The sequence below is a fragment of the Saccharothrix sp. NRRL B-16314 genome, from assembly GCF_000716595.1.
GTDB lineage: Bacteria > Actinomycetota > Actinomycetes > Mycobacteriales > Pseudonocardiaceae > Actinosynnema.
The window spans coordinates 1-43,575 of record NZ_JNXC01000048.1 but is presented as its reverse complement, the minus strand read 5'-3'; the positions used below and the strand labels follow the sequence as shown (position 1 = coordinate 43,575).

General features: G+C 71.6%; 19 protein-coding genes and 2 pseudogenes. 12 read left to right on the top strand and 9 right to left on the bottom strand.

All coding sequences use genetic code 11. The features are described from left to right. From OQ02_RS37395 to OQ02_RS37385, 3 genes and pseudogenes are all read right to left on the bottom strand, one after another. Positions 1–5,144, bottom strand: a pseudogene (locus OQ02_RS37395) (type I polyketide synthase); the annotation flags it as partial. A gap of 220 nt (positions 5,145–5,364) precedes the next feature. Continuing rightward, positions 5,365–16,290 (bottom strand): SDR family NAD(P)-dependent oxidoreductase, encoded by a 10,926-nt coding sequence (locus tag OQ02_RS37390; protein ID WP_442973734.1) that lies wholly within the window; start codon positions 16,288–16,290, stop codon positions 5,365–5,367. Further along, positions 16,280–17,908, bottom strand: coding sequence for an AMP-binding protein (locus OQ02_RS37385; protein WP_051773284.1), 1,629 nt, complete (start codon positions 17,906–17,908; stop codon positions 16,280–16,282). Before OQ02_RS37385 ends, OQ02_RS37390 begins: the two co-directional genes overlap by 11 nt. A gap of 71 nt (positions 17,909–17,979) precedes the next feature. On the opposite strand from OQ02_RS37385, the gene OQ02_RS37380 reads away from it, so the two are divergent. Together OQ02_RS37380 and OQ02_RS37375 are read left to right on the top strand one after the other, a co-directional pair. After that, the gene (locus OQ02_RS37380) at positions 17,980–18,243 is read left to right on the top strand and encodes an acyl carrier protein (RefSeq protein WP_033443420.1); all 264 of its coding nucleotides are present in this window, start codon (positions 17,980–17,982) and stop codon (positions 18,241–18,243) included. 916 nt (positions 18,244–19,159) lie between these two features. Next, positions 19,160–21,490 carry a DUF6185 family protein gene (locus OQ02_RS37375; protein ID WP_033443419.1) on the top strand — a complete coding sequence of 777 codons (2,331 nt, stop codon included), beginning with the start codon at positions 19,160–19,162 and terminating at the stop codon, positions 21,488–21,490. 508 nt (positions 21,491–21,998) lie between these two features. Here OQ02_RS37375 and OQ02_RS37370 read toward each other — a convergent pair. The 5 genes and pseudogenes from OQ02_RS37370 to OQ02_RS37350 all read right to left on the bottom strand — a co-directional run bounded on the left by OQ02_RS37370 (position 21,999) and on the right by OQ02_RS37350 (position 27,912). Beyond that, positions 21,999–23,054: a ParB/RepB/Spo0J family partition protein gene (locus tag OQ02_RS37370; RefSeq protein WP_081916216.1), complete on the bottom strand. Its 1,056-nt coding sequence runs from the start codon at positions 23,052–23,054 to the stop codon at positions 21,999–22,001. A 640-nt stretch (positions 23,055–23,694) separates the two neighbouring features. Next, a pseudogene (gene cmlS / locus OQ02_RS37365) lies at positions 23,695–25,395 on the bottom strand (chloramphenicol-biosynthetic FADH2-dependent halogenase CmlS); the annotation flags it as partial. A 103-nt stretch (positions 25,396–25,498) separates the two neighbouring features. Beyond that, positions 25,499–26,878, bottom strand: coding sequence for an ANL family adenylate-forming protein (locus OQ02_RS37360; protein ID WP_033443417.1), 1,380 nt, complete (start codon positions 26,876–26,878; stop codon positions 25,499–25,501). Position 26,879: 1 nt separating this feature from the next. Continuing rightward, complete coding sequence (locus tag OQ02_RS37355) at positions 26,880–27,578, bottom strand: SDR family NAD(P)-dependent oxidoreductase (RefSeq protein WP_033443416.1); 699 nt, start codon at positions 27,576–27,578, stop codon at positions 26,880–26,882. Between the two features lie 28 nt (positions 27,579–27,606). Further along, a complete protein-coding gene (locus OQ02_RS37350; protein ID WP_033443415.1) occupies positions 27,607–27,912 on the bottom strand; it encodes a hypothetical protein in 306 nt (101 codons plus the stop codon). Positions 27,913–28,325: 413 nt separating this feature from the next. Here OQ02_RS37350 and OQ02_RS37345 point away from each other — a divergent pair, with 413 nt between their 5' ends. The 8 genes from OQ02_RS37345 to OQ02_RS37310 all read left to right on the top strand — a co-directional run bounded on the left by OQ02_RS37345 (position 28,326) and on the right by OQ02_RS37310 (position 39,436). Then, the gene (locus tag OQ02_RS37345) at positions 28,326–29,339 is read left to right on the top strand and encodes an AurF N-oxygenase family protein (protein ID WP_033443414.1); all 1,014 of its coding nucleotides are present in this window, start codon (positions 28,326–28,328) and stop codon (positions 29,337–29,339) included. A 5-nt stretch (positions 29,340–29,344) separates the two neighbouring features. Further along, positions 29,345–30,505 carry a hypothetical protein gene (locus OQ02_RS37340; RefSeq protein ID WP_033443426.1) on the top strand — a complete coding sequence of 387 codons (1,161 nt, stop codon included), beginning with the start codon at positions 29,345–29,347 and terminating at the stop codon, positions 30,503–30,505. Then, positions 30,492–33,230, top strand: a complete 2,739-nt coding sequence (locus OQ02_RS37335; RefSeq protein ID WP_051773286.1) for an AMP-binding protein — start codon at positions 30,492–30,494, stop codon at positions 33,228–33,230. Before OQ02_RS37340 ends, OQ02_RS37335 begins: the two co-directional genes overlap by 14 nt. A gap of 56 nt (positions 33,231–33,286) precedes the next feature. Next, the gene (locus OQ02_RS37330) at positions 33,287–34,876 is read left to right on the top strand and encodes an MBL fold metallo-hydrolase (RefSeq protein ID WP_033443413.1); all 1,590 of its coding nucleotides are present in this window, start codon (positions 33,287–33,289) and stop codon (positions 34,874–34,876) included. A gap of 69 nt (positions 34,877–34,945) precedes the next feature. Next, a complete protein-coding gene (gene pabB / locus OQ02_RS37325; protein WP_033443412.1) occupies positions 34,946–37,018 on the top strand; it encodes an aminodeoxychorismate synthase component I in 2,073 nt (690 codons plus the stop codon). Then, complete coding sequence (locus tag OQ02_RS37320) at positions 37,015–37,896, top strand: prephenate dehydrogenase/arogenate dehydrogenase family protein (protein WP_033443411.1); 882 nt, start codon at positions 37,015–37,017, stop codon at positions 37,894–37,896. Before pabB ends, OQ02_RS37320 begins: the two co-directional genes overlap by 4 nt. Beyond that, positions 37,893–38,201: a chorismate mutase family protein gene (locus OQ02_RS37315; protein ID WP_231500401.1), complete on the top strand. Its 309-nt coding sequence runs from the start codon at positions 37,893–37,895 to the stop codon at positions 38,199–38,201. The genes OQ02_RS37320 and OQ02_RS37315 overlap by 4 nt, the downstream gene beginning before the upstream one ends. Positions 38,202–38,233: 32 nt before the next feature. Next, the gene (locus tag OQ02_RS37310; RefSeq protein ID WP_197043672.1) at positions 38,234–39,436 is read left to right on the top strand and encodes a 3-deoxy-7-phosphoheptulonate synthase; all 1,203 of its coding nucleotides are present in this window, start codon (positions 38,234–38,236) and stop codon (positions 39,434–39,436) included. A gap of 68 nt (positions 39,437–39,504) precedes the next feature. Here OQ02_RS37310 and OQ02_RS37305 read toward each other — a convergent pair whose 3' ends face one another. After that, complete coding sequence (locus tag OQ02_RS37305; protein ID WP_033443409.1) at positions 39,505–40,710, bottom strand: Cmx/CmrA family chloramphenicol efflux MFS transporter; 1,206 nt, start codon at positions 40,708–40,710, stop codon at positions 39,505–39,507. Positions 40,711–41,076: 366 nt separating this feature from the next. Between OQ02_RS37305 and OQ02_RS37300 the strand changes: the two genes are divergently transcribed. Together OQ02_RS37300 and OQ02_RS37295 are read left to right on the top strand one after the other, a co-directional pair. Next, the gene (locus tag OQ02_RS37300) at positions 41,077–42,330 is read left to right on the top strand and encodes a cation:proton antiporter (protein ID WP_051773283.1); all 1,254 of its coding nucleotides are present in this window, start codon (positions 41,077–41,079) and stop codon (positions 42,328–42,330) included. Positions 42,331–42,357: 27 nt separating this feature from the next. Next, positions 42,358–43,317 (top strand): aldo/keto reductase, encoded by a 960-nt coding sequence (locus OQ02_RS37295; protein WP_051773282.1) that lies wholly within the window; start codon positions 42,358–42,360, stop codon positions 43,315–43,317. Positions 43,318–43,575: the final 258 nt, after the last annotated feature.

The following is a 43,575-nucleotide window of genomic DNA, read 5'->3' as shown; positions in this document are numbered from 1 at the left end:
CCCGCCAACACCACCCGCCGAACCCCATGCCCCCGCAACAAATGCGCCGCCACCACCCGCCCCAACACACCCGTCCCACCCGTCACCAACACCGTGCCGGTGGTCTCCAAGCTCCTGGGCACGGCGAGCACGAGCTTGCCGACGTGTCCGGCCGCCGCCATCAGCCGGAACGCCTCCGGTGCGCGCCGAACATCCCGCACGTCCACCGGCAGGCGGGGCAGCGCGCCGCGGTCGAGCATCGCCAGCACCTCGCCGAGCAGGACCCCGACCCGGTCGACACCGGCGTCCATGAGGTCGAAGGCCCGGTAGACGACCCCGGGGTGGGCCTCGGCGACCGCGTCGGGGTCGCGGAGATCGGTCTTGCCCATCTCCAGGAACAGCCCGCCGGGGGCGACCACGCGCAGCGACGCGTCCACGAACTCCCCCGCCAACGAGTTGAGCACCACGTCCACCCCGCGCCCACCCGTGGCGGCCCCGATCCGCTGCTCGAAGTCGAGGGTGCGTGAGGAGGCGATGTGGTCGTCGGGCACGCCCAGGGCGCGCAGCACGCCCCACTTCCCCTCGCCGGCCGTCGCGAACACCTCGGCCCCGAGGTGTCGGGCGAGGTGGACTGCGGCCATGCCGACCCCGCCGGTCGCCGCGTGCACGAGCACCGACATGCCGGGGCGCAACCGGCCGAGGTCGGACAGCCCGAAGTGGGCGGTGGCGAACACCAGCGGGACGGACGCCGCGTCCGAGAACGACCAGCCCTCCGGCATCCGCGCCAGCAGTCGGTGGTCGGTGACGGCGACCGGTCCGAACCCGCCACCGCACAGGCCGAGCACGCGATCACCGGGGGCGAAGTCCGACACGCCAGACCCGGTCTCCAGGACCACACCGGCGGCCTCGCTCCCGATCGGCCGGTCGTGCTCGGGCACCACGCCCAGGGTGACCAGCACGTCCCGGAAGTTCACGCCCGCCGCGCGCACGGCCACGCGGACCTGGCCGGGGCCGAGCGGCCCTTCCGCCTCGGGTGCGGGCACCAGCGCGAGCCCGTCGATACTTCCCGGCCCGGTGGCGCTGAGCCGCCAGCAGGGCGTGTCGGGTGGCACGAGCGCGTCGTCGAAGCTCGCCGGCGCGAGCCGCGGCACCCACGCCGCCCCGACCCGCAGCGCGAGTTGCGGCTCCCCCGTGGCGACGGCGGCGAGCACGGTGTCGACCGGCCCATCCGGGTCGTCGGAGTCGATCAGCACGAACCGACCGGGGTGCTCGGCCTGCGCGGACCGCACCAGGCCCCAGACCGGAGCCGTCGCCAAGTCGGTGACGTCGTCGTTCGGGCGGGCAGCGATCGCGGACGTCGTCAGCACCACCAGCGTCGCGGCGGCGAACCGGGGTTCGGTGATCCATCCGCGCACCCGGTCCAGCACGTGCCGGGTCCGGTCGTGCGACGCTGCCGGTCCGGTCGCGGGCCCGGCGCACCGCAGCAGGACCACGTCCGGCACCGGGGCGTCGTCGGTCAGGTCGTCGAACTCGGCCCACGGCGCCGGCTGCGTCGACGGCAGTGCGACCGGACGCCACTCCAGGCGGTGCAACGCGTCCGGGGCGTGCCGCGCCGGCGCGCTCACCGGCCGCAGGGTGAGGGCGTCCACCGACAGCACCGGTTCGCCGAGCGGGTCCCAGGCGTAAAGGGCGAGCGCGTGATCACCCTTCGGGGTCAGGCGGACCCGCAGTTCGGCCGCGCCGGTCGCGTGCAGCGCCACCCCGCTCCAGCCGAAGGGCAGCCGGGCAGTGGGCTCGGGCCCGTCGAGCGCGACGGCGTGCAGGGCTGCGTCGAGCAGCGCCGGGTGGACGCCGAAGCGTTCGAGCCCGGGACGCAGGTGCTCGGGCAGCGCCAACTCGGCGAAGACCTCGCCGCCGCGCCGCCACACCGCTCGCAGGCCGCGGAACGCCTCGCCGTACTCCAAGCCGAGAACGGCGAGCCGCTGGTGCAGGTCCGCCAACGGCACGGGCACCGCGCCGGCGGGCGGCCACTGGTCCGGCTCGGCGGGCGGCGGTTTCGCCTCGGCGGTCAGCAGACCACGAGCGTGTTCGGTCCACGCGCAGTCGTGGTCGTCCTGGGATGCGGAGTGGACGCTCATGGCGCGCCGACCGGACGGTTCCGGTTCCTCCACCACGACCTGCACGCGCACCCCCTCGCCGGCGGGCAGCACGAGGGGTCGCGTGAGCACGAGCTCGGCCACGGAGGCGCACCCCACCCGGTCCCCGGCACGCACGGCCAGTTCGAGGAACCCCGTCGCGGGGAACACCGTCTCGCCGCGCACCCTGTGGTCCGCCAACCACGGGTACGCGATCGTCGAAAGCCGCCCGGTCAGCACGACGCGTCCGGTCCCCGCCACCGGGGTCGCCGCGCCGAGCAGTGGGTGCGCGGTCTCCTCCAGGCCGGCGGCGCGCACGTCCGGTGCGCCGATCGAGGCGTCCAGCCAGAACCGCCTGCGCTGGAACGGGTAGGTGGGCAGGGCGACCTTCCGCGCGCCGAGCGGGGCGAACACGCGGGACCAGTCCACCGGGACGCCGCTCGCGTGGGCCTCGGCCAGGGCTGCGGTGAAACGGTCGGGGCCGCCTTCTCCGCGGCGCAGCGACGTCACCGTGCGCACGGTGACGCCCACGTCGTCGGCGATGCGCACGATGTCCGGGGTGAGCACGGGGTGGGGGCCGATCTCCAGGAAGGTCCGGTGCCCTCGGGCGAGCAGGGCGCGGACGGCAGGGTCGAAGTCCACCGGCCTGCGCAGGTTGTCGTACCAGTAGCGGGCGTCCAGCTCCTCGCCGCCGATCGGCTGCCCCGTCACCGTGGAGCAGAACGGCGTCCGGGTCGGCGACGGCGCGATCCGGGCCAGGTCGGCAGTCAGCCGCTCCCGGACGGCTCGCACGGCGGGCGAGTGCGAGGCGTAGTCCACCGGGAGGCGTCGGGCGCGCACGCCTTCGGCGGTCAGGTCGGACAGCAGCGCGTCGAGGTCCGGCCCCGGTCCGGCCAGCACCGTCGAGTCCGGGCTGTTGACGGCGGCCACGGTGATCCCGCCGGCGATGCGCCGCCGGGCGCGTTCGGGCGACATGGCCACCGACAGCAGCCCATCCCCCCGGCCGGAGAGGCGCTCGGCGACGGCCTTGGCGCGCAGCGCCACCACCGATGCGCCGTCGGCCAGGGTGAGCGCCCCGGCGACGCACGCCGCGGCGATCTCGCCCTGCGAGTGCCCCACCACGGCGGCCGGCCGCACGCCGCAGCACTGCCAGCGCTCGGCCAGCGCGACCATCACCGCCCACAGCAAGGGCTGCACCACGTCCACCCGGGTGAGCGCCGAGCCCTCGGAGCGCAGCACGTCGAGCACCGACCAGTCCTGGAACGGCGCGAGCGCGCGGTCGCAGGCGCGCAGGGACTCCTCGAACACCGGGTCGCCGCCCAGCATGGCCGCGGCCATGCCCTCCCACTGCGTCCCCTGGCCGGGGAAGACGAACACGGGGTGCTCGTCGGCGACGCTGGTGCCGCGCACCACATCGGGTGCTTCCGCGCCGCAGGCCACGGCACGCAGGCCGGCGGCCAAGGACGAGCGGTCGGCGGCGAGCACCACCGCGCGGTGCGCGAGGAGGGCGCGCGTGGTCGCCAGGGAGCAGGCGATGTCGGCGAGTGCCGGGTTGTCGGTTTGCGGGTGTCCGGCGAGGTGGTCGGTCAGCCGTTCGGCTTGGGCGCGCACCGCGTTGTCGTCCGTGCCGGAGAGGACGAAGGGCAGCGTCACGGCGGTGGCGGCGGTCCGCACCGGGACGGGCTCGGCGACCGGGGCCTGTTCCAGGATCACGTGCGCGTTGGTGCCGCTGAGCCCGAACGCGGAGATCCCGGCCCGGCGCGGCCTTCCGGTGTCCGGCCACGGCACCGGCCCGGTCAGCAGCCGGACCGAACCGCCCGACCAGTCGACGTGCGGGGACCGGGTGTCGGCGTGCAGCGTCGCCGGCAGCACGCCGTGCCGCATCGCCAGCACCATCTTGATGATCCCGGCCACGCCCGCCGCCGCCTGGGTGTGCCCGATGTTCGACTTCACCGAACCCAGCCACAGCGGCCGGTCACCCGGCCGGTCGGCGCCGTACGCGGCGAACAGCGCGCCTGCCTCGACGGGATCGCCCAACACGGTGCCGGTGCCGTGCGCCTCCACGGCGTCCACCTCGGCCGGGGCCAGCCCCGCCCGGTCCAGGGCCAGTCGGATGACCCGCTGCTGGGCGGGTCCGTTGGGCGTGGTGAGCCCGCTGCTGGCACCGTCGGAGTTGACCGCGGTCGAGCGGATGACGGCCAGCACCTCGTGCCCGTCGCGTCGGGCGTCGGACAGCCGCTGCAGCAGCAGGAACCCGGCGCCCTCGGCCCAGCCGACACCATCGGCGCGGGCGGAGAACGGCTTGCACCGGCCGTCCGCCGCGAGAGCACCTTGGCGCTGGAAGTCCACGAAGGTCTCCGGGGTCGACATCACCGTGACGCCACCGGCGAGCGCACGGTCGCAGTCGCCCTGGCGCAGCGCAGCCGCCGCCCAGTGCACAGCCACCAACGACGACGAGCACGCCGTGTCCACCGACACCGCCGGCCCTTCCAGGCCGAACGCGTAGGCCACCCGCCCGGACAGCACACTGCCGGCGTTGCCGTTGCCCAGGTAGCGGTCCACGTCCATCGGCGCGTCCCGGACGCGCGCGCCGTAATCGCGGTACATCACCCCGGCGAACACCCCGGTCCTGGTGCCGCGCAACGACCTCGGGTCCACACCGGCCCGCTCGAACGCCTCCCAGGCCGTTTCCAGCACCAGTCGCTGCTGCGGGTCCATGGCCAGTGCCTCGCGCGGCGAGATGCCGAACAGGTCGGGGTCGAACTCGGCCGCGTCGTGGAGGAACCCTCCGAGTCCCTCCACCTCCCACCCCCGGTCACGGGGGAAGTCGGACACCGCGTCCACGCCCCCGACCACCAGGTCCCACAACTGCTCGGGGGTGTGCACGCCGCCGGGGTAGCGGCAACTCATGCCGACCACCGCGATGGGTTCGGCGGCCCGTTCCTCCGCCTCGCGCAGGCTGGTCCGCGCCGCGCGCAGTTCCTCCGTGAGACGTCGCAGGTAGCCGACGAGACGGTCCTCCTCCGTCATGGGTGCTCCCTCACGTCGATGTTGTCCGGGGTTCGCGCCCCGGATGCCCAGGGCGATGGGGTGTGGCTCGTCGGGTGCTCGCCGCGGTGGCTCCGGAGGAATGGCCGCCTCGTCGTCCCGGACGCGCTCGGACCTGTCCGCCGGGCACTGCCGCGATACGACCGGAACGTCCACGCCCGTCTCGCCACAGGCGGCCACCGCTGCGGCTCGACGCGGTCATTCAGATCCCCCGGGCGGAGTCCGACGGGGTGGTGGGTCGGTCCTCGACCGGAACGTTCAACTCCCGGTCGAGGAGGTCGAGCAGTTCGTCGGTCGTCGCGGTGGCGAGATCCGGGGCGGTCGGCTCCGCGCGGGCCGGGTCGGCGGCGGACAACAGCGCTGTCAAACGCGCCGCCAACGCCACCCGGCCGTCCGGCTCCACCGGGTGGGCCGAGGCCAGCGCGGACTCCAGTTCGGCCAGAGCCTTCTCCCACGCCCGCGCCGCGGCGGGCGGATCACCGATCTCGGCCACCAGGTGGTGGACGACGGCGACGGGCGTGGGGAAGTCGAAGACCAGGGTGGCGGGCAGCCGCTGACCGGTGGCCGCGCCGAGCCGGTTGCGCAGTTCCAGCGCCGCGAGCGAGTCCACCCCCAGCTCGGTGAACCCGCGCTCGGGTCCGACCGCGTCGACGCCATCGTGCCCGAGCACGTCGGCGACGTGCGTGCGCACCAAGTCGAGCAGGTGGCGGTCGCGTTCCGCCGGGGTCATCGCGGCGAGGTGCGCGGCCGGGTCGTCGGGTGCGGTCGGGGGCACGGCTTCGCCGGCCGCCGGCCGGACCGGTGGGCGGACCAGGTCACGCAGCGGGGCGGGGACCGCGACGCCCGGGGCAGGCGGCGCGGCGTTGTCCAACGGGGCCGCCACCCGCACGGCGTCGGACTCGCACAGGGCTGCGTCCAGCAGGGCCAGGCCCGTGGCCGCGGTGATGTCGGCGAACCCCGAACGCCGCACGCGGGCGGCCTCGGCGCCGGCCAGCCGACCAGCCATCCCGGCCGCGTCCGCGGTGGCCGCCCACGGACCCCAGGCCACCGACAGGGCGGGCAGGCCCAGCCCGCGCCGATGTGCGGCCAGGGCGTCCAGGAAGGCGTTGGCGGCGGCGTAGTTGCCCTGCCCGGCCCCGCCGACCGTGCCAGCCACCGAGGAGAACAGCAGGAACGCGGACAGGTCGTGCCCGGCGGACAGCTCGTGCAGGTGCCAGGCGGCGTCGGCCTTGGGCGCGAGCACGGCGTCCACCTGCTCGGGGGTCAGCGCGTCCACCACACCGTCGGCCACGACCCCGGCGGCGTGCACAACAGCGGTCAGCCTGCGGGCACCGGGTACACCCGGTCCGGAGAACACCGACAGCACCTCGGTCAGCGCGGCGCGGTCGGACACGTCGCAGACCGGTGCCTCGACCCGTGCTCCAGCCGCGGTCAGCTCCGCGACCAGCTCGGCGAAGCCGGGCGCGGCGGCACCGCGTCGCCCCGGCAGGACCAGGTCCCGAACGCCGTGAGCGGTCACCAGGTGGCGTACGACCGCGCGACCGAGCAGACCCGTGGCGCCGGTCACCAGCACGGCGCCGTCGCCGAAGGCCGGCCCGCCCGGCCCCGCGCCGCCACCGGCGACCCTGACCAACCGGGGCACCCGCGCCCTGCCGTCGCGCACCACCACCTCGGGCTCGTCGACCGCCGCCGCCCATGGCACCGCGTCACCTGAGAAGTCGGGCAGGTCCAGCAGCGCGAAGCGGCCGGGGTGCTCGTCCTCCGCCGCGCGCACCAGACCGCGCACCGCCGCGCCGACGAGATCGGTCACACCGTCCCCCTCGGCGACCGCGACGGCGCCGGAGGTGACGAACACGAGCCTGCGGCCGGGCATGCGGTCGACGGCCGGCCACTCGCGGATCACCGCCAGCACTTCGACGATCGTCGTGCGCAGCGCCTCGGGGACGTCACCGGCCGGCGGGGCGAGCGGTACCAGCACGGCGTCCGGGGGCGGCGTCACGCCGTCGACGGCGGCGAGGGTGCGGCAGGCCGGGATCGCAGAGCCGAACACGGGCTCGCCCAAGACCACCACGCGGGCGCTCCGGAGTGGGGTGTCGACCTCGGTCCACCGGATCCGGAACAACCCGTTGACGGCGACGTGCCGGTCGACCGCCAGCGGGCGGGACACCAGTCCGGCCACCGAGACGACCGGCTGCCCCGCCGGGTCGGTCGCGACCAGCCGCACCCGGTCGTGGTCGACCGGCTTGATCCGGACCCGCAGCGCGGTGGCGCCGACCGCGTGTCGCGTCACGCCGGTCCACAGGAAGGGAACGTCGGGGCCGCCGGTGCCACTCGGATCACGTGGACCGTCACCGAGGCCGAGGACGTGCAGCGCCGCGTCGAACAACGCCGGGTGCAGGCCGAACCCGGAGGTGTCCGCCCCCTCCGGCAGGGCCACCTCGGCGAACAGCTCGTCTCCGCGCCGCCAGGCCGCGCGCAGCCCGCGGAACACCGGCCCGTAGTCGTACCCGCGCGCCGCCAGCTCCGCGTAGCGACCGGTCGTGTCCACGGGGGACGCGCCGGGCGGCGGCCAGGATTCCGCCGGCACCGCGACCGACGGGCGATCAGCGGACAGCACCCCGCCGGCGTGGTGCGTCCACGGCGCGTCTGCGGGCGCGTCCTGCGGCCTCGAGTGCACGGCGACCGCGCGGTGACCGGTGTCGTCCGGGGCGTCCACGGTGACCTGGACGGCCAGCGCACCGCGGTCGGGCAGGACGACCGGGCGGTGCAGCGCCAGCTCGCGCAGCGTCGGGCAGCCGAACTCGGCCCCGGCCCGCAACGCCAGCTCGACCACCGCCGTGCCGGGCAGCATGGCCACACCGGACACGACGTGATCGGCCAGCCAGGAGTGGGTGGCGGCGGAGATCCGGCCGGTCGCCACGACCCGGTCGCCGACGGCCGCCCGCAGCACCGCCCCCAGCAGCGGGTGCGCCGCCGGGGTCTGACCGAGAGCGGTCGGGTCGGCGCCACCGGTGTCGGCGTCGAGCCAGTAGCGCCGCCGCTGGAAGGGATAGGTCGGCAGGTCGACGCGGCGGGCACCGCGGCCGGCGGGCAATCGCCGCCAGGACACCTCGACGCCGCGGGTGTGCAGCCGGGCCAGTGCGGTGATCAGCTCGTCGGGTTCAGCGCGGCGACCGCCCATCGCGGGGACGAACAGCGCGTCGGTGTCCGGCAGGCACTCGGGTCCGGCGGCGGACAGCGCACTTCCCGGCCCCAGTTCGAGGAACGTGTCCACACCCAGCTCCGCCAAGGCGCGGACGCAGTCGTGGAACCGGACGGTGCCGCGGGCGTGCCGTGCCCAGTGCTCCCCCGGGTCCGGCGGTGGCTGTGTGATCGGAGCGCCGGTGACGGCGGAGACCAAGCCGGTGCGGGGCTCGGCGTGCGGAAGGGTCCGGGCGAACGCGCGCAGTTCTGCCAACACCGGGTCCACCAGCGGGGAGTGGAACGCCTGCGCGACGCGCAGCCGGCGGGTCCGCCGCCCCATCGCGCCGAAGTGGTCGGCGATCCGGGACACCCCTTCCTCGGTCCCCGACAGCACGACCGCGAGCGGGCCGTTCACCGCCGCGAGCGACACCTCGTCGGGACAACCGGCCAGCAGGGGGACGACCTCGGCCTCCGCGGCCTGGATCGCGACCATGGTCCCCGCCGAACCGGGTCGGCGCATCAGCTCGCCGCGAAGGGCCACCAGGCCGGCCGCGTGCGGCAGGGACAACAGGCCCGACACGTGCGCGGCGGCCAATTCACCCACCGAGTGCCCGGCGACGTGGTCCGGCCGCACGTCCCAGGACTCGACCAGCCGGAACAGCGCCACCTCGACCGCGAACAACGCGGCCTGGGTGAAGTCGGTGCGGTCCAGCAGGGTGGCGTCGGCCGAGCCGGGCTCGGCCGACAGGACTGCCCGCAGCGGTCGTTCGAGGCTGGCGTCCAAGTGCTCGGCCACCTCGTCCAGCGCGTCGCGGAACACCGGGAACGCCGCGTCCAGCCCGGCGCCCATGCCGATCCGCTGCGCGCCTTGGCCCGGGAACAGCACCGCCAGTCCGCCCGGCGTGGTCGTGCCGCGCACCACTCCGACGTTCTCCCGGTGGTGCGCCAGGTCGTCCAGCGCGGTGCGCAGTCCGGCGCGGTCCCCGACCACCGACACCGCCCGGTGCTCGAACCGCGTGCGGTCGGCGAGGGATGCGCCGAGGTCGAGCGGTGTGAGGTCCGGTTCGCGGTCCAGCAGGTCGCAGAGCCGCCGGGCCTGTGCTGCCAGCGCGCCCGCGGTCCTGGCCGACAGCGGCACCGGCACCGGGTGTCCCAGCTCGTTCGGCGGCGGGACGGGCGGTGTGGGCGGCGCCTGCTCGACGATCACGTGGGCGTTGGTGCCACCGATGCCGAAGGACGACACCGCTGCCCGCCGGGGCCGGTCCACCCCGGGCCAGGGCACCGGCTCCGTGACCAGCCGCACCGCGCCGGAGGACCAGTCCACGTGTCGCGAAGGCCGATCAACGTGCAGGGTGGCGGGCAGTGATCCGTGCCGCATCGCCTGCACCATCTTGATCACACCGGCCACGCCGGCAGCGGCCTGGGTGTGCCCGATGTTCGACTTCACCGAACCCAGCCACAACGGGTTCGCGCCGGACCGGTCGCGACCGTAGACGGCCAGCAGCGCCCGCGCCTCGATCGGGTCGCCGAGGGTGGTGCCGGTGCCGTGCGCCTCCACCGCGTCCACGTCGGACGGCGCCAACCCGCCGTCGGCGAGCGCCTGCCGGAGCACGCGCTGCTGCGCCGTGCCGCTGGGCGCGGTGAGTCCGTTGGACGCGCCGTCGTGGTTGACCGCCGATCCGCGCAGCACGGCCAGGACCGGGTGCCCGTGACGCACGGCGTCGGAGTGCCGCTCCAGCACCAGCACGCCCGCGCCCTCGGCCCACCCGGTGCCGTCGGCGGCGTCGGCGAACGGCTTGCACCGGCCGTCGGGCGCCAGGCCGCGCTGCCGGCTGAAGTCGATGAACGTGGCCAGGGTGTTCATCACGGTCACGCCGCCCGCCAAGGCCAGCGAGCACTCCCCCGAACGCAGCGCACGGGCCGCGAGGTGCAGCGCCACCAGTGACGACGAGCAGGCCGTGTCCACCGACAAGACCGGGCCGTGCAGTCCCAGCACGTAGGCGACCCGACCCGACAGCACGGCCGCCGTGCTGCCGTTGCCCAGGTAGCCGGCGACCCGCTCGGGGATCTCGGTGAACCGCAGCTCGTGATCGTGGTACATCACCCCGGCGAACACGCCGGTCTGGCTGCCGCGCAGGGACAAGGGATCGATACCGGCCCGTTCGACGGCCTCCCAGCACACCTCGAGCATCACCCGCTGCTGGGGATCCATCGCCAGCGCCTCGCGCGGGGGGATGCCGAAGAACTCGGCGTCGAAGTCCAAGGCGTCTATTAGGAAGCCGCCCTCGCGCGTGTAGGTCTTGCCCGACTTGCCCACCTCGGGGTCGTAGGCCCCGTCGACGTCCCAACCCCGGTCACGCGGGAAGCCCGAGACCGCGTCCACGCCCCGGGCGACCAGATCCCACAGGTCGTCCGGCGAGCCGACCCCGCCGGGATACCGGCAGCTCATCCCGACGATGACCACCGGATCGTCGTCGTGGCCGCGCGCGACGGTCGGGGGCGGCGGCACGGGAGTGGCAGCCGACGGGGAGAACCTGTCCAGCAGCGAGGTGACCAGCGCGACCGCGGTCGGGTGGTCGAACACCAGGGTCGCGGGCAGCGTGAGCCCGGTCGCCCGGCTCAGCCGGTTGCGCAGTTCGACCGCGGCGAGCGAGTCGAACCCGAGGTCCTTCAGAGCACGGCGAGGCTCGATCAGGTCCGTCCCACCGTGCCCGAGCACCGAGGCGATGTGGCCGCGCACGAGGTCGAGCAGGAACTGTTCCCGATCGTGCTCGGTGAGAGCTGCCAGCTGTCCCTGAAGAACGGACGGACCGGCACCGCCGGTGGCGGCACGGCGCACAGCCACCGGCGCCACCCCTCGGAGCACGGGCGGCAGCTCAGCACCACGAGCACGCAACGCGGTCGTGTCGAGCAGCACGGGGAGCAGCAGCGCGTCGTCGGCCCCGAGGGCGGCGTCGAACAGGGCCAGTCCCTGCTCGACGGTCAGGCCCCGATCGCCCGACCGCGCCATCTTGGCGATGTCCGCGTCGGTGAGGTGTTCGGTCAGGCCAGTGCGCTTGGACCAGAACCCCCACGCCAGCGACGTCGCCGGACGGCCGTGTGCCCTGCGATGGGCGGCCAAGCCGTCGAGGAACGCGTTCGCGGCGGCGTAGTTCGCCTGCGCGGCGCCGTCGACGATCCCGGTCGCGGAGGAGTACAGCACGAACGCGGCCAGGTCCGCGCCTTCCGTGAGCTCGTGCAGGTTCCAGGCGGCGTCGACCTTGGGCCGCAGCACGGCGTCCACCCGCTCCGGTGTCAACGACGGGATCGCCCCGTCGTCGAGCACGCCCGCCGTGTGCACGACGGCGGTGAGCGGGTGCTCGGCGGGAACCTCGTCGAGCACTCGGGCGAGCATCTCCCGGTCGGCCACGTCACAGGCCGCGACCGTCACCTCGGCGCCGAGTCCGGTCAGCTCGGCGCGAAGCTCCTCGGCACCGGGTGCGTCCGCTCCGCGCCTGCTGACGAGGATCAACCGTCGCACGCCGTGGTGGGCGACGACGTGCCGGGCGACCAGGCCGCCGAGCACACCGGTGCCACCCGTGATCAGCACGGTGCCGTCCGGCTTCATCGGTCGGCACGCTTCACCGGCCTCGGCACGTGCGATCCGCGGGACGTGCACGCGGCCGGCGCGGACCGCGAGTTGCGTCTCGCCGGACTCCACGGCGGCAAGGACGTCCGCGAGGGGCAGGGGGTGCTCGTCGACGTCGAGGAGCACGAACCGGCCGGGCTCTTCGGACTGCGCCGAGCGGACCAGTCCCCACACCGCGGCCGCAGCCAGATCGGTGACGTCCTCACCGCGGACCGACACCGCCGCCCTGGTGACCACGACGAGCCGGGAGTCGGCCGACCAGCGCTGGAGGCGGCCGAGCACCTCCTTGACCAACCGGTGCGCGTTGTCCGGCGTGGACGCGTTCGGATCCGCCGCGACGGTCACGAACTCCGTGCCGGCGGCGGTGAGCGCCTCGATGCCGACGAACCCGCCCGTCGCCGCGTCCGGCAGGACACGCCAGTCCAAGCGGTACAACGAATCCCGGGCCGCGCCGACCGGCGACCTCATCGGCCGGATCACCAACGATCCGATCGACGCCACCGGGGCGCCGGTGGCGTCGGCGACCTCGACCGCCACCGCGTCGGCGCCGGCGGTCGTCACCCTCACCCGCAGCGACGTCGCGCCCTGCGCGAACAGCGACACCCCGTTCCAGGTGAACGGGAGGCCGTTCGGCACCGGCTCGATCAGCCGCCCGTAGTCGATCGCGTGCAACGCGGCGTCCAGCAGAGCCGGGTGGAGGCCGAACCCGCCCGCCTCGACGCCCTCCGGGAGGACGACCTCGGCGAACACCTCCCCGTCCGCACGCCACACCGCGCGCAGCCCTCGGAACGTCGGACCGTAGTCGTAGCCCTGTTCCGAGAATTCCGCGTAGGCGTCGCCGACGTCCACCCGCTCACCCGCCGGCGGCCACCGGGTGAGGTCGAAACCGGCGGGGTGGACCACCGCCGAGAGGAAGCCGACTGCGTGCTGCGCCCACGGCTGGTCGGCCGGGGCGCCCGCTTGGCGGGAGTAGATCGCGAACCTGCGGCGACCCTCGTCCGGGGCGTCGACGACGATCTGCACGACCACTCCCCCGACGGCGGGGATCACGAGCGGGGCGACGAGGGTCAGTTCCTCGACCGCGCCGGCTCCGACCTCGTCCGCGCCCCGGATGGCGAGTTCCACGAACCCCGTGCCGGGGAACAGGATGTGCCCGGCGACGACGTGGTCCGCGAGCCACGGGTGGGTGCGGGTGTCCAGGCGTCCGGTGAGCGCGACAGCGCCCCCCTCCGCGAGCGGGAACACCGCACCGACGAGCGGGTGATCGGTCGGGGTGAGCCCGACCGTCGAGACGTCGCCGCCCGCATCGGTGTTGCCGAGCCAGTAGTGCTGCCGGTCGAAGGCGTACGTGGGCAGGTCGACCCGCCGGGCGTCCGGGGGGAAGGTCGCGGTCCAGTCGACGTCGACGCCACCGGCCCACAGCTCGCCGGCCGAACGCAGGAACCGGTCCAGCCCGCCGTCGTCCCGACGCAGGGTGCCCACGACCACCGCGTCCGCGGTCTCGGCGATCGCGGGAGTGGTCACGGGGTGCGTGCTCGACTCCACGAACGCGGTGAAACCCTGCGCGGACAGGGCTTCGACGGCGTCGGCGAACAGGACGCGCTGCCGCAGGTTGCGGTACCAGTACTCGGCATCCGTCGCCGCGGACTCCAGCCATCCACCCGTCACGGTGGAGAAGAACGGGATCTCCGGGACCTGCGGGGTGATCGGCGCCAGCGCCTCCAGCAACTCCTCGCGGAGTTGCTCCACCTGCGCCGAGTGCGACGCGTAGTCCACCGCGATCCGACGGACCCGCGCGCCCTCGGCCCCTGCCTCGCCCGACAGCTCCTCGAACAGGGTGTCCAGTCCGGCCGGGTCACCGGAGACCACGACCCAGCCGGGGCCGTTGACCGCGGCGATCGATGCACCGGCGGGCAACCGCGACTCGACCTCGGCGACAGGGAGGCGGACCGACACCATGCCGCCCGCCCCGGCCAGCGACCGGGCGATCGCCCCGGAACGCAGCGCCACCACCCGCGCGCCGTCCTCCAGGGACAGCGCGCCGGACACGACGGCCGCGGCGATCTCGCCCTGGGAGTGCCCCACCACCGCATCCGGCTTCACGCCGACGGAACTCCAGAGCGCGGCCAGCGACACCATGACCGCGAACGAGGCGGGTTGGACGACGTCGACCCGATCCAGCAACGAGCCGTCGGGATCGCGCAGGACGTCCAGGAGCGACCAGTCCACCAGCGGTTCCAGTGCCGCCGCGCACTCGGTCAGTCGTGCCGCGAACACCGGCGATTCCTCCGCCAGCTGCGCGCCCATGCGCGCCCACTGCGAACCCTGGCCCGGGAACACCAGTGCCAGCCTGCCGGGCGCCCCCGGCGGTCCGCCGGGCTCGATCCCCGCCAGTCCCGCCCGGAGCTCCGCCAGGTCCCGGCCGATCACCACCGCGCGACGGTCGAACACCGCCCGGGTGGACGCCAGGGAGAAACCGATGTCCACCGAGTCCCGGCCGTCCGCGAACGCCGACAACCGCTCGGCCTGACCTCGCAGTGCGGCCTGGCTCTTGGCCGAGATCACCCACGGGATCGCCGATCCGGGACGCTCGCGCAGGACGGGAGCCCGGTCGACGGGCACATGACCGGCCGGCCCGCTCCGAACGACCGGTCCCTCGGTGAGCGACTGCCTGACCGGTGCGTGCTCCGCCGGCGGCTGCTCGACGATCACGTGCGCGTTCGTGCCACTCACCCCGAACGACGACACCCCGGCCCGCCGCGGCCGGTCGCTCTCCCACGCGGTCGCCTCCGTCAGCAGCCGCACCGCTCCGGTCGACCAGTCCACCTGCGGTGACGGCTCGTCCACGAACAGCGTCTTCGGCAGCACCCGGTACCGCATCGCCATGATCATCTTGATCACGCCCGCCACGCCGGCCGCGGCCTGCGTGTGGCCGATGTTCGACTTCACCGAGCCGAGCTCGAGCGGAACGTCCCGGTCCTGGCCGTACGTCGCCAGCAGGGCGTGCGCTTCGATCCGGTCGCCCAGCGTGGTTCCCGTGCCGTGCGCCTCGACGACGTCGACCTCGGACGCCCGCAGCCCGGCGTCCGCCAGGGCGGTCCGGATCACCATCCGCTGCGCGATCCCGCTGGGCGCGGTGAGCCCGTTCGAGGCGCCGTCCTGGTTGATCGCGGAACCCCGCAGCACGGCCAGCACCTCGTGCCCGTTGCGCTGGGCGTCGGACAACCGCTCCAGCACCAGGAGACCGACGCCTTCGGCGAACCCGGTGCCGTCCGCGGCGGCAGCGAACGCCTTGCACCGGCCGTCCGGAGCCAACGCCCGCTGACGGCTGTACGCGGTGAACGTGCCGGGACCGCCGAGCACCGCAACGCCACCGGCCAGCGCCAGTGCGCACTCCCCCGCACGCAGCGACCGCATCGCGAGGTGGATCGCGACGAGCGAACCGGAGCACGCCGTGTCGACCGTGAAGGTCGGCCCGTGCAGGCCGTACACGTACGCCACCCGCCCGGCGGCCACGCTCAGCGCGTTCCCGGTCATCAGGTAGCCGTCAAGCCCGTCCTCTGCCGCGTGCAGCCGTGGGCCGTACTCCTGCGGCTCGGCGCCGACGAAGACCCCGGTCGCGCTACCCCGCAACGTGGTCGGGTCGATCCCGGCCCGCTCGAACGCCTCCCACGACGTTTCGAGCAGCTGGCGTTGCTGCGGGTCCATCGCCTGCGCCTCACGGGGCGCGATACCGAAGAAGTCGGCGTCGAACCGCGCGGCGTCGGTCAGGAAACCGGCTGCACGGACGTACGACTTGCCCGGCTTGCCCGGGTCGGAGTCGAAGAGCCCGTCGAGGTCCCAGCCGCGGTCGGTCGGGAAACCCGAGATCACGTGACGCCCCGCGTCCACCAGCCGCCAGAGGTCCTCCGCGGACGCCACACCACCGGGGTACCGGCAACCGATGCCGACGACGGCGATCGGATCGCTGTCCGCAGGTGTCGACCGGCGCTCCTCGACCGACTCGTCGCCGGTGCCGCGCAGCTCAGCGCCGAGGCGGCGGGCCAGGTCGCCCGGCGTGGGGTGGTCGAAGACCGCGGTGGCGGGCAGCGCCACCCCGGTCGCCTCGACCAGCCTGGCCTGCAAGTCCAGCGAAGCCAGGGAGTCGAAGCCCAGGTCGCGGAACGAGCGGTCGGCGGGCAGGTCCGCCGGCACGTCCAAATCGGCTGCGCGCAGCGCCGCCACCGCGTGCTCACGGACCACGGCCAGCAGGTCGCCTTCCCGTGCCACGTTCCGGCCAGGGCCGCGACGAGCCCCACCCACGGCGTCATCCATCAACGAACTCCACTCGGCCGGCGGACTGGGCGTGCGGGATCGTTCCCGCGTTCGCGGCCAGGTCGACGGCCGTGCGTGCCAGCGCGCCCCTGTCGACCTTGCCGTTGGCGTTGCGCGGCAACTCCGGCAGGTGCCGGTAGTGCCTTGGCACCATCCCCCTGGGCAGCACCGCCGCGAGCTGACGCGCCAGAACCACCGGGGAGCGCGGGAGTCCGGTGTGGAAGGCGACCAATTCGACGGCCCGCCCGGTCGACACGCCCACGACCGCCGCGTCGAGCACCCCCTCGCAGCCGCGCAGCGCGTGCTCGACCTCGGCCGGCTCGACCCTCCACCCGCGCACCTGCACCTGCGTGTCGATCCGCCCCAGGTAGGCCAGTTCACCGTCGACGAGCCGCCGCACCCAGTCGCCGGTGCGATACCAGGAACGGTCGTCGAGGCGCAGGAACCGATCGCGGTCGTCCTCGGCGTCCACGTAGCCGGAAATGGCCTGCGGGCCGCTCACGCACAGCTCGCCCTCGTCGGCGCACGGCTGTCCGCGGTGGTCGAGCAGCAGGTAGGGGTGCCCCGGGTGGACCGCGCCGATGGGCACCACACCGTTGACCGCCGCCTCGGCGGACCGATCGCCGGCCCACCGGTGCGCCGTGATGGTCACCGTCAACTCGGTTGGTCCGTAGAGGTTCTCCAAGCGGGAGTTCCCCGCCGCACGGGCCCAGTCGGCGGCGTCCCGGCAGAGCAGCGCCTCTCCGGCGAACAGGCTCCACCGCAGCGATGGCATCGAACCAGGTGACAGGCCGGAAGTGGACCGGACCACACCGATCGTGCCCGGTGTCGAGAACCACACGCTGATCCGCCGGTCGGCCACGAACGCGGGCAGGTCCCTGTAGGCGGTCGCGGGCACTCTCACCACGGATGCGCCCGCACCCCACGCGCAGAACAGGTCGAACAGCGCGCAGTCGAAGGTGAGGCCGAAGGTCTGCGAGAAGACGTCGTCCTGGGTGAAGTCGTAACGCGCGTCCAGCAGGCCGAAGTAGTGCGCTGCGCCGGCATGCGAAACCGGCACCCCCTTGGGGCTGCCGGACGATCCCGAGGTGAACAACACGCAGGCGGTGTCGCTGCTGCCGACCGGTTCGGGCCGGCCCAACGCCGACGCGGGGTCGGGCACGACACCCGCACCGCCCGGGGCGAGGCCGTCGACGCACAGGACGGTCAGGTCGGGGCGCTCCGCCAGCAGTCCGGGCACGAGGTCCCGCCCCCGCGCGTCGACGACCAGGGCGGACACACCGGCTGCGTCGATCATCCGCGCGGTCCTGGCAACCGGGAAGTCCGGCTCCAGCGGGACAACCGCCGCTCCGGCGTACAGCGCGGCGAGGACTCCGACGTAGCCGTGCGCGCCCGAAGCCAGCACCCCCACCGCGCGCGGACGTACCGGTGGACGCGCGAGAAGCGTGCCCGCCCAGCACAACGCCAGCCGATGGACCGCCCGGTAGCTCAGAACCCCGTCCGCGTCACCCACCGCACACCGATCGGGGGAAATCGCCAAACCCCGGAGGAAACGGGCGGACAAGGAGTTCACCGACGCGACCCCGACAAGTTCACCCTCAAACTCGTACACGTTTCCCATTCTCAGGACATCACCGGTCCGGGCGCTTCTCCCACCGGGGGCGCGATCGAATATGTGTTACCTTTCCACCCATGTTGGATGCACGATTCGAAGCCATCACCCGGACCCATCTACCCTTCGTCGCGGAACAGGACGAGTTGCACGCGGATCTCGACCTGCGCTCGGCAGGATTGGACTCCGTGGGTATGGTGACCCTGCTCTCCGAACTGGAGAACACCTATGGCGTCAGGCTTCCGGAAGACCTGTTGACCGAATCCACCTTCGCCACGCTCGCAAGCCTGCGCCACGCGTTCTCGACCACCGTCGGGTCATCCGAGCAGGCGACTCATCCATGACAGCTGATCGGCGCTGCCCCGGTTCCGCACCTCGAGTCACAGCCGCACCCCAAATGCCCTTCCCCTCGACATCCGCCAACGACCACGCGAACCTTGTATAGCAAGTCGCCCAACCCCGCCCAAGACTGACCACTCGTACGAGAGGGACACCCACCCGTTCGAATTAACTCCACGACACCTGGTCACCAACCGGCAGCAAACATCACGGCACTCACCACCAAGGCAGTCCCCGAGCCGTCTCCAGGTAACACACCAGTCGAATACCCGCATGAACCCGGAATCCCCCTTAAGGGCGTCTCTCAGTGATGCAACGACCCGCCTGACCGCAGCCGGCGAAGAAGGGCTCGGCCCACTTGTGTGACCGAGCCGGCCTCTTCCCGATGTAAGGCCGGGTCTCCGCGATCACCTCCGACCGCGTGTTGATCAAGGTGTGGCGGTGCCGCTCCCCCACCTGACCAGACCGGGCGCGGGCGGCTCCAGCACGCGGGCAGGCGATCGACTGACTGCACCCACATCGCGCCTATGCCCGCGGCCCTGGAGCGCTCCCGCAGAGCGCGGCCGAGGCAGAACCGCGACCACCTCCAGGACCGGTGGTCTTCCGGCGGTTGCGGTCATCGCAAGACGGCTAACGCCGACGTCGTTTCGCACCGATGAAGGTGACGTCCGCCGTTCCTCCCCGTAGCGAGGTCGTTCTGTGGGATTACCCCCGCGTCGTGCCCGTGCCCGCCGCGTCCTGCCGGCCGAACTGCGAAAACATCCGTTGCAGGCAGTGCGACGTTCGCTTGCCGCACTTGTCCACCGCATACGGCGCCCCGGATCGTCACCGCACGCGTTGGCCAACGTCCGTCCGTCAGGGTGGCGGTCCGCCCGGGGATGGCTACGCCGTTGGTCACCCACCGTCCTGTTCGTCCTGATCATGACCGCGGTCGCAGTGATCGGCGCGGGATGGTTCGCGGCACCGCACGGTCCGGACGAGGGACGGCCATCCGCGTGCGATCCCGGCACATTCCGGGAGGCCGAGGTGGACCTGCGGGTGCAAGTGGCCGTGGCCGGGTTGGATTACCCCCGGATCACCAGTGACGTGCGGATCACGGTGCCGCGCGCGGTGCCAGGGGTGGAAAATCTGCTCGCCGGCACCGAGAGCGAGTCCGGCCGCACCGCGTTCGCGTGCCTGCTGGGACCCGACCGGTCGCCGTCCGAGGTGCGGAACTCGCCACCTGCTGTCGTCATTGGCGAAGGAGTCGTGGTCATCACCCACCGGTCCACCACGGACGTCGTGCACCAGTCCACCGCCTGGGCCGACTTCACCAGCGTCCAGGTCGACACGACCGGTCGTCCGTGGCGGCTGGCCGTCGACTCCCCGATCGGTCTGCGGTTCGCCGCCTGGGAGGTCACGCTGATCGCCCCGGACAGATGGCTGTCCGCACCGCGACCGTGGCGGTCGGCCGAGTCGGACGGGACGCAGTTGCAGTGGCCGCGGTCCGTCCCAACCGCCTCCCGTGACGGCGCGTTGACGACCTCGTTGGAATACCGGGTGGTATCAGCCGAACTGCGCCCGGACGCGCGCAGCACCACCACCGCTCGAGCCACCGACCGCATGCACAAGCCCTTCACCTGGGGCGTGTACTGGCTGTCAGCGCTGATCTTCTGCCTGGTCGTGCGGTGGCACGTTCGCGCGCCACGCGGACCGGCCGCATCGTTCGAGTCGGTGTCCGCCCGCCGGGCCCGCCGGGCCGTCCGCCCACTGCCCTACCTCGTGGTGATCGCGGGCACCCAGGCCGTGATCGACGCCGTACTTCCCACCAACGCACCTGCTTGGCCGGTGATCGCCTGGATCGCGGACGCCATCCTCCTGGTGCTGCTGGCGTCGACGGCGCTGCTGTGGTGGCTGCCCCGGACGGCAGTGGCGGCACTGGCCGTCACCGGTGCCGCCGCGCTGGCCCTCACCGTTCCCGACCAGTCGAACGGACGCACCTGGCTGACCGACGCCGCAGCCGCCACCGCGGCTTTCACCATCAGCCTGTTGCTGGTGGTCGGCGTGGGCAAGGCGCTGTTCGTGCTGCTGCGCAGCCGCACGGACACACCTCGGTGGCTGTGGTGGGTCGGAGCAACGGCAGCGACCGTGCTGATCCTGGAGGAGCTGCTGCTCACGCTCTGCAACCAAGAGCGCCGGCAGTGGCTGGACTACCCGCCGCTATTCCGTGACACCTCGCAGATCTACCGGTACTACCCGCTCGACCTGCTTGACGAGGCGGCATGGCCGGCGCTGCTGATCACCTGCGCCGCGGTCTGGCGGTACTGGGCCGAGCACTGGTTCGAGCACGGACACCGGTCCCCGTTGCGCGCCGCGATCGTGCTGTTCGCGATCGGTCCGATCTGGTGGGACGTCCAACTGTGGGGCATCTGGTGGTGGGCCTGGCTGCTGGGGTTCGCCGCCATCGCGGTGTTCTGGCTGCTGTGGCCCAAACTGTGGCCTCCGGTGCTCGCCCATCCCGCCGTCGACACCGACGACCTGCGCCCCGAACACCTGCGGCACCAGGCAAGGCAGTGGTACGCCGACCGCCCGCCACGCGGACCCGCGCCCTCCGCGGTCCACGTGCTGATCGCCGCCGGTCCAGGCGGCACCCCGACCAGCACCGCACGCACCGCCATCCGCCTGGTCGCCCTGCCCGCCTTCATCGCCGGCACCGGCCTGACGATCACGAAGTGGATCACCTACCCACTGGTGCCGGTCGGCCGGCAGCACTCCGTCATCCTCAGCCTGGTCGACACCATCGCCTGGGAAGCCGCCAAGTGGCTTCTCGCTGCGGCGGCCCTCGGCATGGCCTGGCGACACCTGCCAGGCCGGCGCGGACCCACCAAGGCCCTGCCCCTAATACTCGCCTACACCGCCGCACCCGTGACCCTGTTCCTGCTCACTCGCGCCTACGGCGGCGTTCCTGATTGGATTCCCCTGGCCGACGTGGGTCTGTTCGTATTGGTGATGGTCTTCGTCGCGCTCCGCGTCGACCTCACCGCCCTCGACGGGACACACGAGGCCGCCCACCGTTCCGGACGACTGCACCGCATCCTCACCGCGCTCGGACTGGACGCACTGCCCCGCTGGTTCATCGAGGCTGTCACGCTGGTTGCGACGCTCCTGGCCATCTGGACCGCCCTCACCGGTGGCGACGCCTCCTTCCCGACCGCCCCAGCCGACACCGTTGGCCCTCCCATCGCGAACCCGGCCCACGCCCCACATCGATAGCCCATAGCGCCACTCACGCCGGGTCAACCCCGGCATCTCGCTGTTCTGCGGTAGAGACGAACCCGGTCCGAGAAGCGGTCAGCTGGAACCGCGACCGGCGTGGGTCGGCACGGGTGGTGCCGCCCCACGCCACTTGTCGGGACCCGGCGGAACACCTGGTGAGCGGAACCCTCGTCAAGCGGCACACGACCTCGACCCGTATCGGGCAAGTCGATCCGTCGAGCCGATCGACGAACATTCCTGGTCCACCGCGGTGCCACCGGCGGCGAGCACGACGATCGGCGGCGACGCGCGAGTGCCTGCCACGGCGGGGGACGGCCGTCGCACCAAGCAGTTGCCCGGGTGGCTGTGGGGCGCATCGGGCTGCGGGTGGTGGCCGACGGGGCGATCACCGGCCAGTGTGTCCACATGTCCGCAGGCCTCGGCGATCACGGAGCAGACCGCTCGGCCGACGGAACGGCGGTGCGGCGGCTGCCTCCCCCAGAAAGACGTGCACATGTGACGAGGATCAGCCCGTGCGCGGGGGCTGGACGCTGCGCGGAGTGGCCGGCTGGAACATCCGCACGTGCCCGTCTCTCGGACGTGCGCGGGCCTGCGGGATGAAAGGACGGGCCTGCGGCGACGGTCTGGAGTCGCACGGTATGTCGTAGGTGCGCAGGGTGTCAGCGGTGCGGCGCAGGTCGTCCGCGCAGCCGGAGAGGATCTCGGCGACCGCCGCGCGGCCGTGCGGAGGGATGCCGGGTGCGAGGTCGCGCCAGTCTTCGATCCGGCGCAACTGGGTGTGCAACTGCTGCAGCACAAGTCTCCCGACCTCGTTGAGGCGGAAGGACGGGTCGTTGCACAGCACGTTGAGCACCGACACGTGGTCACCCAGTTCCACTACGACGGGATCGGACCTGGTGGGACGGGAGCGTTCGGTGCCGGGGACGAGATCCCGACCTTCTGCGAGCCGACGGCGCACGTCGCGCGCGGTACCCACCGAAATGTTCGCGAGGCGGGCGATCTCCCGCAGCGAGGCGTTCGGGTTGGTCCGGATGACCTCCGCCGCCGCGGCGCGGCCGGCGGCGGTGCTCATCGGACGGACACGGCCGTCACGGCCGGTCCTCGACACCTGGGCACCCCCCGTCGCCGCCCTGCGCAGGGCGGCGACGGCCTTGGCTCCCAAGCCCGCCGCGGCGGCAATGGCGCGGTCGGACAGGGAGGGGTGCGAATGCAGTATCCGGAGCGCCGCCCGCTTGCGGTCCTCTCGGCTCAGCGGCAGGCCGTGCGCAGTGTTGAGCTTGACGGCCAGCAGGAAGGCGTCGCGATCATCGCCGTCGAACCACTGCGCGGTTATGGTGCGCAGCCCGAGCGCACGGGCTGCCTGCACGCGGTGCATGCCGTCGATGACCCGGAGGCTCTGGCGGTGCACCAGGATCGGGGGCAGTTCCGCGCCGCTCTCGGCAAGGGTGCGCACGTGCTCTGGATTCGTGCTCGACCGCGGCGAATCGCTGGGGAGCAAACTGCTGATGTCGAGCTCCACCGTGGATGCGGACAGTTGATCGGAGCTGGTGTTCTCTGACATGAATCCTCTCTGGGTGTAATGTGCCACCTCGCGCCCGCAGTGGCTCGAACGGTCGGTCAGGGATCGGTGGCCCACAGGCTCTGACCTCGTTGAACCGCCCTCGGCCCCCTCTCCGGTGATTCGACCATTCCCCGACCGGCTCCTCCGATCGGCACACAGGTCGCCAGCTCCCGCACGTGCCAAACGCCCGCGACCGGAGCCGCGAGCGAGCGGAGAGCGGGATGCTAGGCGACCTGTACTTCCGACTATTACCCGTTTCTTTCCGACAAGCCAGGGCCCCAAGGCGGGTCATCTCAAACATCCCCTGATCGGACCAGTGTTCGGACTCGTTGCCACCAAACGACTTCGGCCGTATTCCACGGGAGAAAGAACAGGAACCCCAGAATGCGGAGTACCGATTTCTTTGTCGTCGTCAACCACCGGGCGCACGCCTCGCCACTCGTCCGCTTGTCGCATCGGCCCGCTTTTCCGGTATATCCCGAACACTCGAGTACCGTCGAACGCATTCGAAGCCGATCACCGGCAGTTCACCAGGACGTTCGCACACCCGGCGGCATGACGCGGCGATGCGCAGCGTGCGAGCCGGTGCCCGGCGGAACGTCGTCCCGCCGGGCACCGGCTCGCGCAGATCGCTCGGGACTCAGACCTCGTACTCGACGCCCACGCCGCCGAAGTGCAGCCTGCTCTGGATGACCACCCGCTCTCCGTCGGCGTTGTAGCCGGTGAGCAGACCCGCCTCCATGAGCCGGGTGACCAACTGCGCGCTGATCTCCTGCTTGCCCACCGCACCCAGTCGCTTGACCAGCGTGCGGTACCCGAAGCCCTGCTCGGCCAGGTCCTGGAAGATCCGCCGCTCGTCCTCGCCCACGGCGTACTGCGTGAGGTCCTGGTCGCCGTCGTCCGCCAGCACGTGGACCGGCGCCAAGCGCAGGCTCAACGGCTCCACCTTGTAGTGCGGCTTGAGCATCACCTTGCTGCCGGTCCAGACCAGCCTGGTGATGCTGTTGAGCCGCTGGGTGAGTTCGCCGATCCAGCGCACGCGGGCGACGTTCAACTCCTCCTCGGAGAACTCGTCGCTGAGCTCCTGGCGCTGGTGCTTGCCGATGCGGATCATCGTGGCGGCGCGGTCGTGGAAGTCCGACACCGCGGTGGCGAGCGCGCCCTCCTCCCCCTGCGACATCCGGTCGAACCACTGCTTGCGGCTCAGCCGGTCGTCGTCGGACTCGGTGATGCGTCGCTTCAGCCAGAACTCCGACTCCGGCTCGGTGAACGAGGCGAAGGTGTAGAAGGACGCCAAGAACTGGTGGTAACCCTCAAAGGCGTCGCGGTAAGACCGGTTGTACCAGGCGTGCACGGCCTCGGTCTCTTCCGGGTTCGCCGTCATCCGGTCGATCGCCGCGGCCGCGCTGACCGCCGACTGCGATGCCAGGTGCACGCCCTGGGAGAACAGCGGGTCGGTGAAGCACGCCGCGTCGCCGCACAGGAAGTAGCGGTCGGCGGAGAAGTGGTCGGCGTCGTAGGACCAGTCCTGCACGATGCGGACCTCGTCGGTCATCTCGGCGTCGCCCAGGATCTCCATCGCGCGCTTCGCCTTGGGCAGCGTCGCCCGGTAGAACGCCTCCGCGCCCATCTCGCGGACTTCGGCCGCCCGGGAGCGGTCGATGACCAGGCCGACGCTGTACAGGCCGTCCGCGACCGGGATCATCCACACCCAACCGTCCTCGAACGTGATCGAGTACGTGGTGCCGCGCAGGTCGCCCTTGAACGGGTCGGGGCACTTGAAGTACGACCAGATGGCGAAGTTCTTGTAGAACTCGTCGTAGCGGCGCACGCCGAGCTTGCGGCTGATCGGACCGCCGGAACCGCCCGCGTCGATGACGTAGTCCGCGACCGCGGTGGAACGCTCGTCACCCCGGCGCAGCGACAGGGTGACGCGGTCGGCGGCGGACAGGTCGACGTCGGTCACGGAGGTGGCCTCGTGCACGGGGATCCCCCGCGCCTTGGCCTCGTTCATGAGCAACTGGTCGAAGTCCTCGCGTTTCACCTGCACCGCGTGGTCGAACACCCACGGGGCGATCTTGGGCGCCGCGAACGAGAAGGTCCACGGGGCTTGGTCCTGACCCCACAGGAAGGTCGCCGACGGCTTCTTGACGAAGTTCGCCGCGTCGATCTTGTCCTGCAGGCCCAACCGGTTGAGGATGGACATGGTGCCCGGCAGCAGCGACTCGCCGATCCGGTACCTCGGGAACGTCTCCCGCTCGTAGACCTCCACGTCGTGACCGAGCTTGTGCAGCGTCAGGGCGGCCACACAGCCTGCGGGCCCACCACCGACGACAGCCACTTTCGACCGTGCCATCACGCTCTCCCTGTGTTTTGTGTCGTGTTGCGCCGGAACGGGCGCGGCCCGCCCCCGATGTGTCGGCGGAGCCGGCCCGGGGCTGCGGTCAGCCCTGGTTCTCGTGCGGCCGGAGCCGCACTTTCTTGAGCCGGTCGGACATGCCGATGGCGTCCACCACCGTGACCTTCGAGGGGATCTTGAACGGTTCGACCCGACCGGTCAGGAACTCACGCACGTGGGCGCGGGCCTCGGCCCGGCTCAGCTCACCGACCGGTTTGACGTCCACGCACACCGCCTGCCCGGTGAGCGCGTTCGGCCTGCCGTAGACCACGCAGTCCTCGATCAGCGGACTGGCCAGGAGGGTCGACTCCAGTTCGAGCGGCAGCAGCTTCTCGCCACCGACGTTGATCATCTCCTTGGCTCGCCCCTTGATCTTGATGTAGCCGTCACCGTTCTCCTCGACCAGGTCGCCGGTGCGGAACCACCCGTCCTCGGTGATCGCGTCGGCGGGGTGGTTGAGGTAGCCGAGGAACTGGGTGCTGCTCTTGAGCTGGAGTTCGCCGTCGACCACGCGGTAGCGAGTGCTGTTGTCGGCGATCTTGAAGTACGTGCTGCCGGAGGATTCACTGGCGGTCGCGGCGATCCCGGTCTCGCTGGTGCCGAAGGTCTGGAGCAGCCGCACCCCGGGGAACGCCGCGCCGACCCTGCCCAGCAACTCGTCGGACATCGGCTCGGTGCCGTAGGTGATCAGCCGCAGGCTGTCCAGGTCGTAGCGCTCGTGGTAGCCGCCGACGATGATCAGGTTGAGGAAGGTGGGGCTGGTCGGCAGCACCCGAATGCGGTGACGCTGCACCAGGGCGCAGATCTCCTCCGGCGTGCGCCTGGCCGGCAGCACCGCCGCTGAGCCGGAGAGCAGCGCGCTCAGCAGCGAGTTGATGCCGCCGATGTGGTCGAACATCAGCACCATCAGGATGTTCATCGACACCGATCCGCGGGCGCGCTTGGCGAGCTTCTGCTCCACCAGCGCGTCGAGGTTGTGCAGGATCGCCTTCGGTGTGCCGGTGCTGCCGCTGCTCAGCAGCACCAACCCGGCGGCGGCGCCCTCGGTCAGCCGGGCGAAGGAAGGTGGGGGTGCGCCACCGTTGCCCTCCATCGGCACGACCTCCACCCGATCCCCGCCGGTGCGGACGGTGAAGCGCGGCGCGCAGGTCTCGCGGACGGTGTCCACCGCAGTCCGGGTTGCCCTCACCAGCGGGATGACGGTGTTGCGGTTGAGGTAGAGGGCGAACAGCGCCGCGATGGCGTTCGGGGAGAAGTCCCCCTCCAGCACCACGGCGTCGTGCGCCTTCGCACCCGCGCCGTCGAGCAGCTCGCGCACCTCCTGCACGCGGCCGAGAAGATCGGCGTAGCTGTGCGCGGTACCACCACCCCAGAGCGCTGTCCGCTCGCCGAACCCGCCCCACCGGTCCAGGAACTCGTCGCGCACGTCAGTTCACCCCTCCCAGGAAGATCGTCTCGCCGGTCACGAAGGCGGACCCCGGACCGATCAGGAACTCCACCGGCCCGACGAGGTCGGCGGTGGTGCACAGGCGCTTGATCGCCTGCCGGGCGACGAGCCCGTCGATCCGCTCGGTGGGCACCGTGCGGGTGAGCACGGTGCCCACCGGCGGCACACCCAGGCCGTTGACCCGGATCCGCTGGTCTGCCAACTCCTTGCTCATCACGCGCACCAACTGCTCGACCGCGGCCTTGCTGGTCGAGTAGGCCAGGTGCCCGTCCAGCGCCCAAGGCACCGCGACCGTGGACAGCGCGAGGATGGCGGTGGTGGGCTGTGCCGACCTGCGCAGCAGTTTCACCGCTTCCCGGCAGCAGTTCAGGACCGCGAAGAAGTTCAGGTCGAACAGCCGCCGGGTGGTCTCCTCCGGGGTCAGCATGAAGTGGTTCATGACCGACGTGCCCGCGTTGTTGATCAGGGCGTCGAGGTGGCCGTGGGTGTGGCGCAGTTCGCGGAACAGCGCCTTGAGCGCGACGCCGTCGGTCAGGTCGACCCGGTGGTGGTCGTAGCGCACGTGCTCGATCGTCCCGGGCTTGCGGCTGCACCCGACGACCTCGTGGCCCGCAGCCAGCAGGTACTCGGCCAGCGCCCTGCCGATCCCCGTGCGGGTTCCGGTGATCATGATTTTCATGGCTGGGCTCGCTTTCCGGTGGTTCGGGCTACGGGAGCGTGGCAAGCAGCCGCAACTCCTCCTCGGTGAAATCGATGAGCCTGCGCACGCTGCTGAACGGGCTGACCCGCCGGGACACGGCCTTCTCCGACGCGAGCGTGACCTCGACGTCGAACTCGTCCTCGAGCTTCTCCTCGACCAAGGCGAGGAAACCGACCAGGTGCATCGACTCGAAAATCCCGGCGTCGCCGTAGAGGCTCAGGTCGAGCACGTTGTCGGTGGGGATCTTCTCCTCCCGCGACTCGTTCAGCTCCTCGATCGCCGAAACAATGACCTGGAGTATGCGGTCGTTCACAGCGGTCTCCTTCTCGCCCGTTTCTCGGGTTTCACGTCGGCAGTGCACGATCCGCCGACTGCGCGGAGTCGTCTCCCGCCGCGCCGGCGTCGTTGTCGATTCCACCGGATTGCCGATCCCGTACGCAGACCTTGTCCGCGCCGTCTTCCCGCCCGCTCCGGTCCGCCGGCTTCGGTCATCGCCATGTCGCAGCACTGGCGGCTGCCATCGGACACTAACAGCGGCCACGAGTCCGAGGAAGTGGGACCGAATGGCGTTTTCTGGACATTTGAACAACCAAGGCCGTGCAAGTGCGGCAGTGTCGCAGTTGCACGGCCGGACCCCGATTGAACACCACTTGCCACCACACCCGGAGCGGTCGATAAAGTTCGCGGCACCAGCCCTGCACATTCCGATCGAAGGAGCGGTGGACCGTGGCCAGCCAAGCCGAGCAAGGTTCCGAGGGAAGTGGTCTCACCAGCTTTGGAGGCCTTCCCGCATTCGACCCGGACGACGCCACGGAAAGTGCGATCATTTCCCGCTTGGTCGGAAATTGGCATCGAAGGGCTGCGGTGAAACGCGCGGAACCGGATGTGTATGCGTTGTTCGACCCCGCGCGCCCGGATTTCCGGGTGGACATGATCCCCTTCAGCGGCCACCCGGTGTGGGAAGAGCTGTCCGACGAGCAGCGCTCCCGGCTGACCAGTTGGGGCTGGATCGCCTACAACCGCAACACGGTGTTGATCGAGCAGGGCATCGCCAACCCCGCGTTCGAGCTGGTGATCTCCGGCGAATACCCGGGAATCGGCGGACAGGAGCTGGAGCTGGCGATCGCCCAGGCGATGGTCGACGAGCAGTACCACACGCTGATGCACATCAACGGCAGCGCGACGACGCGCCGGATGCGTGAGCGGGAGTTCTCCGACCGGGTGCTCCCGGCCTCGCTGATCACCACCATCCACGACGAGCACCTCGCGCGGTGCTCGGAGCGGTGGGAGCGCAGTCTCACCACCCTGGCGTTCGCCACGGTCGCGGAAATCTCCATCAACGCCTACCTCGACCTGCTGGCCAACGACACCGAGATCCAGGTCGTGAACTCCAGGACGGTCCACCTCCACAACCGCGACGAGTACTGCCACGCCTCGATCTCCGCGGAGATCTTCAAGAACGTTTACGACGTCCTCAAGCCCGACCAGCGGCGCTTCCTGCTGGACAAGGTCGTCGCCGGCTTGGCCGCGTTCGTCGCGCCGGACTTCACCACCTGGGAGACCATCGCCGACTTCGAGCGCGTACGCGGCTGGGAGAAGGCCGCCGCCGAGGTCCGGGAGGCACAGGGCGGCACCCACCTGGTGCAGGACCACTCCGGCGTGCACACCCTGTTGTCGGAGATGGACGTGCTCGACCAGGTCGACTTCCGGTGGGGCGCGACCACCGGCAACCAAGGCTGATCGTCATGACCGCCGACACCGCACCGGCCCTGGTCCCGGAAGCCGTCGCCGTGCGCGACCTGTTCAGCTTCCTGCGCGACCTCGACCTCGACTGCGACGTGAACCCCTGCGCCGCCGCGCTCGGCGTGCTCACCCCGGCGTGCGCCACGGACCTGCCCGGGGTCGAAGCGTTCCTCCGGGGACTGGGTGTCACCGACGCGCTGGCCAACCTCCTCGGTGTCCCCGAGGCGAAGGTGCGGACCAGCTGCGTCGTGCACGACACGCCTCTCGACGGCGCACCGGACGAACTGTCCGAGGTGGTCACCGCCTACCACAACACCCGGCCACTGGCGCTCGACGAGGCGGCTCACCTCGCCTTCTGGCCGCACCTCGGCGGTGGGCACCTGGTGTTCGTCAAGTTCAACCACATGGTGGTCGACCTCGCCGACGTGGTCACGCTCCTCACCCAGTTGCGCGCGCACCTGCGCGGGCAACCCGTCAAACGGGTGGGCTCCCGCTACCGCGATCACGCGAATGCGCTCCACCGCTACGCGGATCTGCCCGTCGCGGACGTCGATCGCGTCCAGCGCGAACTCGGCGACCTGCCCGTCCCCGGCCGTCCCGGCATCCCCACCATCTCGCACAGCACCGAGCGGTGGCTGCCGATGCGTTCCGGGGTCTCCTTCGACCAACTGCTCGCCGCGGTGACCGCCACCGTGCTGCACGTCATCGGCGGCGGTCTGGTGCTCCAGTACCCCTTCTCCCGCTGGGACTTCGCGCGACAAGGCGGCTACTTCGTGGAGATCCGCCCGTTGGTCGTGCGCTCCGAGCACGCCGCGGAATACACCCCCGAGCACTTCACTCAGACCCGGGAACGGCTGGAAGGCCTGGGGCGCTACACGATGTCCGACCTCACCTCCTTCGCCACGGCATTCAGCCGCGGCCGGATGCCGCGCATCGTCGTGTCGGACACCACCTTCATGCGCCCGGACCCGCGGCACTGGGACTGGGTGCGGGTGCGCAGCGAACTCGCGTTCGAGGACTTGAAGTTCCTCGTCGACCGGTCCTTCCCCGGTCCACCGCTGATGAAGCTCCAGTACAAGAGCCGGTTCCTCGACGAGGACGCCGCGCAGGACGTCCTCGCCCACCTCGAACAGCGAATTGGAGTTCTCCGTGCGATTGCCTGATCTGTTGAACGGCGCGTTCACACGGCACGCCGACCGGGTGGCACTGCGCTGCGCCGACCAGACGTGGACCTACTCCGCCCTGGACCGGGTCACCGGCTTCCTGGCCGCGCTGATCAACCGCGAGTGCCCGTCGGGCCGGCGGGTGCTCATCGTCGGCGAGCACACGACGACGGCCGTGATCTGGGCCCTGGCGGCCATGCGCAGCCACGCTGTCTACACCCCGACCAACCCCGCGCTGCCCGCCGAGCGGTTCACCGACTCCGCGCGCATCGCAGACCCCGGCCTGGCCGTGTGCTTCGACGACGAGGCGCGGGTGAAAGCGGCGGGCGCGGGCGTCCGAGCACTCGACGCGAGGCAGGTGGCGCTGTCCGAGAGCGGGGCCGCCCCGGAAGCGGGCGACTCCCCGGTCGCGTACTCCATCTTCACCTCCGGATCCACGGGGTTGCCCAAGCTGGTCGACGTGGGCCACGGCGGTCTCCTGAACCTGTGCCGGTCACTGCAGCGGCTTCTCGACATCCGCCCCGGCGAGCAGGTGGTGCAGTTCGCCTCGCTGTCGTTCGACGCCTCCATCACCGAGATCGTCGCCGCCCTGCACGCGGGCGCCGAGGTCGTCGTCCCCGCCCGCGAGCAGCACTCCTGGCTGGGCGCGTTGTCCCGGCACCTCGCCGAGCACGGCGGCGACCTGATCATGGTGCCGCCCTCGGTCTACGCCCGTCTGGACGAGCAGGCGCAGCGCCGCGTGCGCAAGGTCCAGTTCGCCGGAGAAGCCCTCGGCAAAGCCGAGTTCGACGTCGCTGCCCGGCACAGCAGGGTGTTCAACGCCTACGGCCCCACCGAGGCCACCGTGTGCTTCTCGGTGGCCGAGCTGACCGGGTTCGGCACCACCATCGGCACCCCGATCGACGGGTTCACCGCTCTGGTCCGCGACCCGGACACCGGCACACTCGCCGATTCCGGCATCGGCGAGCTGGTGATCGTCGGAGACGGCGTCGCCTTGGGCTACGTCGGCGGCAGCCCCGACGAGCAGCAGCGCTTCAGCGAGATCGGCGGCAGGCGCGCCTACCGCACCGGCGACCGGGTCGCCCTCGACCGCAGCGGCCTGACCTACATGGGCCGGGTCGACGAACAGGTCAAGAGGCTCGGCCACCGGGTCAACCTGGCGCACGTGGAGTCCGCGCTCGCCGCCCACCTGGGCACACAGGTCGCCATGGTGCAGCTCGGCGAAGAGGTCGTGCTGGCCACCACCGACACCGGCGGCGACGATGGCGCCCTCATGGCCCGACTGCGCGACCTGCTGCCCGCTTGGGAGGTCCCGGACCGGATCGTCGTCACCGACGACTTCCCCCTGGCGACCAGCGGCAAGCTCGACAGGCGCGTGCTGCGCGAGCAGCTGGCCGCGCGGACCGGGACCACCGAGGCGTCCGAGGACGGGGGCGTGGAGCTGCGCCGGGTGCTCGACGTGGTCGCCGCCGTGCTCGGCCAGGAGGTCGCCCCGGACGTGTCGATCTTCGAGGCCGGCGGCAGCTCGCTGGCGATGATGCGCGTCCAGGTCAAGCTGACCGAGCTCTACGGTCAGCAGGCGGTGGAGGCCGCGTTCCACGCCATGGACTACGACTTCGTCGCCGCCGACTTCATGCGGCACGTCCGCGGTGAGGAAGTCGTGCGCGAAATTTCCGTCGCCGAGCAGGCGTTCCGGCAGGCCGCCGACGAACTGGCCACGTTGCGCGCCGAGCTGCCGGATCTGCGCAGCACCGCCCCCGCGGGTGCGGGGGCGGTGCTGCTGACCGGCGCGTCCGGGTTCATCGGCGGGCACGTGCTGGAACGGCTGCTGGCCGAGGGCCGGGAAGTCCTGGTCGTCAGCACCGGAACCGCCGCGCAACTGCGGATCGGGCACTCCACCCGGTTCGACCGCCCTGCGGTCGACCTCGACCGGGTGGAGGTCATCGACTACGCGGAGCTGCAGCTCCGGGTCGAGCAGCGGACCGGGAGCGCCGTGGACGCGGTCGTGCACTGTGGTTACGACGTCAACCACCTGCTGCCGTTGGAACGGCACATGGGCGGCAGCGTGCGCACCACCGCGCTGGTGGTGCGCGCCGCGGCAGCGTTCGGCGCGCGTTCGTTCGCGTTCCTGTCCGCCGCGTCGGCAGGTGAGCGGTTCACCGAGCTGTCCGCCGAGACGCTGACGGCCGTGGGCGACCCGTACTCGCGGTCCAAGCTGGTCTGCGAGGCTTACGTCGACGAGCTGGCCGCAGTCGGCTGCTCGGTCGCCAGCTACCGGGCAGGGCTGGTCTACGGCCACGGTCACCACGACGCGGGTTTCCTGCGCGACGACTGGTTCTCGTCGTTGCTGGACCTGTCGACGCGGCTGCGGGCCCTGCCCCGGTTGGACGGGTACGTCCCGATCTGCGACGTGTCGCTGCTCGTCGACGCGCTGCTGGCAGGTGTGGACCGAGCGCCGGCGCGCTCGCAACTGGTCGTGCACCGCACCTACAGCCTCGACGACCTGCTCGCCACCACCGGACTGACCGCCGCCGACGTCGTCCCGGTCACCGACTGGTTCGACCTGGCCCGCGGCGACGGAGAGGCCGACGCCCGCGTGCTCGCCGCGACCCAGGCCGCCCTGGGCGGACGCGGCTGGCGCACGCCGCACCGGGAAACCGACCGCGACGTCCTCGCCGACCTGCTGGCCGTGCTGCGGCCCGGCGCCCCCGCGGTCCGGGTCTGACCGCACCTCCCCCACCCTGCCCGACCCGAGCCCAGAGGAATGGAGCCGGTCCCGACATGCCTTACTCGTTGCGACAGGACATAGCGGTCGAACCGGTGATCGCGGGCTGGTACGGCTGGTCGTACCTGCTGCCGCCGCAAACGCTGGCGCGCTTCTCCCGCAACCGCTTCACCTCCATCATGGAGTCCTACCTGGACTCACCGGAGGTGCACGCCACGGCAGTGCGGCAGCCCCGCATGCACGGTGGGCCGTGGGTGCACGCCCACGAGCACTACGACGCCATCGCCGCCTGGTACCGCGAGAGCGCCCCTCAGCGCGCGCTGCTCGGCGAACTGTTCGATGCGATCCAGCGCCTGGAGGAGGACATCCTCCCCCGCTACACCGGCGGGTGCCTCGACCCGGTCTACCAGGAGCTGCCCGAGGCGCTGTCGGGCCGGGTCGAAGTGTTCTACGGCCGGGACAACCACTCCCCCGACTACAGGTTCATCGAACCGCTGATGTACGCCTCCGAGTTCTACGACGAGAGCCTGCAGCAGGTGCGCTTCTCCCCCGTCGTCGGTGACGCGCGGGAGTTCGCGCTCACCACCCCGATGCTCGAGTACACCCCCGACCAACTGCTGGTGGACGTTCCGCTGAACTCCCCGCTGCTGGACACCGTCTTCCGCGGCGGCCTCGACGAGGAAGGGCTGAGCCGGCTCACCGCCGACCTGGGCCTCGTCGGCGAGCGGGCCGAGCGGTTCGCCCGGTACTTCGAGCAGACGCCGGATCCGGTGGCGCGCGACGAGTCAGCACTGCCCGACGTGCTGGACTACGCCGGACACGCCTGCGTGTTCGTCAGGCACGAAGGCACCACGTTCCTGGTCGACCCGGTGCTCAGCTACACCGGCTATGCCGGCGCCACGGAGGGGCGGTTCACCTTCGCCGACCTCCCCGACCGCATCGACCACGTGCTGATCACGCACAACCACCAGGACCACATGCTGTTCGAGACGCTGCTGCGCATCCGCCACCGGGTCGGGACCGTGCTGGTCCCCCGCTCGACCAACGCCAGCCTGGTCGACCCCGGACTGGCGGGCATTCTCCGCAGGCTCGGCTTCACCGACGTGGTCGAGGTCGACGACCTGGAGGAACGCGCTTGCGGCACCGCGGTCGCGGTGGCCGTGCCGTTCCTCGGCGAGCACGGCGACTTGCGCATCCGCAGCAAGACCGGATGGCTGCTGCGGCTCGGCGAGCGCCAGGTGCTGTTCGCCGCCGACTCCACCAACATCTCCCCGTCCACCTACGCCAAGGTCGTCGACATCACCGGTCCGATCGACACGGTGTTCATCGGCATGGAGAGCACCGGGGCCGCCGCGAGCTGGATCTACGGGCCGCTCTACCCCGAGCCGCTGTCCCGCCGGGAAGACCAGAGCCGCAGGCTCAACGGCTCGGACTTCGAACAGGCCAAAGCCATCGTCGACACGCTCCGACCGGACGAGGTCTACGTGTACGCGATGGGTCTGGAGCCGTGGATGGGCATCGTGATGGCCATCGACTACGACGAGAGCCACCCGGCCATCGTCGACAGCGACCTGCTGGTCAAGTACGTGGCGAGCCAGGGGAACGTCGCCGAACGCCTGCACATGCGCAAGACGTTGACCCGTTAGCGCGCCACCGCCCACCTCCCGTCGTCGCGAGGCCGCCGTACCCGCCCGCGCTCGAAAGAAGGGGCCACCATGCGCACCCTCCTGATCGACAACTACGACTCGTTCACCTACAACCTCTTCCAGTACATCGGCGAAGTCACCGGTCGCCCGCCCGTGGTCGTGCGCAACGACCACGACTGGTCCCGGATCCGGCTGTCGGACTTCGACGCGATCATCGTCTCCCCCGGTCCCGGACGTCCGGACCGCGAGCGGGACTTCGGCATCAGCGCACGCGCCGTGCTCGACAGCGAGCTGCCGGTGCTCGGCGTGTGCCTGGGCCACCAGGGCATCGCCCAGCTGTTCGGCGCCACCGTCGACCTGGCCCCGGTGCCCATGCACGGCCGGGAGTCGCAGGTCCGGCACACCGGCGAGGGCATCTTCGCCGGGTTGCCCTCGCCGTTCACCGCCGTGCGCTACCACTCGCTCGCCGCCACCGACCTGCCCGACGACCTGGAGGCGGTCGCCTGGACCGACGACGGCGTGATCATGGGACTGCGCCACCGGCACAAGCCCGTCTGGGGCGTGCAGTTCCACCCCGAGTCGATCGGCAGCGAGTACGGCAAGGAGCTGCTGGCCAACTTCCGGGAGCTCGCGCTGGCCCACGTCCGCAGCCGGCGGGTCACACACCCCAAGTACGAGGTCCTGGTCCGCAGAGTGGACGTCCTGCCGGACGGGGAGGCGGTGCGCTCGACGTGCTTCGCCGACGGGGGCGCGATGTTCTGGCTGGACAGCAGCGCGGTCATCGACGGGCTGTCCCGGTTCTCCTTCCTGGGCGACGACAGCGGTCCGCTGGCCGAGTACATCACCTACCGGGTGGCGGACACCACCGTCACGGTGCGCGATGCGCAGGGCCGCACCTCCGAGGTGCGACAGCCGTTCTTCGACTACCTGGAGGAGCGGCTGGACCGCAGGCGGGTGCCGGTCCCGGAAGGACTGCCGTTCGAGTTCAACCTCGGCTACGTCGGCTACCTGGGCTACGAGCTGAAGGCCGAGACCATCGGCGACCCGACGTACAAGTCCGCCTACCCCGACGCGGCGATGCTGTTCACCGATCGGGTCATCGCCCTCGACCACGCCGAGGGCTGCTGCTACCTGCTGGCCCTGGCGGAACGCGGTGCGCCCGCACCCGCCACCGCGTGGCTCGACGAGACCGCGGCCCGACTGCTGTCCGTCGCGCCGCCGGCGGCACGGGCGGAGCGGGCGGACACATCGGTCCTGCGCACCCGAGAACACGACTGCTTCGGCGCCGAGGCGCAGTTGCGCCACGACAAGGACGCCTACCTCAGCCGCATCGACGCCTGCCTCGACGAGATCCGCAACGGCGAGTCCTACGAGATCTGTCTGACCAACATGGTCAGGGTGCCGATGAGCGCCCGACCGGGCCCTCTGTACTCGGCGTTGCGCGCGATCAGCCCGGTGCCCTACAGCGCGCTGCTGGAGTTCCCCGGTATCGCGGTGCTCAGCGCCTCCCCCGAACGGTTCCTCAGCATCGACGCGGACGGCAGCGTCGAGTCCAAGCCGATCAAGGGCACCCGCCCGCGCGGTGACTCGCCCGTCGAGGACGCGGCGCTGCGCGAGGACCTGCTCAATCGGGAGAAGGACCGCGCCGAGAACCTGATGATCGTCGACTTGGTCCGCAACGACCTCAACACGGTGTGCTCGATCGGATCGGTGCACGTGCCGGTGCTGTTCGACGTGGAATCCTACGCGCCGGTGCACCAGTTGGTGTCCACGGTCCGCGGCTCTCTGCGGCCGGACGCGACTGCGGTGGAGTGCGTGCGTGCGGCGTTCCCCGGTGGATCCATGACCGGGGCGCCCAAGAAGCGCACCATGGAGATCATCGACCGGTTGGAGGAAGGGCCCCGCGGCGTCTACTCCGGCGCGTTGGGCTGGTTCTCCCTCGGCGGCGCGGCCAACCTGTCCATCATCATCCGCACGATGGTGCTGACGCCCGCCGCGGTGGAGTTCGGCGTCGGCGGGGCGATCGTGGCGCTGTCGGACCAGGAGGAGGAGTTCACCGAGACCGTGGTCAAGGCAGGCGCCCTGCTCGCGGCGCTGGAACTGGCGGCCGGTGGGACCGCGGTGGCCGAGGAGGTCGCGTGACCGCGCTGCGCCGCGCGGTGGTGGTCGGTGGTCGGGGTGCGGTGGGCACGATGTTCGCGGACCTCTTGCGCGGCAGCGGCGTCCGGACCCGCGTCATCGATGCCAGGCCGGGTGGGACCGACTCGATCGCAGGCGACATCACCGCCCCGGACGCCGAGGTCGCCGAGGCCGTCTCGCGCGCGAACCTCGTCCTGCTGGCAGTGCCGGAGCCGGTGGCGCTGCGCGCGCTGGACCCGCTCGCCGCGATCGTGCGGCCCGGTGCGGTCCTCTCCGACACGCTGTCGGTCAAGTCGCGCTTCGCCGCCCGGCTCGCGGACTTCCCCGCGGCGGTGGAACAGGTGGGTCTGAACCCGATGTTCGCCCCCAATCTGGGCATGGCGGGCCGTCCGGTCGCCGCGGTGGTGACCCGCGGCGGGCCCGGGAGCACCGCCTTGCTGGACCTGGTGGCGGACTGGGGCGGACGCGTGGTGCGGTGCACCCCCGAGGAGCACGACGCCACCGTCGCGGCGACCCAGGCGCTGACCCACGCGGCGGTGCTGTCCTTCGGGCTCGCCCTGGGGCGCATGGGGATCGATGCCGACCGGCTGGCAGTGGCAGCCCCGCCTCCGCACCTGGCGCTGCTCTCGCTGCTCGCCCGGATCGCGGGCGGCAGCCCGGAGGTCTACTGGGACATCCAGGAAGCCAACCCGCACGCACACCGGGCGCGGCAGGCGCTGGCCGACGGCCTGCGCGCGTTCGCCGCCGCCGTGGAGGACGGCGAGGCGGGGATCGCGGCGAGCTTCGCCGAGGTGCGCGCCGTGTTGGGCGCGACGTTCGAGGACCACAAGCGGCGCGCCCGCGACTTGTTGACGACAGCCCACCGGCAGGCGGAGGCATGACGATGACGGAACACCACCCCCTCGCACTACTGCGGGAAGAGTTGGACCGGCTCGACCAGGACCTGCTGGACACCATCCGCAAGCGGATCGAGTGCGGCGTGCGGATCGCGGAGTACAAATCGGCCAACGACGTCCCGATGATGCAGCCCGGCCGGGTGAACCTGGTCAAGGAGCGCGCCGCCCGCTACGGGTCCGAGCACGGGGTCGACCCCGGCTTCCTCGTGGCGCTGTACGAACTGATCATCCGCGAGATGTGCCGGGTCGAGGACCTGGTCATCGACCAACTGGTGGAAGGGGTCCGATGAGTGCGGGTGAGCGCCTCGGCCGAGGTGGGGCGGTGATCCGCGAGTCCCCGGCCGCCGCGGTGCGTGCGGCGATGACGGAGCGCACGGCACGTCAGCAACCGGTGTGGCCGGACCGCGACGCGCTGGACCTCGTGGAGGCGGAGCTGACCGACCTGCCCGGTCTGACCACCGAGGACGAGGTGGTCGACCTGGCGCGCGGTATGACCCTGGTGGCCGAGGGAGCCGGGCTGGTGCTGCAAGGCGGGGACTGCGCCGAGCGCTTCCACGAGGCGGTCCCGGAACTGGTGCGGCGCAAGGTGGACCACCTCCAGGGTCTGGCCGCGATGCTCCGCGCGGGCAGCGGCCTGATCGGTGTCGCGATCGGGCGGCTGGCCGGGCAGTACGGCAAGCCGAGGTCCTCGCCGTTCGAGCCGGACCCCGAGGAGGTCGGGCGGACGATGGCCAGCTACTGCGGTGACGCCGTCAACGATCCCGCTCCCGACCCGGCGCGGCGGGTGCCGGACCCGCGCAGACTGCGCACCGCCTATGACAGCTCGCAAGTGGTGCTGCGGGAGGTGCGCCGCGCGTGGTGCGGAAAACCGTTGGAGGAGCGGGTCTACGCCGCGCACGAGCTGCTGCTCCTGCCTTACGAGCGGTCGTTGGTCCGCGACGGCGTGCGTGGGGCGTTCAGCGCCGCCGCGCACTTCGGCTGGATCGGCGAGCGCACCCGCGGGCTCGGTGACGCGCACGTGGCGCTGGCGGCGGGGGTGCACAACCCGATCGGGGTGAAGATCGGTCCCACCGCGTCACCGGACGACGTCGTGGCCCTTACCCGCGTGCTCAACCCGGACGGAGTGCCCGGCAGGCTGAGCCTGATCCTGCGCTACGGGGCCGACGACGTCGATCGGATGCTGCCGCCGGTGGTGTCGGCGGTGGCGCGGCAGGGCGCCCCGGTGGTGTGGCTGTGCGACCCGATGCACGGCAACGGCCTCAAGCTGCACGGGGTCAAGACCCGGCTGGTGGAGTCCATGCTGGCCGAGGTGACCTCGTTCGTGCGGGTGCTCGTCGGGCATGGGCAGCGCCCGGCTGGTCTGCACCTGGAGCTGACCCCGGACCCGGTCACCGAGTGCGTGTCGCCACAGGTGGCCAACCCCACGTTCCCCGACTACCGCTCCACTTGCGACCCCCGGCTGAACCCGGAGCAGTCGGTCGCGCTGATCGCCCACTTCCTCGACCGGCTGTCCTGGTCGGGCTGACCGCTCCCACCGGACGGGACGGGGCCCGCCGCCGATGCCCGGCGGCAGGCCCCCGCGCCGATACCCGGTCAGACCGCAGGGGTCTGCTCCGAGGACGGCGCGCCCTCCTCCGCAGTCGCGGCAGCGGCCTTGCTTCGCGAGGCCAACAAGGCCACGCCGCCGACCAGCAGCGCCACGGCCACCATCGTGGCGCTCACCAACAACGGCGAGCGGAAGCCGAGCCCTGCGCCGATGGCGATGCCGCCCAGGGCCGGCCCGGCCGCCGCGCCGACGTTGAGCGCGGACGTGGCGAACCCGCCGGCCAGCGTCGGGGCGCCGGTGGCCAAGTAGAAGACCTGGCCGATGAGCGTCGAACCGACCGCGAACGAGAGCGTGCCCTGGATGAACATGAACACGAAGGCCACGACCGCGTTGCCCGAGGTCAAGGCGAACAGCAACCAGCCCGCGAGCAGCGCGACCGCGCCGAATCCCAACAGCTGGAGGGGCTTGCTGTCGCCGAACCGACCACCGATGTTCACGCCCGCGAACGAGCCGAGGCCGAACAGCAGCAGCGCCAGCGGCACCCAGCTCGACGACAGGTGCGCCACGTCGGTGACCACGAGGGCGAGGTAGGTGAACGAGCAGAAGGTGGCGCCGTTGACGAGGGCGCCCAGCACCAGCACGACGAGCAACCGCGGGTTGCGCAGCGCCCGCAGCTCGCTCAGCGCGCTCGGGGCCCCCGGGTCCGGAGCGGTCGAGGGGACCGCGCGCAGGATGGCGAACACCGGTGGCACGGACAGGATGGCCACGGCCCAGAACGCCGAGCGCCAGCCCCACAGCTCACTGATGAAGGCACCCGCGGGCACACCCGCGATGCAGGCCAGGGTGACACCGCTGAGCAGGATCGACGTCGCCTTGCCCTTGAGGTTGGGGCCCGCCATGGCGGCAGCGGAGGCCAGGCCGACGGCCAGGAAGCCCGCATTGGCCAGCGCGGCCACCACGCGGGTGACCATGAGGATCTCGAAGCTGTCGGTGAGGGCTCCGATGACGTGCATCACCAGGAAGATCACCAGGAAGGTCAGCAGCGCGTTGCGGCGCGGCCAACGCAGGCTCAGGATCGCCACCACCGGTGCGCCGACGACCATGCCGATGGCGAAGGCGGAGGTCAGCGATCCCGCGGCGGGGATGGACACGGACAGTTCGTCGGCGATGTCCGGCACCAGGCCGGACAGCATGAATTCCGACATCCCCTGGGCGAAGACCGCCAGCGCGAGGACGTATACGGCGAATGGCATGGAAAGGCTCCACGACTGCTTGAAGAACGTGCGTGCGACAAAGCTGCCCAAGCGGCGCTACGGCCGTCACGGGCGCGACAGGAACCCGGAACAGGTCCGGGTGGCAGTTCACACGGTGGCGAAGCCGCACGGAGAGGCCGCGACAGCGGCAGAGTGCGACCCAAGGCGTCGGCGCCGGGTGGGCGCGACCGCGGAGAACGCCACCGGAGAGATTCGGTGGCTACCTACTCGCTGCCTCAGGGCCGGCCATGCCCAACAAGGTAGCAACGTGATTTCGGAGATGTCCAACCACCACCCAGGTGTCGCACGGCACGGCCGGGTGAATTGCGTGACCAGCCCATCCCTGACCTTGGGAAGTGAGCCCCTGTGACCCCACTCAACACGATCCTGTTCCTGTTCGCGCTGGCGGTGGTGCTCAGCGCGGCGCAGTTGTTCGGCACGCTGGCGAGGCGGGTGGGTCAGCCGCCGGTCGTCGGCGAGATCGTGGCCGGCGTCCTGCTCGGCCCCACGTTGTTCGGCGGCGCAATCCCGGAAGTGCTGTTCCCGCCGGACGTCCGGCCGGGCCTGACCGCGCTGGCGAACGTCGGCGTGGCGGTGTTCATGTTCGTCATCGGCTTGGAACTCGACCGGCGGCTGCTGCGGAGCAGGCGGGGCACCACGGCGGGGGTGGCGACCGGGTCGATCGCCCTGCCGTTCGCGCTTGGCTGCCTGCTGGCGCTGCACCTCGCGGACGACCACCACGACAACGGCTCCCGGGTGGCCTTCGTGCTGTTCCTCGGCGCCTCCATGTCGATCACCGCGTTCCCGGTGCTGGCCCGCATCCTCACCGACCGCGGCATGCATCGCACCGCCGTGGGAGGTCTGGCACTGGCGGTCGCGGCCATCGGCGACGCGGTGGCATGGGTCCTGCTGGCGGCGGTGCTGACCTTCACCGGCGGCCAGAGCTCGTGGCAGATCCTGCTGGTGGCGCCCTACGTCCTGGTCATGCTGTTCGTGGTGCGGCCGGTGTTGGGAGCGCTGGCGTCGACACAGCGGCGCAGCGGCCGGGCGCTGCCCGCGGGCGCGTTGGTCGGGGTGGTCGTGCTGGCCGTCGTCTCCGGTGGCGTGACCGAGTGGCTGGGCCTGCACTTCATCTTCGGCGCGTTCCTCGCGGGCGCGATCGTCCCCCGCACCGCCACCGAGGCGTTGCGCGAGGAAGTCGTCGAACGGGTGACCCCCTTGGCCTCGGTGCTGCTGCCGGTCTACTTCGCCGTGGCGGGCCTCGGCGTCGATCTGTCCACTGTGGACGCGACTTCACTCGGCGAGCTCGCGCTGATCCTGCTGGTCGCCATCTGCGGCAAGGTGGTCGGCGCGTACGTCGGGGCGCGGGCGTGCGGCCAGGACTCCCGACGCGCGGGCGCCTTGGGCGTGCTGATGAACACCCGCGGCCTGACAGAGCTGATCATCCTGGGCGTGGGACTGCAAACGGGCCTGCTGGACACCCGGCTGTACTCGTTGATGGTCGTCATGGCCGTGGTCACCACCGCGATGACCGGCCCCCTGTTGCGCTTGATCTACCCGCCGCGGCTCTTGGAAGCCGACCTGATCGCAGCCAGGGAATTGACCGCCACGACCCGCTGACCCCAGTGGACACCGGATGGAGCAACGATGACGAGCACTCCGCAGTTCACCCTCTCAGGCGCCCCGGTCCCACCGCTGGTGCTCGGCACGATGCACTTCGGCACCAGGACCCCCGTCGAACAAGCCCACGACCTGCTCGACAGGGCCGCGGACCTGGGCGTCACCTTCCTCGACACCGCGAACAACTACGCCTTCTGGCACCCCGGCGGCACCGGCGACGAGTCCGAGACCTGCCTCGGGGCCTGGTTCTCCACCCGGTCCACCCGTGATCGGGTCATCCTGGCCACCAAGGTCGGCGCCCGGCCCGGCTACCCCGGCGGCGACCTTTCCAGTGCGCTCGGCCTGAGCGGCCGGGCGATCAAGGCGCAGGTCGAGGACAGCCTCCACCGCCTCCGCACCGATCACGTGGACGTCATCTACGCCCACGTCGACGACCACTCGGTGGACTTGGAGGAAACGGTGGAAGCGCTGCAGGACCTGATCGATCGCGGCCTCGCGAATGCGATCGCGTGCAGCAACACGACGGCGTCCCGGCTGGCCGAAGCCCTCACGGCCGCGGGTGACGGACCTGGGTACGCGGCCGTGCAGAACCGCTTCACCTACCTGACACCGCTCGCCGGCGCGGACCTCGCACCGCACGTCCTGTTGGACGACGGTGTCATCGAGGTAGCGCGGAGCAGTGGTGTGCTCGCAGTGGCCCACTCGGTCCTGCTCGAAGGCGCGTACACCCGCCCCGACCGACCGTTGCACCCCGGCTATGGCGACCGGACCCGTCAGTCGACCGCGCTGGCCGCGCTGGACGAGGTGGCAGCGGAATGCGGTCTGGACGCGGGACAGGCGGTTCTCGCGTGGATGACGCAGCGCCCGTCGGCCGTCCTGCCCGTCGTGGGCATCTCGAACGCCGGGCAGCTGGAGGCCGCCTGGCAAGCGGTTCACACGGTGCTGCCACCGGAGGCGCTGGCCGCGTTGGACGACGCTAGGCGCTGATCGTGTCGACGCCATCAGGGCGTCGACAGCGGATCTCCCAACGTCTCACCCGACCGGCGGGTCGCGAACACCTCCAGCGGCACGGTCGAGATCATCAACCCGACTCGTGGCACGCCGATCCCTGAGGCCGCCTACGCGCAGGCCACGGCCGCGTTCCAGCTAGTGGCTTGTCACGCAGCCTTGGCCGGGTAATGGGTCCAGGTGCGGATGGGTGAGTCGGTGGCGAACCCGGTCTTGGGTTGGGCTCGGGCGTTGCGC

Coding starts and splice junctions, on each gene's coding strand:
- OQ02_RS37370 (WP_081916216.1), bottom strand. CDS start 23,054: ATGTCAGAGAACACCAGCTCCGATCAACTGTCCGCATCCACGGTGGAG.
- OQ02_RS37295 (WP_051773282.1), top strand. CDS start 42,358: ATGACGAGCACTCCGCAGTTCACCCTCTCAGGCGCCCCGGTCCCACCG.
- OQ02_RS37330 (WP_033443413.1), top strand. CDS start 33,287: ATGCCTTACTCGTTGCGACAGGACATAGCGGTCGAACCGGTGATCGCG.
- OQ02_RS37340 (WP_033443426.1), top strand. CDS start 29,345: ATGACCGCCGACACCGCACCGGCCCTGGTCCCGGAAGCCGTCGCCGTG.
- OQ02_RS37355 (WP_033443416.1), bottom strand. CDS start 27,578: ATGAAAATCATGATCACCGGAACCCGCACGGGGATCGGCAGGGCGCTG.
- OQ02_RS37305 (WP_033443409.1), bottom strand. CDS start 40,710: ATGCCATTCGCCGTATACGTCCTCGCGCTGGCGGTCTTCGCCCAGGGG.
- pabB (WP_033443412.1), top strand. CDS start 34,946: ATGCGCACCCTCCTGATCGACAACTACGACTCGTTCACCTACAACCTC.
- OQ02_RS37315 (WP_231500401.1), top strand. CDS start 37,893: ATGACGATGACGGAACACCACCCCCTCGCACTACTGCGGGAAGAGTTG.
- OQ02_RS37380 (WP_033443420.1), top strand. CDS start 17,980: ATGTTGGATGCACGATTCGAAGCCATCACCCGGACCCATCTACCCTTC.
- OQ02_RS37375 (WP_033443419.1), top strand. CDS start 19,160: ATGACCGCGGTCGCAGTGATCGGCGCGGGATGGTTCGCGGCACCGCAC.
- OQ02_RS37385 (WP_051773284.1), bottom strand. CDS start 17,908: ATGGGAAACGTGTACGAGTTTGAGGGTGAACTTGTCGGGGTCGCGTCG.